General features: G+C 71.5%; 48 protein-coding genes, 2 tRNA genes and 1 riboswitch. Of the genes, 33 read left to right on the forward strand and 17 right to left on the reverse strand.

What is annotated here, in order from left to right:
- Positions 1-247 precede the first annotated feature (247 nt).
- Entirely contained in the window at positions 248-529 is a 282-nt protein-coding gene (locus tag AC07DU_RS16040; protein ID WP_479035720.1) for a hypothetical protein, read from the reverse strand.
- A 472-nt stretch (positions 530-1,001) separates the two neighbouring features.
- Here AC07DU_RS16040 and AC07DU_RS16045 point away from each other — a divergent pair, with 472 nt between their 5' ends.
- Together AC07DU_RS16045 and AC07DU_RS16050 are read left to right on the forward strand one after the other, a co-directional pair.
- The gene (locus tag AC07DU_RS16045; protein ID WP_360900556.1) at positions 1,002-3,356 is read left to right on the forward strand and encodes an immune inhibitor A domain-containing protein; all 2,355 of its coding nucleotides are present in this window, start codon (positions 1,002-1,004) and stop codon (positions 3,354-3,356) included.
- 112 nt (positions 3,357-3,468) lie between these two features.
- Positions 3,469-3,771, forward strand: a complete 303-nt coding sequence (locus tag AC07DU_RS16050; protein ID WP_360900541.1) for a hypothetical protein — start codon at positions 3,469-3,471, stop codon at positions 3,769-3,771.
- Positions 3,772-3,805: 34 nt separating this feature from the next.
- Here AC07DU_RS16050 and AC07DU_RS16055 read toward each other — a convergent pair whose 3' ends face one another.
- Together AC07DU_RS16055 and AC07DU_RS16060 are read right to left on the reverse strand one after the other, a co-directional pair.
- On the reverse strand, positions 3,806-4,465 hold the full coding sequence (locus tag AC07DU_RS16055) for an isochorismatase family protein (protein WP_479111894.1): 660 nt from the start codon (positions 4,463-4,465) through the stop codon (positions 3,806-3,808).
- A 140-nt stretch (positions 4,466-4,605) separates the two neighbouring features.
- Positions 4,606-5,934 carry a nicotinate phosphoribosyltransferase gene (locus AC07DU_RS16060; RefSeq protein WP_479111896.1) on the reverse strand — a complete coding sequence of 443 codons (1,329 nt, stop codon included), beginning with the start codon at positions 5,932-5,934 and terminating at the stop codon, positions 4,606-4,608.
- 80 nt (positions 5,935-6,014) lie between these two features.
- Between AC07DU_RS16060 and clpS the strand changes: the two genes are divergently transcribed.
- From clpS to AC07DU_RS16095, 7 genes are all read left to right on the forward strand, one after another.
- Entirely contained in the window at positions 6,015-6,329 is a 315-nt protein-coding gene (gene clpS, locus AC07DU_RS16065; protein WP_479111898.1) for an ATP-dependent Clp protease adapter ClpS, read from the forward strand.
- Entirely contained in the window at positions 6,329-6,934 is a 606-nt protein-coding gene (locus AC07DU_RS16070) for a DUF2017 domain-containing protein (protein WP_479111900.1), read from the forward strand. Before clpS ends, AC07DU_RS16070 begins: the two co-directional genes overlap by 1 nt.
- A 340-nt stretch (positions 6,935-7,274) precedes the next feature.
- Positions 7,275-8,720, forward strand: coding sequence for an amino acid permease (locus AC07DU_RS16075; protein WP_453374932.1), 1,446 nt, complete (start codon positions 7,275-7,277; stop codon positions 8,718-8,720).
- Positions 8,721-8,797: 77 nt separating this feature from the next.
- The gene (locus tag AC07DU_RS16080) at positions 8,798-9,220 is read left to right on the forward strand and encodes a M67 family metallopeptidase (protein ID WP_360900526.1); all 423 of its coding nucleotides are present in this window, start codon (positions 8,798-8,800) and stop codon (positions 9,218-9,220) included.
- Positions 9,221-9,297: 77 nt separating this feature from the next.
- Positions 9,298-9,405: a putative leader peptide gene (locus AC07DU_RS16085; protein WP_327168163.1), complete on the forward strand. Its 108-nt coding sequence runs from the start codon at positions 9,298-9,300 to the stop codon at positions 9,403-9,405.
- A 106-nt stretch (positions 9,406-9,511) separates the two neighbouring features.
- Positions 9,512-9,799 (forward strand): MoaD/ThiS family protein, encoded by a 288-nt coding sequence (locus AC07DU_RS16090; RefSeq protein ID WP_479111902.1) that lies wholly within the window; start codon positions 9,512-9,514, stop codon positions 9,797-9,799.
- Entirely contained in the window at positions 9,799-10,749 is a 951-nt protein-coding gene (locus AC07DU_RS16095; RefSeq protein WP_453374933.1) for a PLP-dependent cysteine synthase family protein, read from the forward strand. Before AC07DU_RS16090 ends, AC07DU_RS16095 begins: the two co-directional genes overlap by 1 nt.
- A gap of 163 nt (positions 10,750-10,912) precedes the next feature.
- Here AC07DU_RS16095 and AC07DU_RS16100 read toward each other — a convergent pair whose 3' ends face one another.
- Together AC07DU_RS16100 and AC07DU_RS16105 are read right to left on the reverse strand one after the other, a co-directional pair.
- The gene (locus AC07DU_RS16100) at positions 10,913-11,260 is read right to left on the reverse strand and encodes a DUF488 domain-containing protein (RefSeq protein WP_479111904.1); all 348 of its coding nucleotides are present in this window, start codon (positions 11,258-11,260) and stop codon (positions 10,913-10,915) included.
- Positions 11,257-11,676 (reverse strand): hypothetical protein, encoded by a 420-nt coding sequence (locus AC07DU_RS16105; RefSeq protein ID WP_479035707.1) that lies wholly within the window; start codon positions 11,674-11,676, stop codon positions 11,257-11,259. Before AC07DU_RS16105 ends, AC07DU_RS16100 begins: the two co-directional genes overlap by 4 nt.
- Before the next feature lie 218 nt (positions 11,677-11,894).
- Here AC07DU_RS16105 and AC07DU_RS16110 point away from each other — a divergent pair, with 218 nt between their 5' ends.
- The gene (locus AC07DU_RS16110) at positions 11,895-12,647 is read left to right on the forward strand and encodes an MBL fold metallo-hydrolase (RefSeq protein ID WP_360900510.1); all 753 of its coding nucleotides are present in this window, start codon (positions 11,895-11,897) and stop codon (positions 12,645-12,647) included.
- A gap of 120 nt (positions 12,648-12,767) precedes the next feature.
- Here AC07DU_RS16110 and AC07DU_RS16115 read toward each other — a convergent pair whose 3' ends face one another.
- A complete protein-coding gene (locus AC07DU_RS16115; RefSeq protein WP_360900553.1) occupies positions 12,768-13,979 on the reverse strand; it encodes a PTS transporter subunit EIIC in 1,212 nt (403 codons plus the stop codon).
- Between the two features lie 385 nt (positions 13,980-14,364).
- Positions 14,365-15,666 carry a PTS transporter subunit EIIC gene (locus AC07DU_RS16120; protein ID WP_479035703.1) on the reverse strand — a complete coding sequence of 434 codons (1,302 nt, stop codon included), beginning with the start codon at positions 15,664-15,666 and terminating at the stop codon, positions 14,365-14,367.
- A gap of 140 nt (positions 15,667-15,806) precedes the next feature.
- Between AC07DU_RS16120 and AC07DU_RS16125 the strand changes: the two genes are divergently transcribed.
- From AC07DU_RS16125 to rdgB, 4 genes are all read left to right on the forward strand, one after another.
- Entirely contained in the window at positions 15,807-16,130 is a 324-nt protein-coding gene (locus tag AC07DU_RS16125; protein ID WP_360900504.1) for a PTS sugar transporter subunit IIB, read from the forward strand.
- A gap of 168 nt (positions 16,131-16,298) precedes the next feature.
- Positions 16,299-17,024: a ribonuclease PH gene (gene rph, locus AC07DU_RS16130; RefSeq protein WP_479111906.1), complete on the forward strand. Its 726-nt coding sequence runs from the start codon at positions 16,299-16,301 to the stop codon at positions 17,022-17,024.
- A gap of 89 nt (positions 17,025-17,113) precedes the next feature.
- Positions 17,114-17,494, forward strand: a complete 381-nt coding sequence (locus AC07DU_RS16135; protein ID WP_360900498.1) for a hypothetical protein — start codon at positions 17,114-17,116, stop codon at positions 17,492-17,494.
- A 100-nt stretch (positions 17,495-17,594) separates the two neighbouring features.
- Entirely contained in the window at positions 17,595-18,221 is a 627-nt protein-coding gene (rdgB, locus tag AC07DU_RS16140) for an RdgB/HAM1 family non-canonical purine NTP pyrophosphatase (protein ID WP_479035698.1), read from the forward strand.
- 85 nt (positions 18,222-18,306) lie between these two features.
- Here rdgB and AC07DU_RS16145 read toward each other — a convergent pair.
- From AC07DU_RS16145 to bcp, 3 genes are all read right to left on the reverse strand, one after another.
- Positions 18,307-18,390: transfer RNA gene (locus AC07DU_RS16145), tRNA-Leu, on the reverse strand.
- Between the two features lie 43 nt (positions 18,391-18,433).
- Entirely contained in the window at positions 18,434-19,453 is a 1,020-nt protein-coding gene (locus AC07DU_RS16150; protein WP_479111908.1) for an HNH endonuclease signature motif containing protein, read from the reverse strand.
- A 140-nt stretch (positions 19,454-19,593) separates the two neighbouring features.
- Positions 19,594-20,061, reverse strand: a complete 468-nt coding sequence (bcp, locus tag AC07DU_RS16155) for a thioredoxin-dependent thiol peroxidase (RefSeq protein ID WP_479035693.1) — start codon at positions 20,059-20,061, stop codon at positions 19,594-19,596.
- A 103-nt stretch (positions 20,062-20,164) separates the two neighbouring features.
- Here bcp and AC07DU_RS16160 point away from each other — a divergent pair, with 103 nt between their 5' ends.
- The 3 genes from AC07DU_RS16160 (at position 20,165) to AC07DU_RS16170 (ending at position 21,437) form a co-directional block, all read left to right on the forward strand.
- Positions 20,165-20,485: a DUF3618 domain-containing protein gene (locus AC07DU_RS16160; protein WP_360900484.1), complete on the forward strand. Its 321-nt coding sequence runs from the start codon at positions 20,165-20,167 to the stop codon at positions 20,483-20,485.
- Positions 20,486-20,528: 43 nt separating this feature from the next.
- Positions 20,529-20,870 carry a GroES family chaperonin gene (locus AC07DU_RS16165; RefSeq protein ID WP_030239046.1) on the forward strand — a complete coding sequence of 114 codons (342 nt, stop codon included), beginning with the start codon at positions 20,529-20,531 and terminating at the stop codon, positions 20,868-20,870.
- Between the two features lie 142 nt (positions 20,871-21,012).
- Positions 21,013-21,085: riboswitch (guanidine-III (ykkC-III) riboswitch) on the forward strand.
- Between the two features lie 31 nt (positions 21,086-21,116).
- On the forward strand, positions 21,117-21,437 hold the full coding sequence (locus AC07DU_RS16170; RefSeq protein WP_360900480.1) for a DMT family transporter: 321 nt from the start codon (positions 21,117-21,119) through the stop codon (positions 21,435-21,437).
- Between the two features lie 35 nt (positions 21,438-21,472).
- On the opposite strand, the gene AC07DU_RS16175 is transcribed toward AC07DU_RS16170, so the two are convergent.
- Positions 21,473-23,971 (reverse strand): transglycosylase domain-containing protein, encoded by a 2,499-nt coding sequence (locus AC07DU_RS16175; protein WP_479111910.1) that lies wholly within the window; start codon positions 23,969-23,971, stop codon positions 21,473-21,475.
- A gap of 174 nt (positions 23,972-24,145) precedes the next feature.
- Here AC07DU_RS16175 and AC07DU_RS16180 point away from each other — a divergent pair, with 174 nt between their 5' ends.
- From AC07DU_RS16180 to AC07DU_RS16195, 4 genes are all read left to right on the forward strand, one after another.
- Positions 24,146-24,973, forward strand: a complete 828-nt coding sequence (locus AC07DU_RS16180) for an ABC transporter permease (RefSeq protein WP_479111912.1) — start codon at positions 24,146-24,148, stop codon at positions 24,971-24,973.
- 142 nt (positions 24,974-25,115) lie between these two features.
- On the forward strand, positions 25,116-25,943 hold the full coding sequence (locus tag AC07DU_RS16185) for an ABC transporter permease (RefSeq protein WP_360900550.1): 828 nt from the start codon (positions 25,116-25,118) through the stop codon (positions 25,941-25,943).
- A 6-nt stretch (positions 25,944-25,949) separates the two neighbouring features.
- Entirely contained in the window at positions 25,950-26,918 is a 969-nt protein-coding gene (locus AC07DU_RS16190) for an ABC transporter ATP-binding protein (RefSeq protein ID WP_479035685.1), read from the forward strand.
- A 271-nt stretch (positions 26,919-27,189) separates the two neighbouring features.
- Complete coding sequence (locus AC07DU_RS16195; protein WP_479035683.1) at positions 27,190-28,455, forward strand: DUF445 domain-containing protein; 1,266 nt, start codon at positions 27,190-27,192, stop codon at positions 28,453-28,455.
- Positions 28,456-28,615: 160 nt separating this feature from the next.
- Here AC07DU_RS16195 and AC07DU_RS16200 read toward each other — a convergent pair whose 3' ends face one another.
- The 3 genes from AC07DU_RS16200 to AC07DU_RS16210 form a co-directional block, all read right to left on the reverse strand.
- Positions 28,616-29,095 (reverse strand): hypothetical protein, encoded by a 480-nt coding sequence (locus AC07DU_RS16200; RefSeq protein ID WP_479111914.1) that lies wholly within the window; start codon positions 29,093-29,095, stop codon positions 28,616-28,618.
- Positions 29,047-29,595: a hypothetical protein gene (locus AC07DU_RS16205; RefSeq protein WP_479111916.1), complete on the reverse strand. Its 549-nt coding sequence runs from the start codon at positions 29,593-29,595 to the stop codon at positions 29,047-29,049. The genes AC07DU_RS16200 and AC07DU_RS16205 overlap by 49 nt, the downstream gene beginning before the upstream one ends.
- A gap of 103 nt (positions 29,596-29,698) precedes the next feature.
- Complete coding sequence (locus AC07DU_RS16210; protein WP_360900462.1) at positions 29,699-30,253, reverse strand: GNAT family N-acetyltransferase; 555 nt, start codon at positions 30,251-30,253, stop codon at positions 29,699-29,701.
- Positions 30,254-30,482: 229 nt separating this feature from the next.
- Here AC07DU_RS16210 and AC07DU_RS16215 point away from each other — a divergent pair, with 229 nt between their 5' ends.
- Together AC07DU_RS16215 and AC07DU_RS16220 are read left to right on the forward strand one after the other, a co-directional pair.
- A complete protein-coding gene (locus AC07DU_RS16215; protein ID WP_479111918.1) occupies positions 30,483-30,674 on the forward strand; it encodes a hypothetical protein in 192 nt (63 codons plus the stop codon).
- 42 nt (positions 30,675-30,716) lie between these two features.
- On the forward strand, positions 30,717-31,019 hold the full coding sequence (locus AC07DU_RS16220) for a hypothetical protein (RefSeq protein WP_453374981.1): 303 nt from the start codon (positions 30,717-30,719) through the stop codon (positions 31,017-31,019).
- Between the two features lie 7 nt (positions 31,020-31,026).
- On the opposite strand, the gene AC07DU_RS16225 is transcribed toward AC07DU_RS16220, so the two are convergent.
- The gene (locus AC07DU_RS16225) at positions 31,027-32,022 is read right to left on the reverse strand and encodes an SEC-C metal-binding domain-containing protein (protein ID WP_453374973.1); all 996 of its coding nucleotides are present in this window, start codon (positions 32,020-32,022) and stop codon (positions 31,027-31,029) included.
- Positions 32,023-32,078: 56 nt separating this feature from the next.
- Here AC07DU_RS16225 and AC07DU_RS16230 point away from each other — a divergent pair, with 56 nt between their 5' ends.
- The 4 genes from AC07DU_RS16230 to AC07DU_RS16245 all read left to right on the forward strand — a co-directional run bounded on the left by AC07DU_RS16230 (position 32,079) and on the right by AC07DU_RS16245 (position 35,119).
- Positions 32,079-32,918, forward strand: coding sequence for a class E sortase (locus AC07DU_RS16230; protein ID WP_479111920.1), 840 nt, complete (start codon positions 32,079-32,081; stop codon positions 32,916-32,918).
- A 79-nt stretch (positions 32,919-32,997) separates the two neighbouring features.
- A complete protein-coding gene (locus tag AC07DU_RS16235; RefSeq protein WP_360900428.1) occupies positions 32,998-33,321 on the forward strand; it encodes a DUF6412 domain-containing protein in 324 nt (107 codons plus the stop codon).
- A gap of 151 nt (positions 33,322-33,472) precedes the next feature.
- On the forward strand, positions 33,473-34,138 hold the full coding sequence (locus AC07DU_RS16240) for a YidC/Oxa1 family membrane protein insertase (protein ID WP_479111922.1): 666 nt from the start codon (positions 33,473-33,475) through the stop codon (positions 34,136-34,138).
- 123 nt (positions 34,139-34,261) lie between these two features.
- Positions 34,262-35,119 carry a fumarylacetoacetate hydrolase family protein gene (locus AC07DU_RS16245; protein ID WP_479035651.1) on the forward strand — a complete coding sequence of 286 codons (858 nt, stop codon included), beginning with the start codon at positions 34,262-34,264 and terminating at the stop codon, positions 35,117-35,119.
- Between the two features lie 81 nt (positions 35,120-35,200).
- Here the strand turns inward: AC07DU_RS16245 and AC07DU_RS16250 are convergent, their stop codons facing one another.
- Positions 35,201-36,364 (reverse strand): Gfo/Idh/MocA family protein, encoded by a 1,164-nt coding sequence (locus tag AC07DU_RS16250; RefSeq protein ID WP_479111924.1) that lies wholly within the window; start codon positions 36,362-36,364, stop codon positions 35,201-35,203.
- 40 nt (positions 36,365-36,404) lie between these two features.
- Between AC07DU_RS16250 and AC07DU_RS16255 the strand changes: the two genes are divergently transcribed.
- The 5 genes from AC07DU_RS16255 to AC07DU_RS16275 all read left to right on the forward strand — a co-directional run bounded on the left by AC07DU_RS16255 (position 36,405) and on the right by AC07DU_RS16275 (position 41,299).
- Positions 36,405-37,598 carry an ROK family protein gene (locus tag AC07DU_RS16255; RefSeq protein ID WP_479111926.1) on the forward strand — a complete coding sequence of 398 codons (1,194 nt, stop codon included), beginning with the start codon at positions 36,405-36,407 and terminating at the stop codon, positions 37,596-37,598.
- 347 nt (positions 37,599-37,945) lie between these two features.
- A complete protein-coding gene (locus AC07DU_RS16260) occupies positions 37,946-38,695 on the forward strand; it encodes a hypothetical protein (RefSeq protein WP_479111928.1) in 750 nt (249 codons plus the stop codon).
- Positions 38,696-39,068: 373 nt separating this feature from the next.
- Positions 39,069-39,848, forward strand: a complete 780-nt coding sequence (locus AC07DU_RS16265; RefSeq protein WP_360898108.1) for an HAD-IIA family hydrolase — start codon at positions 39,069-39,071, stop codon at positions 39,846-39,848.
- 147 nt (positions 39,849-39,995) lie between these two features.
- Complete coding sequence (locus AC07DU_RS16270; RefSeq protein WP_360898106.1) at positions 39,996-40,613, forward strand: hypothetical protein; 618 nt, start codon at positions 39,996-39,998, stop codon at positions 40,611-40,613.
- A gap of 11 nt (positions 40,614-40,624) precedes the next feature.
- Positions 40,625-41,299 (forward strand): class F sortase, encoded by a 675-nt coding sequence (locus AC07DU_RS16275; protein ID WP_360898105.1) that lies wholly within the window; start codon positions 40,625-40,627, stop codon positions 41,297-41,299.
- Between the two features lie 79 nt (positions 41,300-41,378).
- On the opposite strand, the gene AC07DU_RS16280 is transcribed toward AC07DU_RS16275, so the two are convergent.
- A tRNA-Lys gene (locus tag AC07DU_RS16280) sits at positions 41,379-41,452 on the reverse strand.
- 226 nt (positions 41,453-41,678) lie between these two features.
- Between AC07DU_RS16280 and AC07DU_RS16285 the strand changes: the two genes are divergently transcribed.
- Positions 41,679-43,088, forward strand: a complete 1,410-nt coding sequence (locus AC07DU_RS16285) for a peptidoglycan-binding protein (protein WP_479112151.1) — start codon at positions 41,679-41,681, stop codon at positions 43,086-43,088.
- The last annotated feature ends 160 nt before the right edge of the window (positions 43,089-43,248 follow it).

A 43,248-nucleotide genomic window follows, 5' to 3' on the forward strand; every position in this document is an offset into this window, starting at 1 on the left:
CCCTAGGCCGTCTCTTTCGGATCTTGTCGGGCCCGTGTCGCCCGGCACCGCACCTCGCCGCGTTGTCGGGGCGCCCGAGTACGTCCAGTACTCGGGCGCCCCTCCGCCTTGCGATGCACGGCACCGGACGACGCGGACTTAACCGACAAAATCCGAAAGAGACGGCCTGGGCCCTGAAAATGCGCGACGCGCGGGCGGCCGTCCCTCCGGGGAGGCCGTCCGCGCAGGGCCGTGCGCCGCCGAAGTCTCAGTGGTGGACGGAGTGTTCCGATTCGGCGGGCCGGGGGTCGGACGCCCGGGCGGTGGTGGTGTCCGGGGCCGGCCTCGTGTCCGTACCGGCCGCGTGGCGGCCGCGGCGCTTGGGGGCGGGCACGGTGAGGGCGACGAGCAGACCGAGGGCGAGCGCGGCGGCGGAGATGACCGCGACCCCCAGCCCCGTGCTCGTCTGCGAGAGCAGCAGCATGGCGATCGTCGACACGACGACCGTGACGGAGCCGTAGGCGAGCTGTGCGGCAGTCGGACGCGGCATGGCGATATCCGTCCTCAGGGAGGGGAGGGGGAGTCGGCTCAACTAGTTCGCGCGTCAAGTGACTCTATGACGGGGATGCCCGAGAGGGACCGCCGGTAAGCGTGACCTAACACACGGTGCCGGAGCACGGGGGGCGCACGGGGTCATTTTCGCGCCCTCGGGGAGGGGGAGAAAGGGGACGGGACGGACTTCACGAGCCGCCGGGACGTGTACTTCGCCCCGTATGGCCGTGGAACGTCCGGATAGCGGAACTGCCGGACCGCATAGTGCAGTTGTAAGGGTCAAGTCAAGGTCTGTCTTTTCTCGCGTCTCTCCGGTCAAATGTCGTCACTTGAGACGCGCGCCGCGCGGAACCCCCCGCTCCTATGGAGAAGTTCCGACCTACTTTGCGGCCGCGGGAGGGGAACGACATCAAGTGACCAGCAACTCCGCCAGACGGCGTGCGATCCGTGCTGCCGCCGTCACCGTGACCATGGCCGCGTGCGCGACCACCGCAACCTTCTTCACCGTCTCGGCCGCCCAGGCCGAGGACCGGGGCCCGACCGCCCCCGCAGCTGACCGTCAGGACCCGACCGCGCCTTCCAAGGTGGTCGAGCACGACCTGAAGGGCCCGTTCAGCGAGCAGCAGGCCGCGCAGCGCGAGGCCGCTCTGGACCAGGTCCTCCAGGGCAAGAAGAACGTCGAGCAGCGCGGCGCCTCCAAGGTCGTCAAGCTCGACGACAAGAAGTACGTCGAGCTCGGCCGCGAGAAGACCGACAAGATCTTCACGATCCTCGTCGAGTTCGGCGACCAGGTCGACAACACGACCATGTTCGACCCGGACGGCCCCGGCCCCAAGCCGGCCGTTCCGAAGTACGGCGGCACCCCCGGTCCGCTGCACAACACGATCGCGGAGCCGGACCGCGCCAAGGACAACAGCACCGCCTGGCGCAAGGACTTCAGCCGCGACTACTTCCAGGACCTCTACTTCGCCTCCGGCGAGGGCAAGGACTCCCTGAAGACGTACTACGAGAAGACCTCCTCGGGCCGCTACTCGGTCGAGGGCGAGGTCGCCGACTGGGTCAAGGTCCCGTACAACGAGGGCCGTTACGGCTCCAACTACTGCGGCCAGACCAACTGCTCCAACGTGTGGGACACCGTCAAGGACGGCGTCACCGCGTGGACGGAGGCCCAGAAGAAGGCCGGGAAGACCGACGCGCAGATCAAGGCGCAGCTGGCCCAGTACGACCAGTGGGACCGCTACGACTTCGACGGCGACGGCAACTTCAACGAGCCCGACGGCTACATCGACCACTTCCAGATCGTCCACGCGGGCGAGGACGAGTCGGCCGGCGGCGGCGTGCAGGGCACGACCGCGCTGTGGGCGCACCGCTGGTACGCCTACGGCACCGCGGCGGGCAAGACCGGCCCGGAGAACAACAAGGCCGGCGGCACCCAGATCGGTGACACCGGCATCTGGGTCGGCGACTACACGATGCAGCCCGAGAACGGCGGCCTCGGTGTCTTCGCGCACGAGTACGGTCACGACCTCGGTCTGCCGGACCTCTACGACACCTCCGGTGGCGGCGAGAACTCGGTCGGCTTCTGGTCCCTGATGTCGGCCGGCTCCTGGCTCGGCACCGGCAAGGACTCCATAGGCGACCTCCCGGGCGACATGACCGCCTGGGACAAGCTCCAGCTGGGCTGGCTGAACTACGACACGGCCAAGGCCGCGACGAAGTCCACCCACAAGCTGGGCGTCTCGGAGTTCAACACCAAGGACAAGCAGGCGCTGGTCGTCGAGCTGCCCAAGAAGCAGGTCAAGACCGACGTCGTCGCTCCCGCCGAGGGCGCCGCCCAGTGGTGGAGCAACATGGGTGACGACCTCAAGAACACCCTGACCCGGTCGGTCGACCTGACGGGCAAGTCCTCCGCCGCGCTGTCCCTCAAGGGCTGGTGGGACATCGAGGCCGACTACGACTACCTCTACACCGAGGTGTCCACGGACGGCGGCGCCACCTGGACCGCTCTGGCCGGCACCGCCGACGGCACGGCCATCCCGGCCGACGCCTCCGGCAGCCCGTCGCTGACCGGTGTCTCGGGGGCCTGGAAGTCGCTGAACTTCCCGCTCGACGCCTACGCGGGCAAGAAGATCGACCTCCGCTTCCGCTACCAGACGGACGGCGGCGCGGGCGGCAAGGGCTTCACCGCCGACGCCGTCACCCTGACCGCGGACGGCTCCGCGCTGTTCACCGACGGCGCCGAGAACGGCGACAACGGCTGGACCGGCAAGGGCTTCTCGCGCATCGGTGGCAGCTTCACCAAGGAGTACGCGCAGTACTACCTGGCCGAGAACCGCCGTTACGTCTCGTACGACAAGACCCTCAAGGTCGGCCCGTACAACTTCGGCTTCGGCAACACCCGTCCGGACTGGGTCGAGCACTACGCGTACCAGGACGGTCTGCTGATCTGGCAGTGGGACACCTCCCAGAAGGACAACAACACCAGCCAGCACCCGGGCCAGGGTCTGATCCTCCCGATCGACGCCAACGCCAAGCCCATGAAGTGGGCGGACGGCACCCTGCTGCGCAACAAGGTCCAGCCGTACGACGCCGCGTTCAGCGCGTACTCGACGGATGCGATCACCCTGCACAAGAACGGTGAGGCGCTCTTCCTGAAGCCGAAGCCCGCCCAGCTGGTCTTCGACGACCACAAGGGCAAGTACTACTACGACGAGAACCCGACCGGATCGGTGAAGGTCACTGACACCAACACCAAGATCAAGATCCTGAAGGAGACCTACGACGGTGAGGTCATGACCGTCGAGGTTGGCCCCTCCTCGAAGTAATTCGGTAAAACCGCAGGTCAAAACATGATCGGCCGTCGCCCTCTAGCGGGCGGCGGCCGATCGCGTTTAGATGCGCGGTACGAGTTTCTTATTGACGGGGGAGATGACAGCCATGCCAGGTGGAGGTTTCGTCAGGTTGCCGGGCGGCAGTGTGGTGGTCGCGCTCACACTGCCGCGGCCGGCCGGAGAGTATGGAAACGTCCGCGTGCTGGTGCACGCCGCGAACCGGGCCCGCGCCCTGACCAGGCTGCGGAACCTCGGGATGCGGGCGGTGTACCTGCGGGGCAACGCGCAGCCGCCGACCCCGGACGAGGTCACGGCCGTCCTGCACCACCCGGACGGGCTGCTGTGGCGCGGGGCCCCCGACCGGGCGCAGGAGCTGTGGCACCCCATCCGGGCCCTCCTGGGCACGTAGGGGACGTCTAGGAGGACTAGGAGGACTAGGAGGGCTAGAAGGGCCCCTGGCCGTCCGGGCCCTTCTGCCCCTCCTGGCCCTCGCTGCCGTCCTGGGGCTTCCTGCGCCCCGCCTGGCCCACCAGGCTCACTCCGGCCGCCCGGAGCTCCTCCAGGGCCCGTGCGGTCGTCTGCGGCGCCACCCCGGCCGTCAGGTCCAGCAGGACGCGGGTGGCGAAGCCCTCGCGGGCGGCGTCCAGGGCGGTGGCCCGTACGCAGTGGTCGGTGGCGATCCCGACGACGTCCACCTCGGTGACGTACCGGTCCCGCAGCCACTGGGCGAGCGTCGCCCCGTTCTCGTCGGCGCCCTCGAAACCGCTGTACGCGGCCTCGTACGCGCCCTTGTCGAAGACGGCGGCGACGGCCCCCGAGGCCACGGCCGGGGCGAAGTTCGGGTGGAAGCCCACCCCCTCCGTCCCGGCGACGCAGTGGACGGGCCAGCTCGTCTCGTAGTCCGGCTCGGCCGGGGGGTGCGCGAAGTGCGACCCGGGGTCGACGTGGTGGTCACGGGTGGCGACGACGTGCCGGTAGGCGGGCGTGGCCTGGCCGATGTACTCGGTGACGGCGGCGGCGACGTCGGCTCCGCCCGCGACCGCGAGGCTGCCGCCTTCGCAGAAGTCGTTCTGTACGTCGACGACGATCAGTGCGCGGTGCATTTCGCGTGCCCTTCGGCTTGGCGGTGTGAACGGTGGGGGCCGGGCTGGGGTGCGCTGCGGCGGCGCGGGCCACGTGCTGGGGGCTCTGCCCCCGGACCCCCGCGCCTCAAACGCCGGCGGGGCTGAAATAATCCGGCCGGCTACGCGTACTCGGTCGGGATCACGGCCTCGCCGCGCGAGAGCTGCGTCGCCGACAGGGGGAGCCCGGCGCGGGCGGCGCGGTGACGGTCCCGCGCGGCCTGGAGCGGCTCGCGGGCGACGACCTCGCCGCCCTTGACCAGCTCGACCAGCAGCTGCGCGTCGGCCAGCCCCACGGGGACCGGGCCCACGCCCACGACCTCCGCCTCCGCGACCCCGTCGGAGTCGCGCCGCCGCGCGGCCCACTTGCGGCCGCCGATGGAGGTCTTGCCGCCCGAGGACTTCTTCGCCACCGGCGCCAGCGCCGCCTTGGGATCGGCCGAGCCGGCCCGCGCCACCAGCTTGTAGACCATCGAGCACGTCGGGTGCCCGCTGCCCGTCACCAGCTGCGTGCCCACCCCGTACGCGTCCACCGGCGCCGCCGCCAGCGAGGCGATGGCGTACTCGTCCAGGTCGGAGGTCACCACGATCCTCGTGGCCGTGGCTCCCAGCTCGTCCAGCTGCTGCCGCACCCGGTGGGCCACCAGCAGCAGGTCGCCGGAGTCGATCCGGACCGCGCCCAGCTCCGTCCCGGCGACCTCGACGGCCGTCCGGACCGCCTCGGCCACGTCGTAGGTGTCCACCAGCAGGGTGGTGCCCCGGCCCAGGGAGTCCACCTGCGCGGTGAAGGCGTCCCGCTCGCTGTCGTGGATCAGCGTGAAGGCGTGCGCGCTCGTACCGACCGTCGGGATCCCGTACCGGAAACCGGCCGCCAGGTCCGAGGTGGAGGAGAAGCCGCCGACGTACGCGGCCCGCGAGGCGGCCACCGCCGCCAGCTCGTGGGTGCGGCGCGCGCCCATCTCGATCAGCGGGCGCTCGCCGGCCGCGGAGGACATCCGGGAGGCGGCCGCCGCGATCGCGGAGTCGTGGTTGAGGATCGACAGGATCACCGTCTCCAGCAGCACGCACTCGGCGAAGCTGCCCTCGACGCGCAGGATCGGCGACCCGGGGAAGTAGACCTCGCCCTCCGGGTAGCCCCAGATGTCGCCGGAGAAGCGGTACGAGGCCAGCCAGTCCAGGGTCCGCATGTCGACGACGGCCCGCTCGCGCAGGAACTCCAGCACGGCGCCGTCGAAGCGGAAGTTCTCCACCGCGTCCAGCACCCGCCCGGTCCCCGCGACGACCCCGTAGCGGCGCCCCTCGGGCAGTCGCCGGGTGAAGACCTCGAAGACCGAGCGGCGGTCGGCGGTGCCGTTGGCCAGCGCGGCCTGCAACATCGTGAGCTCGTAATGGTCCGTGAAGAGCGCTGTCGACGGCACGTCCACCGGCAGGCCCAGGTCCGCAGGGTTCATGCGACGGATGCTAGCGCACATCTCGTCAAAGTGACGAGATGTGGGTCCCGTTTGTGCGACTGGGCCGTCACGGTGGCAGCATGGGACAAGTGAGTGTTGCTCCCGTTGAGACCGAACGCACCGAATCGGCCGAAGAGACCTTCGCCGTCCCCGAACCCGACGTCCCCTGGGTGACCCTGGTGCACAACGACCCGGTCAACCTCATGAGCTACGTGGCGTACGTGTTCCAGGCCTACTTCGGCTACTCGAAGGACGTGGCGCACAAGCTGATGCTCGATGTCCACCACAAGGGGCGGGCGGTCGTGTCCAGCGGCACCCGCGAGGAAATGGAGCGCGACGTGCAGGCCATGCACGGCTACGGCCTGTGGGCGACCCTCTCGCAGGACCGCACCTGATGGGCGGCGGGACCTTCGAGGCACTCAAGGGCGGCGGCGCCGCCATCGCGCTCGACGAGATCGAGATCTCGATCCTGCGTTCCCTGGCCGTCCAGATGCTGGAGCTGATCGGCCCCGGCGAGCCGGAGCCCCCCGAGGACGCCGACCCGCTCGCCGCGCTCTTCGCCGAGGGCCCCTCCGAGCCCCCGTCGGACCCGGCGCTGGCCCGGCTCTTCCCCGACGCCTACGGGGCACCCGAGGGTGCTGGCGACGAGGGAGTGGACCCGGCCGAGCTGGCGGCCCGCTCGGCGGAGTTCCGCCGCTTCACCGAGACCGACCTGCGCACCCGCAAGCGGGAGGACGCGCTGGCCGTCGTACGCAGCCTCGACGCGCTCACCCCGGCCGGTGACGGGGCGGCGGTGCTGGAACTGACCGGGGAGCTGCCGCTGCGCTGGCTCGGCGCGCTCAACGACCTGCGCCTGACCATCGCGGCGCGCCTGGACATCACCGAGGACGACGAGAGCGCGGCGCTGTTCAGGCTGCCGGACGACGATCCGCGCAAACCGATGGTGATGGCGTACCTGTGGCTGGGTGGCCTCCAGGAGACGCTCATCGAAACGCTCTGAGACGCGCCGGTGAACCCTCTGGAGATCCTCAAGGCGGGACTCCGTTCGCTCAGCGGACGCTCAAATCCGGATAACGATCAGATCACCGCCATGCGGTGATCTGACCCTTCCGTAGGCTTTTGTCCTGAATTTTTGGTGCCCCGCGCCACATTTCTCCCCCTCCCGCGGTCGTCGGCCCGTGATAAATCTTCACGACCGCCGACGGGACGCCACCCATGTCTCCCGGCTCGCTTGAACCGGCTGACCGCCGGCGTGCAACTCCATCCGTATCCGGGGGGATCGAGGACCCGATCCGCAGCCAGTGAAGGCGCGGGTCGGCGTGGAGAAAGGCGCACCAGACATGACCTCAGTGCAGGTCGAGCAGCACGGCAAGACGCCCGGCGAGGGCACTCAGGGCACGGGCGAAGGCGGCGAGGGCTACCACCGCACGCTCGGCGCCCGCCAGATCCAGATGATCGCGATCGGCGGAGCCATCGGCACCGGCCTGTTCCTGGGCGCCGGCAAGGCGATCTCCAAGGCCGGCCCGAGCCTGATCCTGGCCTACGCCATCGCGGGCCTGGTCATCTTCTTCATCATGCGGGCCCTGGGCGAGCTGCTCATGTACCGCCCCGTCTCCGGCTCCTTCTCGGACTACGCCCGCGAGTTCCTGGGCCCGTTCTGGGGATACGTCACCGGCTGGACCTACTGGCTGTTCTGGGTGGTCACCGGCATCACCGAGGTCACCGCGGCCGCCCAGTACATGGCGTACTGGACCCACGACAGCTTCCCGCAGTGGGCCTACGCGCTGATCTTCACGGTCATCCTCTACGCCGCCAACCTGATCTCCGTGAAGCTCTTCGGTGAGCTGGAGTTCTGGTTCTCCATGGTCAAGGTCACCGCCATCGTCGGCATGATCCTGATCTGCGCCGGCATCCTCACCATCGGCTTCTCCGACGCGGCCGACACCGCCACCGTCTCCAACCTGTGGAACGACGGCGGCTTCTTCCCCAAGGGCATCGGCGGCACGCTGATGACCCTGCAGATCGTCATGTTCGCCTTCCTCGCCGTCGAGCTGGTCGGCGTCACCGCCGGCGAGTCCAAGGACCCCGAGAAGACCCTGCCCAAGGCCATCAACACCGTGCCGTGGCGCATCGCCGTCTTCTACGTCGGCGCGCTGATCATGATCCTGTCGGTCGTCCCGTGGACGCACTTCCAGCCGGGCGTCTCGCCCTTCGTCGCCGCCTTCGAGCGCATGGGCCTCGGCGTCGGCGCCGCCATCGTCAACTTCGTCGTGCTGACCGCCGCCCTGTCCTCCTGCAACTCGGGCATGTACTCCACCGGCCGCATGCTGCGCGACCTCGCGCTCAACGGCCAGGGCCCGAAGGTCTTCGCCAAGCTCACCAAGAGCGGCACCCCGCTGATCGGCACCACCGTCTCCGCCGCGCTGATGCTGGTGGGCGTCTGGATCAACTACGTCGCCCCGGGCAAGGCCTTCGACTACGTCGTCTCCTTCGCCACCATCTCCGGCATGTGGGCCTGGATCATGATCCTCGTCTGCCAGATCCGCTACCGGGCCAAGGCCGACCGCGGCGAACTGCCGCACTCCCCGTTCAAGGCCCCCGGCGCCCCGTACACGAGCTGGTTCGCGCTGCTCTTCATCGGCATGGTCATCGTCATGATGGGCGCCGACAAGGACTCCCGCGTCTCGCTGTACTGCGCCCCGCTGTGGGGTCTGATCCTGGGCGTGTCCTACCTCGTCCTGAAGTCCCGCGACCCGCGCGGCGCGGCCTTCAGCAAGGCCTCGTAGCACCGTCGTATCCAGCATGCGGGCCCTTTCGTACCACTCCTCGGTACGGAAGGGCCCGTCTGTTTATCCTGTCGCTCATGCTGACCCTCACCCAGGCCCTGTATGACCAGATCGTCGAGCACGCCCGTCAGGACCACCCCGACGAGGCGTGCGGAGTCGTGGCCGGCCCGGCGGGCACCGGCCGGCCCGAGCGGTTCATCCCGATGCTCAACGCGGCCCGCTCGCCCACGTTCTACGAGTTCGACTCCAAGGACCTGCTCACGCTCTACCGCGACATGGACGACCGCGACGAGGAGCCGGTGATCGTCTACCACTCGCACACCGCGACCCAGGCCTACCCCTCGCGCACGGACGTCACGTACGCGAACGAGCCCGGCGCGCACTACGTCCTGGTGTCCACGGCGGACAAGGACGGCCTCGGCGAGTTCCAGTTCCGCTCGTACCGGATCGTCGACGGCGAGATCACCGAGGAAGAAGTGCAGGTCGTCGAGGCCTACTGACCACCATGCGGTCGCTCGACGTCCACGATGCGGGATCACACTCCAAACCGGGGACCGGGAATCGTTAACATGACCGCATGGTTTCCCCCGACGTGAGCATCGAGACGCCCGGCAGGCTGCTGCTCGTGGCGCGGCTGCACGTCGACCTGTGCCGCCTCGCCAGCGCCATCTGTCCTGCTGCCTGAGCACCAGAACCCTCCCGCGAGGAGGGCCGACGAACCCCGCGCCCTCACGTCTCACCCTCTGCTCACCGCTGCTTACTGCTTACGCCCTGACGACTGGAGCCCAGCCATGGCCATCGAGGTCCGCATCCCCACCATCCTCCGCACCTACACCAACGGCGAGAAGGCCGTGACCGGTGAAGGCGCCACCCTCGCCGACCTCTTCACCGACCTGGAGAGCCGCCACAAGGGCATCCGCGAGCGACTCGTCGACGAGGCAGCCAACGGCCAGCTGCGCCGCTTCGTGAACGTCTACCTCAACGACGAGGACGTCCGCTTCCTCGACGGCATCTCCACCGCCCTCAAGGACGGCGACAACGTCACCATCCTCCCGGCCGTGGCCGGCGGCGCTGCCTGATGCGTTACGACTCCCCGCTGGCCGCGGTCGGCAACACGCCGCTGGTCCGGCTGCCCCGGCTGTCGCCCTCGGACGACGTCCGCATCTGGGCGAAGCTGGAGGACCGCAACCCGACCGGCTCGATCAAGGACCGCCCCGCGCTCCACATGGTCGAGCAGGCGGAGAAAGACGGCCGGCTGTACCCCGGCTGCACCATCCTGGAACCCACCTCGGGCAACACCGGCATCTCACTGGCGATGGCGGCCAAGCTCAAGGGCTACCGCATCGTGTGCGTGATGCCGGAGAACACCAGCCAGGAGCGGCGCGACCTGCTGGCCATGTGGGGAGCCGAGATCATCCCGTCGCCGGCCGCGGGCGGTTCGAACACCGCGGTCCGGGTGGCCAAGGAACTGGCGGCCGAGCACCCCGACTGGGTGATGCTCTACCAGTACGGCAACCCGGACAACGCCGGCGCGCACTACGCGACCACCGGCCCGGAGATCCTCACCGACCTCCCGTCGATCACCCACTTCGTGGCGGGCCTCGGCACCACCGGCACCCTGATGGGCGTCGGCCGCTACCTGCGCGAGCACGTGCCCGGCGTGAAGATCGTGGCCGCCGAGCCGCGGTACGACGACCTCGTCTACGGCCTGCGCAACCTCGACGAGGGCTTCGTCCCGGAGCTGTACGACGCCTCCGTGCTCACCACCCGCTTCTCGGTGGGCTCCGCGGACGCGGTCACCCGCACCCGCGAGCTGCTCCAGCTGGAGGGCATCTTCGCGGGCGTCTCCACGGGAGCCGCCCTGCACGCGGCGATCGGCGTCGGCCGCAAGGCGGTGGCAGCGGGCGAGTCGGCGGACATCGTCTTCGTCGTGGCCGACGGCGGCTGGAAGTACCTCTCGACGGGCGTCTACACGGCCGCGACGACGGAAGAGGCCATCGAGGCCCTCCAGGGCCAACTCTGGGCGTAGCCCGTACGTCGCCCCCTGCGGGGTTGCTCGCCGCACTTCCAGCCCCTCCGGCGTTTGAGGAGCGGGGTGCGGGGCGGAGCCCCGGTCTTTCAGCCTCGCCGGCGATTGAGGCGCGGGGTCTGGGGCGGAGCCCCACGGGCCGGCGCGGCCAGCGCCCAGGCGGCTAGCCGCCCAGCAGCTCCGCCAGCACCGCGGCGTGGCTGGACGCCGGGTCCTTGACGGCAGTCAGCAGCGTCACCGGCCCGGCCCCCGCCAGCCCCCGCAGGCGGGTCAGCTCCGCCGCGGCCTCCGGCTGCGCCAGCTCCGCCTCGTACCGCGCGCGGAACTCCGCGGCGGAGCCGCCCCCGTGGAACCACTTGCGCAGCTCCGTCGAGGGAGCTACGGCCTTCGGCCACTCCTCCACCGCGGCCGCCTCCTTCGACAGGCCCCGCGGCCAGAGCCGGTCCACCAGGACCCGTACGCCGTCCGCCTCGGGCTCCGGCGGGTCGTACACGCGTCGCAACCGGATCACCGTCCGCCTCCCAGGCCCTTGACCTCGTCCCACACCGCCGGGTCCAGCATCCCCACCCGCGTCCGGAATTCCCACAGCGACACCTCCACCGGCCGGTCCGCCTCCAGGAAGCTCGCCCGGCCCTGCGCCCCGACCGTCCCCGGGGGCAGCGGGATCACCCCGGCGCGCCGGTCGTCGTACTTCCCGGTGATCCACGCGACCCGCGCGCGGTGCCCCCGTACCGCTCCCACCGCCAGCACCAGGCACGTGCGGCCGTCGGCCAGAGCCCACAACTCGCCCGCCCGCGGCCGCGGCGGCGGACCGGCCCCCTGCTCCGGCGCCGCCCGGCGCGGCAGCCCGAGCCGCGCCCCGGAGGCCAGCACCACCAGCGCCACGGCCACGGCGGCGGCCAGCGCGGGCCACCAGGACGTGTCCATGCTTCGACCGTAGCCGCGCGGCCACGCCCCGGCACGGCCACGCCCCGGCCCCGCGCACGGCAACGCCCGTACGCGCTTCGCTCCGACGGGTGACACCACAGGTGATTCCCCCCACAACGGCCCGCCGCGGAGGAGCGACCCGACGTTTCGCGCCTTACGCTCGACTCCACGCACGGCCCGCATCCCGTCCACGGACCGTCCTCGGAGGTTCACGCTCCATGAAGCTCACCGTCGTCGGCTGTTCGGGGTCGTTCCCCTCCGCGGAATCGGCCTGTTCGAGCTACCTCGTCGAGGCCGACGGCTTCCGGCTGCTCCTCGACATGGGCAACGGCGCCCTCGGCGACCTGCAGCGCCACTGCGGTCTCTACGACCTCGACGCGATCTTCCTGAGCCACCTGCACGCCGATCACTGCATCGACATGTGCGCGTACTTCGTCGCCCGTTTCTACCGGCACGAGGGCGGCCGCTGCGGCACCATCCCCGTCTTCGGACCCGAGGGCACCGAGCGGCGCCTGACCACGGCCTACGACGACGTCCCCGACGAGCGCTCGATGAGCGAGGTCTTCGAATTCCGCACGCTCAAGCCCGGGACCTTCGAGATCGGCCCCTTCCAGATCCGCACCGAGCGGGTCGCCCACCCCGTCGAGTCGTACGGCATCCGCATCGAGCACGGCGGCCGCTCGCTCACGTACTCCGGGGACACCGGTGCCTGCCCCGAGCTGGCGCAGCTCGCCGACGGCACCGACCTCTTCCTCTGCGAGGCCTCCTTCACGCACGGCAAGGAGGACATCCCGGACCTCCACCTCAACGGCCGCGAGGCCGGCGAGTACGCGCGCGGGGGCAACGTCGGCCGGCTCGTCCTCACCCACATCCCCCCGTGGACGGACCCCGCGCAGAACCTCGCCGATGCCCGGGCGGTCTACGGCGGCCGGGTGGACCTGGCGTACGCGGGCGCGGTCTACGAGGTCTGAGGTACTGGACGTACTGCGCGTACTGCGCGTACTGCGCGTACTGGACGTACTGGACGTACGGCGAAGCCCCCGTCCCTCCCTTCCGGGAGAGCGGGGGCTTCGCCGTGCGTACGGGCGGGCTTACTTGGCCTCGGCCTTCGCCAGCTCGGCGAGCTCCTCGTCGGACTCGCGGCCCGGGGTGGGGAGGTTCCACTTGATGATCGCGAAGCGGAAGACGGCGTAGTAGACCACCGCGAAGCACAGGCCGACCAGTGCCAGGCCGAACGGGTTCGTCGCCTTGCCGAGGTTCAGCAGGTAGTCGATGGCTCCGGCGGAGAAGCCGAATCCGTCCTTCATGCCGAGGGCCCAGGTCAGGGCCATGGACACACCGGTCAGGACCGCGTGAACCGCGTACAGCACCGGGGCGATGAACATGAAGGTGAACTCGATCGGCTCGGTCACACCGGTGACGAAGGAGGTGAGCGCGAGGGAGAACATCATGCCGCCGACGACCTTGCGGCGCTCGGGGCGGGCGCAGTGCACGATCGCGAGGCAGGCCGCGGGAAGGGCGAACATCATGATCGGGAAGAAGCCGGTCATGAACTGCCCGGCGGTGGGGTCACCGGCGAGGAAGCGGGAGATGTCGCCGCTCTTGCCCTCGAACTCGCCGGCCTGGAACCACGGGAAGGAGTTGAGCAGGTGGTGCATGCCGACCGGGATCAGCGCACGGTTGGCCACACCGAAGATGCCCGCGCCGACCGCGCCGGAGCCGACCAGCCACTCACCCAGGTTGTGCAGACCGGTGCCGAGGACCGGCCAGATCAGACCGAAGACGATGCCGATCACCAGGCCGGCGAAGGCGGAGAGGATCGGGACCAGGCGGCGGCCACCGAAGAAGCCCGCCCACTCCGGCAGCTTGGTCCGGTAGAACTTCTGGTAGAGGAGGGCGACCACGATTCCCATGACGACACCGCCGAGCACCTTGGCGTCCACGGGCGCTTCCACCATGACCACCTTGCCGTCGACGGCCTTGGCGATCTTGGGCAGGTTGGAGTCGGTGAACGTGGCGAGGACGCTCTTGAAGACCAGGTAGCCGGTGACGGCGGCGAGGGCGGTGGAACCGTCCGACTTCTTGGCGAATCCGATCGCGATGCCCACGGCGAACAGCAGCGCCATGTTGTCGAGGATCGCGCCACCGCCGGCAGCCATGTAGCCGGCGATCTTGTTGATGAACTCCGGCATCGAGGCCGAGCCCAGCATGTCCTTGTCGCCCAGGCGAACCAGGAGTGCGGCGGCAGGCAGCACGGCGACGGGGAGCATGAGACTCCGGCCGATGCGCTGCATGACGGCCATCACGCCAGCGCCCTTCTTCTTTTCGGCCGCGGGTGCGGTAGCCGTGGACACAACTTCCTCCAGTGGGCAAGGCGACGCCAGGGGGAAACGGGGGACGGGCGACGTCTCGGGTTTGGGGGTACGCGGGCTCAGACAGGCCCGCGTGGTCTACACCAATGCGTGGTGTAGACCAGTTGTAACACGGTCGGCGTTAGATAAGGAACCTTCGATTTCCTGTGGTCTACGCCACATCCGCACGCGGCGGCCCCGAGTGCGGGGCGCCGGGGCCCGCGGGCATGCCGGTGGCCCCCGGATCCCGGATCCGGGGGCCACGGCCGACGGGCCCCAAAGGCCCGGCGTCGTACGCCTGTTGCGCCCTGCGCCGGGTGGCTCGGGCGTGGGAGGGTCAGGCCTTGGTGGTCTCCGCCTGCATGGCCGCGATCTCCTCGTCCGACTCCCGGCCGGGCGTCGGAATGTCGAACTTCGTGATCGCGAAGCGGAACACCGCGTAGTAGACGACCGCGAAACACAGGCCGATCGGGATGATCAGCCAGGGCTTGGTGGCCAGCCCCCAGTTGATGACGTAGTCGATCAGGCCCGCGGAGAAGCTGAAGCCGTCCTTCACCCCCAGCGCCCACGTCACCGCCATCGACACCCCCGTCAGCAGCGCGTGGACCACGTACAGCGCGGGCGCCACGAAGAGGAAGGAGTACTCGATCGGCTCGGTGATGCCGGTGACGAAGGAGGTCAGGCCGACGGACAGCATCAGGCCGCCGACCTCCTTGCGCCGCTGCGGCTTCGCGCAGTGCGTGATCGCCAGCGCCGCCGCCGGGAGGGCGAACATCATGATCGGGAAGAAGCCGGAGAGGAACTGACCGGCCTGCGGGTCGCCGCTCAGGAACATGTTGATGTCACCGTGGACCACCTGGCCGTCCGGCTTGGTGAAGCTGCCGAACTGGAACCAGACCGGCACGTTCAGGAACTGGTGCAGGCCGATCACCAGCAGCGCGCGGTTCGCCACGCCGAAGATGCCCGCGCCCCAGGCGCCCAGCCCCACCAGCCAGTCGGAGAAGCTCTCCAGCGCGTCACCGATCGGCGGCCAGATCCACAGGCACACCACGGCGAACGCGATGGCGACGAAGGCCATGATGATCGGGACGAGCCGACGGCCGTTGAAGAAGCCGAGCCAGTCCACCAGCTTCACCCGGTGGTAGCGCTGCCAGAACCAGGCGGCCAGCAGACCCATGACGATGCCGCCGAACACCCCCGGATTCTGGAACGTGTACTCCGCGAAGGCGTCGTCCTGCCCGAGGCAGCCGCCCTTGATGTCCTTGGTCCCGTCCGGGCACGCCTTCGGGAACGCGTGCAGCACGGCCCGGTAGACGAGGAACCCCACCACCGCGGCGAGCGCGGTCGAGCCGTCGGCCTTCTTCGCCATGCCGATCGCGACGCCGACGCAGAAGAGGAGCGGCAGCCCGAGATCGGCGTTGAGCAGGGCGCCGCCCGCCCCGGCGATGACCTTGGCGACGTTCGTCCAGCCCAGGCCGTCCACGCCGAAGACGTCGGGCTGCCCGAGGCGGTTGAGGATGCCGGCCGCGGGCAGGACGGCGATCGGCAGCTGGAGGCTGCGCCCCATCTTCTGCAGCCCCTGGAACATGCCGTTCCACCACTTCTGCCGTGGCTCTGCTGCGGCGCTGCTCGCGCTCATCGGCGTCCTCCCTGACCGGCCCCGTTTTTGGCTGCCGCAACCCGTTGCGGCACACTGGTGTAGACCAGTTACGGGCGGGTTGCTGCTGATCGTCATCATTCGACAGAGACCGGTCATGCGCTCGCGTAGGGGGGCCAACCGTGCGTTACCGTGCAGAAGCGGACCGCGCGGGTGGGCCTCCACGGACCGACCGCCGAGACACGTTCTTCGAAACACCCAGGGAGAAACACATGGCCACCAAGGCTGAGAAGATCGTCGCCGGGCTCGGCGGCATCGAGAACATCGAAGAGGTCGAGGGCTGCATCACCCGCCTGCGCACCGAGGTCGTCGACCCGTCCCTGGTCGACGAAGCCGCCCTCAAGGCCGCCGGCGCCCACGGCGTCGTCAAGATGGGCACCGCGATCCAGGTCGTCATCGGCACCGACGCCGACCCGATCGCCGCCGACATCGAAGACATGATGTGATCCGGGCCCAATAGCCCGTCCCTTCCGGATCGTTCCGGCCCGACCCCCGGGCCCCTGTGATCCACCAGCGGACCCCGTCCCGGACGCACCCCGGGGCGGGGTCTTCTCGTAGGGCCCGGTCTTCTTACTGGGTCATGGCGCCCGGCCCGCAGGGACTAGGCTCGGAGCATGTCTCGCATTGACGGCCGTACGCCCGAACAGCTCCGCCCGGTCACCATCGAACGCGGCTGGAGCAAGCACGCCGAGGGCTCCGTCCTCATCTCCTTCGGAGACACCAAAGTCTTCTGCACCGCCTCCTTCACCGAAGGCGTCCCGCGCTGGCGCAAGGGCAGCGGCGAAGGCTGGGTCACCTCCGAGTACTCGATGCTGCCCCGCTCCACCAACACCCGCGGCGACCGCGAATCCGTCCGCGGCAAGATCGGCGGCCGCACCCACGAGATCTCCCGCCTCATCGGCCGCTCGCTGCGCGCCGTCATCGACTACAAGGCCCTCGGCGAGAACACCATCGTCCTGGACTGCGACGTCCTCCAGGCCGACGGCGGCACCCGCACCGCCGCCATCACCGGCGCCTACGTCGCCCTCGCCGACGCCGTCGCCTGGGGCCAGCGGAAGAAGCTGATCAAGGCCGGCCGCAAGCCCCTCACCGGCACCGTCGCCGCCGTCAGCGTCGGCATCGTCGACGGCGAACCGCTCCTCGACCTCTGCTACGAGGAGGACGTACGGGCCGAGACCGACATGAACGTGGTCTGCACCGGCGACGGCCGCTTCGTCGAGGTCCAGGGCACCGCCGAGGGCGAGCCCTTCGACCGCAAGGAACTCAACGCGCTCCTCGACCTCGCGGCCGGCGGCTGCGCGGACCTGGAAGCCATCCAGCTCAGCGCGCTGGAACTGTAGGCGCGCGGATCCGCGTCTGGCAGGGTACGGGCGCACGGCGTCACAGCCGTGCGCCCGTCCACGTACCGAAGCCCTTGGGGGACCCGAAGATGAAGCTCCGCATAGTGGCCGTGGCCATGGCCGCCGCCCTCACCGTCCCGGCCCTCACCGCCTGCGACGCGATCTCCACGGCGATGGACTGCGCGAACACGGCGGTGGCCATCACGGACGGCGCCAACGACCTCCAGCAGGCGGTCTCCCAGGCCGGTAACAGCCCGCAGGACGCCCAGAACGCGCTCAACCAGATCGAGTCGAACCTGAAGAAGATCGGCGACCAGACGGACAACGCCGACCTGGGCAAGGCCATCACCTCGATGAACACGGCGGTCAAGAACGTCCGCACCGCCATCGAACAGGGCAATCCCACCCCGGACATCAAGCCCGTCGCGGACGCGGCGACCGAGATCTCCAAGGTCTGCACCCCGGGCTGACGCGGGAAGACCCGGACGGTCGGCCGGCCGGAGAGCGGGACGCCGGGCGGGCCGGGGAGCGGGACGTCAGGCGGGCCGGGGAGCGGGAAATAATGGGCGCATGACCTCCACGCCCGAGCCCACGCCCAGCCGCCTGATCCTGGCCACCCGCAACGCGGGCAAGATCGCCGAGCTCCACGCCATCCTGTCCGCCGCCGGCCTGCCGCACCAGCTGGTCGGCGCGGACGCGTACCCGGAGATCCCGGACGTCAAGGAGACCGGCGTCACCTTCGCCGAGAACGCCCTCCTCAAGGCCCACGCCCTGGCCCGGGCCACCGGCCTCCCGGCGGTCGCCGACGACTCCGGCCTGTGCGTGGACGTCATGAACGGCGCCCCGGGCATCTTCTCGGCCCGCTGGGCCGGCGCCCACGGCGACGACAAGGCCAACCTGGACCTCCTGCTGGCGCAGCTCGCCGACATCGGTCCGGAACACCGCGGCGCCCACTTCTTCTGCGCGGCGGCCCTGGCCCTCCCGGACGGCACCGAACGCGTCGTCGAGGGCCGCCTCCTCGGCACCCTGCGCCACACCCCCTCCGGCGCGGGCGGCTTCGGCTACGACCCGATCCTCCAGCCGCTGGGCGAGACCCGCACCTGCGCGGAGCTCACCCCGGCGGAGAAGAACGCGATCTCCCACCGCGGCCAGGCCTTCCGCGCCCTGATCCCGGTGGTCCGAGAGCTCCTGGGCTGACCCGGGCCGACCCGGTCCGACCCCGCCCGACCCCTGGCACGCAGAAGGACCGGACGCGGCTGCGTCCGGTCCTTCTGCGTCGACGTGCGGTTGGGGGGACTCGAACCCCCACGGGTTTTACCCCACTGGGACCTAAACCCAGCGTGACTGCCAATTCCACCACAACCGCGACATTGTGCCCAATTCGGACGTTGAGCCCGTCTGGGCTGCGCTCAGTCTACGGGGGCAGTGGCCGAGGGGGCGACAGGGTTGGGGCGGCGCTTGCGGCACCACGTGTCCGTCAGGGAGTGGCAGTTGGGGCAGACGTAGCGGAGGTTTTCGGGACGGTTGTCCAGCCAGTTTCCGCTGATGTGGTCAATCTGGAGAGTGATCGGTTGACCAAGCCATTCGCCGTTGTTCCCGCACATGACGCAGCCGTACGGGCGGCCGGTCTCCTGCAAGGCCCGATGCAGTCGAGCCCGGTTCGTGCGGGGCGATCCCTCGGGGAGGACGACGAGTGTGCTCGGTGCGGTGGACCTAGGTTGGCGAGGGGGCGTCTTGCTCCAGGCGCGCCGTGTGAAGTGCGAGGTGTCGAGGCCGAGTCGCGCCACGTGGCGTCGAACTCGACGGTGATTCGTGTCGTTGACTTCCAGCTCCAGGGCCCGCATGACGTCCGCATAGCTCGTTGCCTCCGCCACGGCTGCGCGGAGGGGCTCGTCGGCAAGGACCGGGCGGGCGTTGCGGAAGTGCGTCGTGTCGACGCCGCGCTCGCGCAGCATGCGGCCGAGTGCCTGTCGAGAGCGACTGTCGTCCGGCACCCCCAGTGCGCGGGCCACGCCTCTGATGCTGTCTGCGGACATGGCTGCCGCGCGGAGTTCCGCCGTGCTGAAAGGCAGGTCGACCGCGGCCCGGTTCATCCCGGGGAAGTGCCTGACGTCGATCCCCAGGGCGGTGATGCGCTTGGCCAGATGGGACAGGGTTCCTGTGGCCGGTGGTGCCCCGAGTTTCTCTGCGACTTCTCGGAGTGTGGTCGACGTGGCAGCCGCTGCGGTGATGGCCTCGTCGGAGTACCTGCGCCAGGGGCTCCGCTGCTTGAAGTGACCGGTGTCGATTTCGCATGCGGCGACCTTCTGCTGGAGCACCCGTCGCTGGCCGCCGCTCTCTTGCAGTCCGAGCCGTCTCATCAGATCGGCCCAGCCACGAGCTTCGGACGTGGCCGCAGCCAGAGTCGCCCGGTCGTACGGGTTGCTCATGTGCCCACCCCTCCCGGCCGCGCGTGCGGCCCTCGTACGGAGTAACGGGTCCATCGGCGGACGGTAACGGGCAGTTTCGTCCGATAAGCGGAGTGACCCGCACCGGGTTCGGTGCGGGTCACTGGGAAGATGGGGCGGGGTTAGACGCCCAGGTCTTTGATGATCTTGGCTACGTGGCCCGTGGCCTTGACGTTGTAGAAGGCGCGCTCGACCTTGCCCTCCTCGTCCACGACCACCGTGGAGCGGATGACGCCGGTCACCGTCTTGCCGTACAGCTTCTTCTCGCCGTACGCGCCGTAGGCGGTCAGCGTCTCCTTCTCCGGGTCGCTGACCAGCGTGACCTTCAGGTGCTCCTGCTCGCGGAACTTCGCCAGCTTCTCCGGCTTGTCCGGCGACACGCCGATGACGTCGTATCCGGCCGTGGCCAGAACGTCCAGGTTGTCCGTGAAATCGCAGGCCTGCTTCGTGCAGCCGGGCGTCAGCGCGGTGGGGTAGAAGTACACGATCACCTTGCGGCCCTTGTGGTCGGCGAGCGAGACCTCGTTGCCGTCCGCGTCGGGCAGGGTGAAGGCGGGGGCGGTGTCGCCCGGCTGAAGTCGCTCGCTCATCTGGACAGTCTCCTCAAGAGGGGATCGGTACGGGTCGAGACTAAGCTGACAGCTGTTCACGGGGGACTACCCCCCACCGGACCACGACGACGGAGGCAGCGCGGTGCCCGAAGCCAGGACCCCCGAACAGATCGAAGCGGACATCGTCCGCCGCCGCGAGCAGCTCGCCGAGACGCTCGACGAGATCGGCGTGCGCATGCACCCGAAGACGGTCATGGGGGACGCGAAGGCCAGGGTCGTCTCGACGGTGGACCACACCGCCGGCCGGGCCTTCGCCACGGTGAACCGTCTCGTCACGGACGTGTCGGACGGCCTGCGTCACGAGGACGGGAGCCCGCGTCCCGAGCGGATCGTGCCGGTCGTGCTGCTCGCGGTCGGCGTGATCGGCGTGCTCGTCCTGTCGGCGCGGCGCAAGCGCGGGTGACCCTCCGCGAGGCGGGGCGGGCGCGGGCAGGTAGGTTTCTGGGGTGAGCGAGAACACCACCCACGACAAGCTGCCCATCCGCATGCTGCACGACCGCGTGCTCGTGAAGTCCGATCTGCCGGAGGGCGAGCGGCGCTCGGGCGGCGGCATCCTGATTCCGGCGACGGCGGCGGTGGGCAAGCGCCTCGCCTGGGCCGAGGTGGTCGCGGTCGGGCAGAACGTACGGAGCGTCGAGCCCGGTGACCGGGTGCTGTACGACCCCGAGGACCGGGCGGAGGTCGAGGTGCGCGGGGCGACGTACGTGCTGATGCGCGAGCGGGACCTGCACGCCGTGGCCGCCGAGCGGCTGGAGGGGTCGAAGGACTCCACCGGGCTCTACCTGTGACCCGTCGGGATCGGTGCAGGAGCTGACGGCTGAGAGCTGACGGCTGGAAAGCTGAGAGCTGGCAGCTGAGGGCTTAAAGCGGACGGGCGAGGGCTGGTGGCGGAGGTCACCGGCCCTTTTCGCTGCCCTCTGCCGCTCTTCGTCCGCCCCTTGCTACGGTGGAGGAGAACCCCGACGAGACGCGCCGTACCGGGTGAACGACAAGACGACGCACCCCGTACCGCTCGACGTCTCGGAGGTGCCGTCATGGCTTGGGTTCTGCTTCTTCTCGCCGGTCTGCTGGAGATCGGCTGGTCCGTCGGCATGAAGTTCACCGAGGGCTTCACCCGGCTCTGGCCCAGCGTGTTCACGGGCGCCGGGATCGTGGCGAGCATGGTGCTGCTGTCCTACGCCGCGAAGACCTTGCCCATCGGCACGGCGTACGGGGTGTGGGTGGGCATCGGCGCCGCCGGCGCGGCCGTGTTCGGTATGGCGGTGCTGGGGGAGCCCGTCACCGCCGCCCGGATCTTCTTCATCTGCCTGCTGCTGGTCGCCGTGGTGGGGCTGAAGGCGACCTCCGGTCACTGACCCGGTTCAGGGGCCGGTCACACCGATCCCAACGGTCACTCCAGGAACGCGGACGGCGGGCGCGGCCCGTCGGCGGTCCCGCCGTCCGTGCCCCGGGCGCCCGTCGTGCCACCCGTGCCCCTCGTACCGGTGGTCCCGGTCGTGCCCTGCCTGCCCTGCGTGCCCGAGGTGACACCGCCCTGATCGCCTTCGGTGGTGCCGCCGTTGTCCTGGCCCCCGTTGTTCTGGCCCCCGTTGTCCTGACCGCCGTTGTCCTGACCGCCGTTCTGCTGGCCGCCGTTGTCCTGCCCTCCCTGGTTCTGGCCGCCGTTGTCCTGTCCCCCTTGGTTCTGGCCGCCCGTCGGGGTCGGCCGCCCGGGCCGGTTCGGTCGTCCCGTCGGCGGTCCGGTGCGCTCGCCGGGGGTCTCCTCGGGGAAGCTGAACTGCGGGGAGGGGGGCGGTGGGGGCTGCGCCGCGCCGGGCTGGAGTTCCAGTTCGAAGTCGACGGGGTCGGTGCCCTCCAGGGCCGTCTTGGTGTACGCGGCCCAGATCCGGGCCGGGTAGCCGCCCCCGCTGATGCGGCGCTCGCCGAGGGCGCCGTAGAGCGACTGGAGGGTTCCGGTGTCGGGGTCCTGGCCCATCATCGCGACCACGGTGACCAGGTCCGGGGTGTACGCGGCGAACCAGGCCGAGCGGTCCAGTTCCCCGGTGCCGGTCTTGCCCGCCGCCGGGTGGCCGGCGGCGAGTGCCGCCGTACCGGTGCCGTTGTCCACGACGCTGACCAGCATGGACGTGGTGGTGTCGGCGGCCTCGCGGCTGACGGCCTGGGTGGGGGCGCGCTGGGGCAGGCCGATGGTGTCGTCCTCCTTGGTGATCTTCTCCAGGAAGGTGTACGGGGTGAGGCGGCCGTGGTCGGCGAGGGTCGCGTACGCCTGGGTCATGTCCAGGACGCTGGCCTGCAGGGTGCCGAGCGCCATGGCCGGGACCGGTTCGAAGTTCGGGGTGTTCTCGGGGATGCCGAGGGCGATGGCGGTCTGCTTGACCTTCGCCGTGCCGACGTCGACCGCCATCTGGGCGTAGACGGCGTTGACGGAGAGGTCGGTGGCGGTGTTGACGGTGATGTTCCCGTACGAGACCTGGCCCTCGTTCTCGGGGTTGAAGCGGATCCGGCCGCCGACGACGGGGCGCCTGTTGTCGCCGTTGTAGACCGTGTACGGGGTGATCCGGCGGCCGTCCTGGGTGCGTGCGTCGTTCTCGACGGCGGCCGTGAAGACGAACGGCTTGAAGGTGGAGGCGACCTGGTAGTCGTGGCGGGTCGCGTTGTTGACGTACTGCTTCGTGTAGTCGATGCCGCCGTACAGGGCGAGGACCTTGCCGGTGAGCGGGTCGATGGAGACGCCGCCGGCGCGTACGAGCCGGTCCGCCGGGCGGGCTTCCGGGTCGAGTTTGCTGATCATCTGGTCGTCGACGGCGGTGACGAGGGCGTTCTGGCGGCGCTTGTCGATGGTGGTGGTGATGCGGTAGCCGCCTTCGGCGAGGGTCTTGTCGTCGAGGATCTCGCGGTCGACGATGTAGTCCTTGATCGCTTCCACGAGGTAGCCGCGCTGGCCCGAGAGTCCGGCAGCGGCGCGCACCTTGCCCGGCTCGGGGAAGCGGGTCGTGGCGCGTTCGGCGGCGGGCAGCCAGTCCTTCTTGACCATGCCGTCGAGGACGTAGTTCCAGCGGGCGAGGGCGCGGGCGCGGCTCTGGGGGTGGGAGACGACGTCGAAGGCGCTGGGGGAGTTGAGGAGGGTGGCGAGGTAGGCGCCCTCGGCGGTGGTGAGTTTGCCGACGTCCTTGCCGTAGTAGGCCTGGGAGGCGGCCTGGATGCCGTAGGCGTTGCGCCCGAAGTAGCTGGTGTTCAGGTAGCCCTCGAGGATGTAGTTCTTCGATTTTTCGCGACCGAGCTTGATCGCGATGAAGAACTCCTTGACCTTGCGTTTGATCGTCTGTTCCTGGCCCAGGTAGTAGTTCTTGACGTACTGCTGGGTGATGGTCGAACCGGATTGGGTGCCCTTGCCGGTCGCCGTGTTCCAGGCGGCGCGGATCATCGCTTTGGGGTCCACCGCCCGTTCGGAGTAGAAGTCCCGGTCCTCGGCGGCCAGTACGGCCTCCTGGACGGTCCGGGGGATCTGCGAGAGCGGCACGTTGACGCGGTCGACCTCGCCGTCGCGGGCGAGCTGGGAGCCGTCGGCGTAGAGGTACACGTTGGACTGGGCGGTGGCCGCGGCGTTGGCGGGCGGGATGTGGACCAGCAGGTAGCCGGCGACGAGGGCGCCGCCGATCAGCAGGGCGAGGAGCAGCAGACCACCCAGGACCATGCGCCAGGTGGGGAGGGCGCGACGCCAGCCGGTCCGCCGGGGGCCGGGCTTCCGTCCGGCCTTGGCCGGTTCGCCCGCCGGTTCGCCCGGCCGGCCACGGGGTCCCGGCTCCGACGGACCGGCTGGCCTGGGCGGTTCGTCGGGCGTGTCGGGGTCGCGAGGGGCCCAGCCCGGGGGTGGTGACTGGTCGCTCATCTCCAGGGCTCCTCGACGCCGTGCGAAATATCCACTTCTGTACCTCATGGTGTCTACCCGATGACCGGTCATTACGCTCCGGACGGGCGTAAATCGTTCGCGTGGCTCGCCCCTCCGCACTAAGCTCGCGCGCTTTGGCCGACGTAGGAACGACGTGGGAAACGGAGGGATACGGTGCGGCAGGAAGTGCGCAGGAGAGCGGGTCTCTACCTGGCGGTCGCGGCCGGCGGGTTCCGGCGCTACGCCACCTACGGGACCGCGACGGCGGCCGGGGTGTTCACCAACACCGCGTTCGGATTCATCGTCGCGTACACGTACATCGCGCTGTGGGACGAGCGCCCCGGGCTCGGCGGGTACGACCAGGCGCAGGCCCTGACCTTCGTGTGGGTCAGTCAGTCGCTGCTCGCGGCCGCGGCGTTGATCGGGGGCGGCTTCCAGGAGGAGATGCAAGAGCGCGTCCGCACCGGCGACATCGCCGTCGACCTCTACCGCCCGGCGGACCTCCAGATGTGGTGGCTCGCCGCCGACCTGGGCCGGGCCGCCTTCCAGTTGCTGGGGCGCGGTCTGTTCCCGCTGGTGGCCGGGGCGCTGGCCTTCCGGCTGGCGCTGCCCGCGGATCCGCTGCGCTGGCTGCTGTTCCTGGTGTCCGTCACGCTCGGGCTGGTGGTGAGCTTCGCGGTGCGCTACCTGCTGGGGCTGGCCGCGTTCTGGCTGATGGACGGGGCCGGGATCAACATGATGGCCACCGTCGTCTCGATCTTCTTCTCGGGGATGCTGCTGCCGCTGACCGTCTTCCCGGGCGGCTTCGGTGAGTTCGTACGGGTCCTGCCGTGGGCGGCCATGCTCCAGATCCCGATGGACGTGCTGCTGGGCAAGCACGTGGGGGCCGGGAGCGCGGCCGGGGCGCTGGCGTTCCAGGCCGGGTGGGCGGGCGTACTGCTGGGTGCGGGGCGGCTGTTGCAGTCGGCCGCGACGCGCAAGGTGGTGGTCCAGGGTGGCTGAGGTGACGGGGGCGGCTGAGGCGGCTGGGGCGGGTGAGACCGCTCAAGCCGTCGAGACCGCTCACGCGGTCGAGACCGCTCACGCGGTCGAGGTACTGGGCCGACGCGCGCGGGAGCGCGGTCCCGCGCGTGAGTTCACGGCGCTGGAGGTGCCCCGGCGGCATCGCGCCCTGGAGGGGCTGCGCGGCTACGGGCTGATCGTCGCGATGTGGATCCGGTCGACGATGACGTACCGGACGTCCTTCCTCCTCTCCACCTTCGGGAACGCGGCGATCACCCTCCTCGACTTCGTCGCGATCTCCATCATGTTCTCCCACGTGGACGTCCTCGGCGGCTTCACGCTGCCCGAGATCGCCCTGCTCTACGGGTCCTGTTCGGCCTCCCTGGGCCTGGCGGACCTGACCCTCGGCAACACCGACCGGATCGGTGCCCGGATCCGCGACGGTTCGCTCGACACGATGCTGGTGCGCCCGGTCCCGGTGCTCGCGCAGGTCGCGGCGGACCGGTTCGCGCTGCGTCGGCTGGGGCGGATCGGGCAGGGGCTCGGGGTGCTGGCCTGGGCGATCTCCGCGCTGGACGTCGAGTGGACGGCCGGGAAGGTGCTGCTGGTGCCCTTGATGGTCCTGGCCGGCGCGGGGATCTTCGGGGCGGTGATGGTGGCGGGGGCTGCGTTCCAGTTCCTGGCCGGGGACGCGGCGGAGGTACAGAACTCCTTCACCTACGGCGGCTGCACGATGCTCCAGTACCCGCCGACCGTCTTCGCGAAGGACCTGCTGCGCGGGGTGACCTTTGTGGTCCCGCTGGCCTTCGTCAACTGGCTGCCCGCGCTGTACGTGCTGGGCCGGCCCGATCCGCTGGGGCTGCCGGGGTGGGCCGCGTTCCTGAGCCCGCTGGTGGCGCTGGCGGTGTTCGTCCCCGCGTCGCTGGCGTGGCGCGCGGGAGTCCGTTCGTACCGGAGCACGGGGAGCTGAGGAAAGATGACCGAGCCGCTGATCTCACTGGACGGAGTCGAGAAGGTCTTCGACGTACGGCGCCGGGTGAGCCTGATGCGCCGTGAGAAACGCCAGGTCAGGGCGGTGGACGGCATCAGCTTCGAGGTCGCGCGGGGCGAGATGGTCGGCTACATCGGGCCCAACGGCGCCGGGAAGTCGACCACGATCAAGATGCTGACCGGCATCCTGACGCCGAGCGGCGGCCGCCTGCGGGTCGCGGGCATCGACCCCGCGCGGGAGCGGATGCGTCTCGCGCACCGGATCGGGGTGGTGTTCGGGCAGCGCACCACGCTGTGGTGGGACCTGCCGCTGAAGGACTCCTACGGGCTGATGCGGCGGATGTACCGCATCCCGGCGGCGCGCTTCGCGGAGAACCTGGAGCGGTGCGTGGACCGGCTGGACCTGGCCGAGCTGATGGACGTACCGGTCCGGCAGCTGTCGCTGGGGCAGCGGATGCGCGGGGACATCGCGGCGGCGCTGCTGCACGATCCGGACGTGCTGTACCTGGACGAGCCGACGATCGGGCTCGACGTGGTGAGCAAGGCGAAGGTACGGGGCTTCCTGCGGCAGCTGAACGAGGAGCTCGGCACGACGGTGCTGCTCACCACGCACGACCTCCAGGACATCGAGCAGCTGTGCGAGCGCGTGATGGTGATCGACCACGGGCGGCTGATGTACGACGGGCCGCTGGGCGGGCTGCATGCGGCCGGGTCGGCCGGGGAGAGCGAGCGGACCCTGGTCATCGACCTGGAGCGGGAGCTGGCGCCGATCGAGGTGGCGGGTGCGCGGGTGGTGAAGGTGGAGGGGGTGCGGCAGTGGCTGGCGTTCCCGGCGGGGGCTTCGGCGGCGCCGCTCGTGGCCGCGGTGGCGGCGCAGTACCCGCTGCTGGACCTGTCGGTGCGGGAGCCGGACATCGAGGACGTGATCGCGCGGATGTACGCGGGCCGGGGCTGAGGCGGGGCTGAGGAGGCGCTGAGACGGCGCTGTGGCGGGGCTCAGGCGGGGTGAGCCGGGGCTGGGGCCGGGCTGAGGCACCCCATGGAGGCACCTGAACAGCCCGCCACACGGAGTGCGACATGGCATGGCGGGAACTCCACGCGCCTCCCGGGAGTCGGATGCTATGCAGGCAGACACCATCAGCGCCCCTCGGGGAAGGCAGAAGCACGTGGAGAACCCCACCAGAGCCGGAGGCACCGCCCCGCCGGCGCCACCGCCCGTCCGGGGCATGTTCGTGTTCAGCCCCGCGGACGAGGAACGCCGCCGCGGCGTCCGCCGGATGAAGACCACCGCGACGGGGCTGCTCATCCTGGTCGCGCTGGTCTACGTACTGGCCAAGGTCGCCCAGCACGCGTGGGGCGCCGGCGGCTGGGCCGCGTACGTCGCGGCCGCCGCGGAGGCCGGCATGGTCGGCGCACTCGCGGACTGGTTCGCCGTGACCGCCCTGTTCAAGCGGCCGCTCGGGCTGCCCATCCCGCACACGGCGATCATCCCGACCAAGAAGGACCAGCTCGGCGTCACCCTCGGGGAGTTCGTCGGCGAGAACTTCCTCTCCTCCGACGTCGTCAAGGCCCGCCTCCACGCCCTCGGCATCGGCGGCCGCCTCGGCGCCTGGCTGGCGGAGCCCGCGCACGCCGACCGGGTCACGGCGGAGCTGGCCACCGCGCTGCGCGGAGCCCTGACCGTCCTGCGGGACTCCGATGTGCAGGCCGTCGTAGGAGAGGCCATCACGCGGCGCGCGGAGGGCGCCGAGATCGCGCCGGGCATCGGCAAGACACTGGAGCGGGTCGTCACGGACGGCGGGCACCACCGGGCCGTCGACCTCGTGCTGGCCAAGGCCCACGACTGGCTGGTCACGCACGAGGAGTCGATCTCGGACGCGGTCCAGGGCGGCGCCCCGGGCTGGACCCCGCGCTTCGTGGACCGCAAGGTGGGCCATCGCGTCTACAAGGAGCTGCTGCGGTTCCTCACGGAGATGCGGGACATGCCGGCGCACCCGGCGCGCGGGGCGGTGGACCGTTTCCTGACGGACTTCGCGGCCGACCTCCAGTCGGACACGCAGACCCGGGCGAAGGTGGAGCGCCTCAAGTCCGAACTGCTCGCGCGGGGCGAGATCCAGGACATCATCGCCTCCGCCTGGACGGCGATCCGTGCGCTGATCCTCTCGGCGGCGGAGGACGAGCAGAGCGAGCTGCGCCTGCGGGTGCGCGCCTCGCTGGTGTCCCTGGGCGCGCGCCTGGCCAGCGACGGCCGCCTCCAGCACAAGGTGGAGGGCTGGATCGAGGGCGCGGTCGTCTACGTCGTCACCACCTACCGCACGGAGATCACCTCGCTGATCACGGACACGGTGGCGAGCTGGGACGCCGAGCACACCTCCCGCAAGATCGAGGCTCACATCGGCCGTGACCTGCAGTTCATCCGTATCAACGGCACGGTGGTCGGCGCCCTGGCGGGCCTGCTGATCTACACGGTCTCCCGCGCGCTGGGGGCTTAGGCCGTCTCTTCCGGATCTTGTCGGGCCCGCGGCGCCCGGCACCGCACCTCGCCGCGTTGTCGGGGCGCCCGAGTACGTCCCGTACACGGGCGCCCCTCCGCCTTGCGATGCACCGCACCGGACGACCCGGGCTCACCCGACAAGATCCGGAAGAGACGGCCTAAGGCGTCGGCAGCTCCAGTTGGGCGTGTCCCCGCGCGATGACGCCCGGCGGGTTCGAGCGCCCCGCGCCCAGCGCGAGCAGCGCACGCAGCGCGCCGATCACATCGGCCGCCCTGTCCCGCAGGATCGCGGGGGTCGTACTGGCGACCAGGACGCCGTGGGACTCCAGGCGCAGGCGCCGGTGGAGGGTGGCCTGCCAGGAGTCGCGCGTGTAGTGGTACTCCGCCGAGTCGACCTCCAGTGCCACGCCCTCGTCCGGCCAGTACGCGTCCGGGCTGGCCAGGAAGGCGCCGTCCGGGCCGTGGAGGCGCGCGTTCCACAGCGGGGCGGGCAGGTCGGTGAGGGCCAGCGTGTCGCGTGCGCGGCCCTCGGCGATGGAGCGGACCCCGGCGGTCAGCTCGGCGGCCGCCGCCCGGACGGCGGGGCGGGTCAGATCCGGCCGACACGCAGTTCGGCGTGCAGGTCGTGCGGGTGGCACCAGCCGCCCTGGACGACGTTCGCCAGTACGGACCGCACCAGATCCGGATCGTCCGTACGCGCCGCGAAGTCGGCCGCGGCCCGCACCGGCCGGGTACAGGGGACGCCGCAGATGGTGAGCGTGGCGGGCCAGCGGGCGGTCGAGCCGGGCCGGACCCTGCCGACGGCGCGCACCGAGCGCGGGGCGCGGACGAGGACGTCCAGCGGTTCGGGCGGGGCGTCGCGGACGCCCAGGAGCGCGAGGGCCGCGCCGCCCGTGAGCGCGGCGGTGGCGCCGCGGAGCGGGTCGGCCGAGGGCTGGGCGGCGTACAGGACGGCGGACAGCGCGCGCTGGCGGTGGTCGGGCGGCCCGGTCTGGAGCAGGTAGACCCGTGGCAGGAGCCGCTGCCAGGGTCCTCCCCGGCGACTGCGGCCGCCGATGGTGCCGGACGGGATCCCGGCCTGGCGCAGTTGGTGGTAGGTGACCAGGTTCTGCTGGCGCCGTGCGATACGAGTGATCATGCCCGGGATATGCCCGGAGGGCCGGGCGGCGACCCTCGGACGGCGACCTCAGACAGCGATCTCAGACCACGACCCTCGGCCTGCGGCCTTCAGGCTGCGGCCTTCAGGCCGCGGGGCGCGCCGGGGCCGCGGGGTGTTCCGGGGCGAGGAAGACGACGACGCCGTTCGCGGTGCCGGGCAGCGGGGTGACCTCGTGCCAGCCGAGCCGGCGGTAGGTGGCGACGGTGTCGGTGGCCATGCGGGCGGTGAGCAGCCAGGCCCGGGCGTCCGGGGCGTCGGCGGTGATCTCGGCGAGCAGGGCGCGCCCGGTGCCGTGCCCGCGCGCGTGCGGGCGTACGGCGAGCTCGTCGATCTCCAGGGCGCCGACGAGGAGTTCGCGTACGCGCGGACGGCCGAGCTGCGCGGCGACCTGACCGTAGCCACGGTCGCTGGGGAAGGTCTTGGGCGTCAGCCAGCCGGTGGCGAATCCGTCGATGCCGACGGTCGATTGCGCGAAGGCGGTGCGGAAGCCGGCGCGGCGGCTGTCGGCCTGGAGCCGGGCCTGGAACTGGCGAATGGTTTCTTCGTCTTCGTTCCACGGCGGAGCGGAGAAGACCTCGCTGTACGCGTCGGCCAGTTCGTCCGACAGGTCCAGGACGGCCGGTCCATAACAGATCACGTTTGCAGCTCCTTGGGCCGGCTTGGGCGGCTTCGGTCGTATCGCCCCTCTCGAAGAGTGAATCTACGCCGGTGGGGTTCCCGCACCGGCACCTCTACGGATCCGGAGGGTGTGCGACAAATCCGACTTCCGTACGCTCCCGCGCGCGACCCGTACCCGCCCCGCCCGCCCCGCCGTTGAACCACTGCACCCCGTGCACCACGTCCCCGTACGACAACCGGAGCCCCGCGTGCCCACCCACCTCCTGAGCAGAGCGTTCACCGCCCTCGGCGGCTGTGCGGTGGCGTTCTTCATCGTCCTCGGGATCATGGCCGCGCTCCCGCCGGCCGTACGGGACGCCGTCCCGGACGGCGTGCTCGGCGGGATCGTCATCACCCTGGGCCTGACGGGCGCCCGCCGCCTCACCCGCCGCTCGCGTTAGCCTCGGGGAAAACGCGAACGGCTGAAGGAGTCGACGATGGCGATGGCGCAGATCCCCACCTCGCTGGTGACCGCAGGCGGCCTGGTCGGCGGGTACGCGGCCGCCCGCTGGACCGGCCTGCGCCCGCTGGGCGGCGTGGTCCTCGCGGCCGCCGGCACCGTGGCGGCCCGGGAGTGGCACCGCCGCACCTCCCCGACCACCACGGCCGCCCTCACCACGGCCTACCTCGCCGCCTTCGCGGGCTCCCACCCCCTGGCCAAGAAGATCGGCCCCTGGCCTGCGGTCTTCACCGCGGCGGGCACGATGGCCCTGGCCGCGTACGCAGCGGCGGACCGGCCCTCCTAGGCCTCTCTCAACTCCCGTGGCACTCCGCGTACGGCTTGCCCGACTGGCACCAGCAGGAGGCCGTGGGGGTGGGGGGCCAGGGGGTGGCCTTGCCGCGGGCGGCGAGGGTCGTGGCGTATTCGGCCAGGAGGCTGGGGGAGGCCGGGGAGGTCTTCTCGGAGGCGGCGAAGGCTTCGTACGACGGGACGCTCGCCGTGACGATGCCCAGGTTCGTGGTGCCCGAGGCGGCGAGGGCGCGGAGGGAGGCTTCGATCTCGCGGAGGTGGGCTTCGTGCGAGGGGTATTCCGCGGCCAGGGTCGGGTACGACGTGATGAGCTCCGACAGTTCGCGCGCCGGCCAGTGCAGGATCGCCACCGGGAAGGGGCGCGAGAGGGCGGCGCGGCGGTCGCCCAGTTCGGCGCGCAGGCGGGCGATCTCGGCGCGGAGTTCGGCCGGGTCGTCGGAGCCCAGGGCCCAGATGCGCTTCGGGTCGTGGAGCTCGTCGAGGGGGATCGGGCCGACGTGGCGGGTGTCGGCGACCATGTCCCATTCGTCGTGGGGCAGGCCGAGCAGGCGGCGTACCCGGTGGCGGCCCGTCAGGAGGGCGGTCGTGGACCGGGTCAGCGGGGCGTCCTCCGCGATGAGGAGGGTCGCCGCTTCCGTGAAGCAGTCGTGCGCCGCTTCCAACTCGTCGTGCGCTTCGAGGGCTTCCGCGATGACCTCCCAGGGAGCCGGGTCCTTCGGGGACGCGGCGCGGATGCCGGAGATCAGGGCGCGGGCCTCGGGCTCGTGGCCGTACTCCCACAGGTTCGCCGCCTGCAGGGCCTTGATCAGGTGGGGGTCGGCGGGTGAGGAGGAGAGGAGCTGGTCGTACAGCGCGCTGGCGCGGTCCCGGGCGTCGGCAAGTTCGAGGTGGGCCGCTGCCTGGAGCAGCAGCGGTTCCTGGTCCTCGGGGTAACGGGTCGCCGTGCGGATGAGGCGCTCGGCTTCGGCGATGTGCTCAGCAGGCGTGTCAGGGCGCATGGTTCACACCGTACTGCCGCTGGTCAGTTGGCGGGGGAGGACTTAAGGTGCCGCCCGTGCGAGATCGCGTACCCGTGGTGGTGCAGGGGAGCGGCCGGCGGGCGCGCCGGGCCGGTTTCGCGGGGGTGCTGTGGGCTGCCGCAGAGCTGACCGTCACCGTGGGCGTGGTGGTCCTGTTGCTGGTGGTGCACCAGGGGTGGTGGACGAACCGGCAGGCCGCGGCCTCGGCGCAGGATCAGGTCCATGCCCTGGAGAGGGAGTGGGGGGATGCCCAGCCCGTGGGGGTCCCTGAGCCCGGACCGGTCGTCTCCGGCACTGCTCCGGCTACGGATCCGGCCGGGGCCGGGCGGACCGGGGCCGGGGCCGGGGCCGGTTCCGGGGAGTCCGCCGGTGCCGGGGCGGGTGGCGGGCCCGCGCCTTCCCGGTCCGCCCGGCCCGCCGCCGAGCCGCCGGCCCGGGACCGGGCGTACGCCGTCCTGCGCATCCCGCGCCTCGGGCTCGTCGTGCCCGTCGCGCAGGGGACCGACAAGCGGACCGTGCTCGACAAGGGGTACGTCGGGCAGTACCCCGGGACCGCCGCGCCCGGGGCGGAGGGGAACTTCGCGCTGGCCGGGCACCGCAACACCCACGGCGAACCGTTCCGGTACATCAACCGGCTGCGGGCGGGCGACGAGCTGATCGTGGACGTGCGGGGGTGGCGCCACGTGTATGTGGTGGGCAAGATCCTGAACGAGACGACCGAGCGGGACACCGGGGTGATCGCCCCGGTGCCGCGGAGCCTGGTGAAGCCGGACCAGGGGTACCGCGAGCCCGGCGCGTACATCACGCTCACGACGTGCACGCCCGAATACAGCTCCAAGTACCGGCTGGTGGTGTGGGGGACCCTGAGGTCCTGACCCCCATCCCCGTTGTCGGTGGGCCCCGTTAGTATCGATCGGAGGAACGAACGGTGGGGATGGAGAGGGGGAGGTCCGCATGGCTCGGCAACGACGCGGTGGGCGCTCACTGTCCCTTGCCGTACTGCTCTCACTCGTGCTGCTCGGGGGAGTCCTCGGGCTGCTCCTCGGGGAGGGCGGGCTGAGCGCCGTCGTGGTCGCCCTCGCCGCGACCGCGGCCACCGTCGCCGTGGGCGCCGCCGCCCTGGCCGTGTGCCTCGTACGGCCCGTGCCGCCGCATCGCATACGCACCGCGATCCGCGATCGCGAGCAGCGCACGGCGTTCCTGCCGCAGCGTGATCCCGACGCCTCCGGCCGCTCGCGGCCCAGGGCGCCCGGCCGTCCGGTCCTGACGGCCGCGTAGGGGCGCGCAGTTCTCGCCCGCTGATCTGCTGGTTCGCTGATCGCTGATTACTCACCGCTGATCACTGTTGTCGCCCCCTCGTGGGTCGTCACGCCGAAATGCGCATCTGTGCACCTTTTCGACGTTCGACGAGACCCTTCGGAGGGCCCGCGTGTCTGTCTTTTTCACCCGCCTTGTCGTGGAGCTGGGCCGGCTTCTGGAGCCGGTGCTGGCCGAGTCCGCGACCGCTGCCGCGATCGTGCTGTTCACCGTGCTCGTACGGCTCGCGCTGCACCCGCTCAGCCGGGCCGCCTTCCGGGGCGCGACCCCGGTGGCCGGGTGTCTGCCGGTGCTGTTGCAGCTGCCGGTGTTCTTCCTGATGTACCAGGCCTTCTCCTCGGCGCAGGAGTTGCTCGGGCACCGGCTGTTCGGCGCCCCCCTGGGGGCCCGGTGGTTCGACGCGCTGGGGGAGGGCGGCCCGTTCGGGGCGCAGGGGCTGGTGTTCCTCGGGCTGTTCGCCGCGATCGCGGGGGTGGCCGCCTGGAGCGCGGTGCGGGGGCGCCGGGCCGCCGCGAGCTCGCCGGCCGCGAGCTCGCCGGCCGCGCCGCCGGCCGCGCCCGTGCCCGCGACCACCGGGGCGGCGTCCGCGATGAGTGCCGAGCAGCAGGAGGTCATGCGCAAGCTGGGCGGCGTACTGCCCCTGCTGTCGTTCGGGACGCTGATCACCGCCGCCGTGGTGCCGCTGGCCGCGGGGCTGTACCTGCTGACCACCACCGCGTGGTCCGTCGCGGAGCGGGCCTGGCTCCAGGCGCGCGGAGGACAGCGTTCCACCCTGTGAACAGGGTCTTGCGGATGGGACGGGTTTCTTGGAGGATCAGCCAATCCTCCGATGGCCGCAACCCATCGGCCGGCCCATGGGCACGCCCATGGGCCGACCACCCACGACCACGGGAGAAAGCCCATGAAGCTGCTGCGTGTCGGACCCGTAGGGTCGGAGCGCCCCGCGCTGCTCGACCAGGACGGCACCCTGCGTGACCTGTCCGGCCTGATCACGGATGTGGACGGCGAGCTGCTCGCCGAGGACTCCGTACTCTCCCGGGTGCGGGAAGCGGCAGGATCCGGCGAGCTTCCCGTGCTGGACGCCGAGGGGCTGCGGATCGGTGCGCCCGTCGGCCGCATCGGCAAGGTCGTGGGCATCGGGCTGAACTACTTCGGCCACGCGGCGGAGATCGGCGCGGAGCCGCCGGCCGAGCCGATCATGTTCCTGAAGGCCGCGGACACCGTGGGCGGCCCGGACGACACGGTGCTGATCCCGCGCGGCAGCGTGAAGACCGACTGGGAGGCCGAGCTCGGCGTCGTCATCGGCGCCACCGCCCGCTATCTGGCCTCCGCCGAGGAGGGCCTCGCACACGTCGGCGGTTACGTACTGGTCAACGACGTCTCGGAGCGCGAGTTCCAGATCGAGCGCGGCGGCACCTGGGACAAGGGCAAGAACTGCGAGACCTTCACCCCGCTCGGCCCCTGGCTCGTCACCGCCGACGAGGTCCCGGACCCGCAGGTCCTGGACGTGAAGCTGTGGGTGAACGGCGAGCTCAAGCAGGACGGCAACACCTCGGACCAGATCTTCCCGGTCGGCGAGGTGGTCCGGTACCTGAGCCAGTTCATGACCCTGTACCCGGGCGATGTCATCGTGACGGGCACGCCGGGCGGCGTGGCCATGGGCCAGCCGGACCCGAAGCCGTACCTGCGGGCCGGTGACGTCGTGGAGCTGGAGATCGAGGGGCTCGGCCGCCAGCGCCAGGAGTTCAAGAGCGCGTAGACGAGTCGATGGGCTGGAGGGAGGGGGCGGGCTGCCGGTGGGCGGCCCCGCCCCTTTCCCGATTCAACGACCTCGCGGTGTCTAGAGCGTCGGACGTCCTGTCGCCTCGGGCGTCGCGGCGGGGATCTCCACCACCACGCCGTCCCGCGAGGACGTGCGGGCCGCCTCCAGTACGTCCAGGCAGTGCGCGGCCTCGTACGCCGTGACCGGCGCGGGTCCGCCGTCGCGCAGGGCGGCGGCCACCGCCGCGTAATACGCCGGGTAGTCGCCCGGCGCGGTCGGGACCGGGGTTCCGCCGCCGGTCAGCGGGGATTCACCGGAGCCCAGCCGCCCCCAGAGGTGCTCGGGCTCCTCGCCCCACGGCGCGCCCGCCCCCGGGCGCAGCCCCTCGCGCAGGGCGCCCTCCTGGGGGTCGAGGCCGTACTTGACGTAGCCGGCCCGGGAGCCCAGGACACGGAAGCGCGGGCCGAGTTGGGCGGTGGTCGCGCTGACGTACAAGTGCGAGCGGATCCCGTTCGCGTGGGTGAGCGCGATGAAGGTGTCGTCGTCGGTCTGGGCGCCCTGGCGCCGTACGTCGGCCTCCGCGTAGACCCGTACGGCCGGACCGAACAGGACGAGTGCCTGGTCCACCACGTGGCTGCCGAGGTCGTAGAGCAGGCCGCCGATCTCCTCCGGGGCGCCGGACTCGCGCCAGCCGCCCTTGAGCTGGGGGCGCCAGCGCTCGAAGCGGGACTCGAAGCGCTGGATCTCGCCGAGTTCGCCGTCGGCGAGGAGGCGGCGCAGCGTGAGGAAGTCGTTGTCCCAGCGGCGGTTCTGGAAGACGGAGAGGAAGGTTCCGCGACGGTCCGCGAGGTCGGCGAGCGCGCGGGCTTCGGCGGCGGTCGCGGCGAGCGGCTTGTCCACGACCACCGGGACGCCGGCTTCGAGGGCGGCGGTGGCGAGCGGGACGTGCGTCCGGTTGGGGGAGGCGATCACGACGAGGTCGAGCTCCTGCCCCCGGTCCCACAGCTCGGCCGGGGTGGCGGCGATGCGGACGTCGGGGAACTCCGCGCGGGCCTGGGCCTGCCGGGCCGGGTCGGAGGTGACGACCGTGTCGAGGACGAGCCCGGGGGTGGCGGCCACGAGAGGGGCGTGGAAGACGGAACCGGCGAGTCCGTAGCCGATGACCCCGACGCGCAGGGGCGTGCCGGGGGTGGAGGGCGTGGAGGGCGTGGAGGGGGTGGTGGAGGGGGCGGGGGTGCTCATGGCCCTACTTTGGCAACAGTGTTGCCGAAGTGCAAGGAACATGGACAATGGGCAGGTGAACAGGGGTAGCGGGGACAGGATGGGCGGGGTGAACCTGCCGGCGCTGCGCGGGCACAACGAGGCGTTGCTGCTGGATCTGCTGCGCGGCGCCGGCCCGGCGGGTCTGGGCCGCAGCGAGCTCGCGGCCCGTACGGGGCTCACCCCGCAGGCCGTCAGCAAGATCACTGCACGGCTCGGCGCGGAGGGGCTGGTCGCGGAGGCCGGCCGCGCGGCGTCCACCGGCGGCAAGCCGCGCACCCTGCTGCGGCTGGTGCCGGAGGCCCGGTACGCGGTCGGGGTGCACCTGGACCGCGACGAACTGAGGGCGGTACGGGTCGACCTCACGGGCCGGGTCGTCGCCGAGGGCGCCGGTCCGCTGGACTTCGGGGCCGGGCCGGAGGCGGCGGTGGCGGCGGTGGAGGCGGCCGTACGGGAGGTCGCGCGGGGGTCGGACCCTGGCGCCGGGCCGGTGGCGCTGCTGGGCGTGGGGGTGGCCGCGCCGGGGCCGCTCGATCACTGGGCCGGGGTGATGGGGCGGGTGACGGGGTTCCCGCAGTGGGAGGGCTTCGCGCTGCGGGAGGTGCTGGAGGGGCGGCTGGGGGTGCCGGTGGTGCTGGACAAGGACACGAATGCGGGGGCGGCTGCCGCCGCGGCGGGGTTCGGGGCCGGTGGGTTCGGGGCCGCCGGGGTCGGGGCCGGTGCGTTCGGGAGGGCTGGGGGTGGGCTCGGTACGGCGGTGTACGTGCACGTGGGCACCGGGCTCGGGGCGGGGCTGTGGCTGGGCGGCGGGGTGTACCGGGGGGCGCGGTCGGCGGCGGGGGAGTTCGGCCACCAGGTGCTGCGGCTGGACGGCCCGCCGTGCCGGTGCGGGGGGCGGGGCTGCGCGGAGGTGCTGTGCCTGGGGGCGGTGGCGCGGGGGGATCTGCGCGAGGCGGCGCGGATCCTGGGTGAGGGCGTCGCGAACCTGGTCGCGCTGCTGGATGTGGACCGGGTGTGGCTCGGAGGGCGGGTCGTGGCGGCGGCCCCGGAGGTGTTCGTGGCGGCAGTGCGGGGGGTGTTGGGCGAGCGTGTGGCTCCGCGGGGGGCTCCGCGGGGGGCTCCGCCGGTCGGGCCGGTGGTTGAGCTGGCGGAGGTCGGGGTGGCGGAGGGGGCGGCGGAGCTGGCGCTGGCGTCGTTGTTCGGGAGGGCGGGGTGACGGGCCCCGGCCGGGTGCCGCGCTGTGTCGGTGTCGGTGCCGGGGCCGGTGCCGGTGCGGTGTCGGGTGCAGCGCCGTTGCCGGGGGCGCTGCCCCCGGGCCCCCGCGCCTCAAACGCCGGCGGGGCTGAAGCAGTGCCGGGCGGGGCTGAGGCAGGGCCGGGCGGGGCTGCAAAGGTGAAAGCCGCCGCTGGTTGGCCCCCTGCGCTGTTCGGGCGTAAAGCGGGAGGCGGCTAGGCGTGGTGCTCGGTGTGGGAGGAGGGTGGCGTGGCAGGGTGCGGGCTGGGCCGGGGTGATGGTCACCTGGTCCGACTATCGTCCCCGTCCGGCGAGCAGCGAAGGTCTTCCATGCGACTGCGCAAAGCCCTTGCCCTCACCGCCGTACTGGCCGCCGCCCTGGTCGCCACCGCCCCCACCGCCCTCGCGGACGTCGGCGCGGGCGGCGGGGCCCGTCCCGCGCCCGCGCTGCCGTCCCGCGCGCTGGCCACCTGCGGCGACGGGAAGAGCACCGCCTTCCCCATCGGCGCGCGCATCCGGGGCGGCCCGGCCGTGTACCGGACCGGCGCCGGCGCGCAGACCTGGTACCTGGACCTGACCAACACCACCGGTTCCCGGTGCACCGCCATCCACCCCGTCGTCGTCTTCACCGACAAGGCGCGCGCCCTGCGCCCCGCGCACCTGCGGATGGAGTTCGACGCCCCGGGCGGCACCTTCCCCGCCAGCCTGGAGCACACCGACCGCGACGAGATCATCGCCGTCTTCGACGGCGGTGACGCCTTCCCCGGTTTCACCGTCGGTGCCGGCGCGTCCCTGACCGTCAAGGTCGCCCTCGCCTTCGCCCCCGACGCCCCCACCGGCGAGGTCCTCGCCGACGCCGCCCTCGTGCAGCGCAAGAGCGACGACGGCGACTGGGTCGGCGAGGCGGCCGGCTACCGCTTCTCCGTCGAGGGCCCGGAGGATTCCGGCGAAGCGGGCTCCCTCGCCCACACCGGCCGCCGCGCCTGGGGATACGGAGCCGGCGCCGGCGCCGTGGCCGCGGTCGCCGCCGGTGGCGGGCTGCTGCTGGGGGCCCGGCGGGTGCGGACCGCCCCGCGCTGACCGCCGCGCTGATCCGCCTGCGGACCGGTCCCGCGCTGACCCGCCTGCGGACCGGTCCCGCGCTGACCCGCCTGCGGACCGGTCCCGCGCTGATCCGCCTGCGGACCGGTCCCGCGCTGACCCGCCTATGGACCGCCCCGCGCTGATCCCCCTCCGCCGCGGCCCGTACCGGCGTCGTTCGTGTCGCGGGCCGTTCATTTCGCCCGCCCAGAGTCTCCGCGCGCTCCGCGGGCCGCTCTCCCGCGCTCCTCGCGCCGCCCCGGGGTCCGGGCTGTGGACGGCCAAGGCGTCCACGGCCCGGCCCCGATAGGGTGGTACAGACCACACGTCAAAGGTCAGAGGGTAAGGGCCAAAGAGAGCGGAGAACAGTCCAGTGGCAGAGCGCAAGCCGATCGAATCCTGGCTCACCGACATGGACGGGGTCCTCATCCACGAGGGCATTCCGATCCCGGGCGCGGATGCCTTCATCAAGCGGCTGCGCGAGTCCGGCAAGCCCTTCCTGGTGCTGACCAACAACTCCATCTACACCCCGCGCGACCTCCAGGCCCGCCTGTTCCGCATGGGCCTGGACGTCCCCGTCGAGAACATCTGGACCTCCGCGCTGGCCACCGCGAAGTTCCTCGACGACCAGCGCCCCGGCGGCACCGCGTACGTCATCGGCGAGGCCGGCCTGACCACCGCCCTGCACGACATCGGCTACATCCTGACCGACCACGAGCCCGACTACGTGGTCCTGGGCGAGACCCGCACGTACAGCTTCGAGGCCATGACGAAGGCGGTCCGCCTGATCAACGCGGGCGCGCGCTTCATCTGCACCAACCCGGACGAGACCGGCCCCTCCGCCGAGGGTCCGCTCCCGGCCACCGGCGCGGTCGCCGCGCTGATCACCAAGGCGACCGGCAAGCGCCCGTACTTCGCAGGCAAGCCGAACCCGCTGATGATGCGCACGGGACTGAACGCCATCGGCGCCCACTCGGAGACCAGCGCGATGATCGGCGACCGGATGGACACCGACGTGCTGGCCGGCCTGGAGGCGGGCATGCAGACCTTCCTCGTCCTCACCGGCCTGACCACCGCCCAGGACACCGAGCGGTTCCCGTACCGCCCGACCAGGACGGTCGACTCGATCGCGGATCTGGTCGACCTCATCTGAGCGCGAGGCGGCCGGGGGCCGCGCCCGGCCCCGCGCGTTCGGCGGACAGGGCGTAACCCGTTTGAGGCGTACGGCTGACACGTACGGCGCCGTTCGGGATGCGGAGCGGCGCGCCGCGCGTGAATCTCCTTGACGAGGAGGTTCACCATGCGCAGTGTTCCGATCGCTCTCCGCGCCGCGGGGGTGGCCGTCGCCCTGACGGCACTCTCCGCGGTGGCCGCGCCCGTAGCCCTCGCCGGCGAGGAGGACCGCGGTGGCCGCGGCGACCGCGGCAGCATCACCGTCGACCCGAACCCGGCCCACCCCGGAGCGCAGGTCAAGCTGCGCGTCCACGGGTGCGAGGGCACCAGGGGTTCGGCCAAGTCCTCCGTCTTCGTGGCGGACGCCGACCTGTACGGCCGTGACGGCGGCCGCAGCCCGCTCTACGGCGACGCGATGATCAGCTCGCACGCCTCGCCCGGCTGGCACTCCGTCCGGGTGACCTGCGACGGCCATGACACGGTCAGCGGATCCGTCCAGATCTCCGAGTACCGCCCCGACCACCACCCCTCGCCGTTCTGGCCGGTCCACGCGGGTGGCGGCGGCATGGCCGCCGAGCTCGCCGCGGCCGATCCGGCCGCCGCCGCTGCCACGGCGAAGAAGCAGCACGGCGACGACGGCCCCGGCCTGCCGCACACGGTGATCGGCGCCGTCCTCGCGGCGGCGGCCACCCTGGCGGTGGCGGGCCGCGCGCTGACGCTGCGCCGCCGCCGCAGCGGTGAATGAGCGGGGGCCGCATGAGTGAGGGGCGTACGGGTGAGGGCAGGTCTGCCGCCGGCGGCCGCCTGTTGACCTTCACCGCCTGGTCGGTGCTGGTGCTCGGCCTGTGGCTGTGGGGCCGCCAGCTCACCGGGGTGCCGGTCCCGGTCGCCGGTCAGGCGGGCGGGTCGGTGGGACGCGGGCTGCCGGCCGCGCACGCCCCACTCGCCGGGGCCCTGCCCCAGCGGGTCGACGTGCCCTCCATAGGCATCCAGGCCCCGGTGGTCCCCCGGGGCCTGGACAAGGACGGCGGGATCGACCCGCCCCCGTACGACAGCCCGGGCACCGTGGGCTGGTGGGGCAAGGGCGCCCAGCCGGGGACCGCCGGCGCCGCGCTGATGGTGGGGCACGTGGACACCCGGTCCAAGCCGGCGGTGTTCTACGGCCTGAGCTCGGCGCAACCGGGCGACAAGGTCCGGGTCGTGCGGGCGGACGGCTCGGTCGCCGAGTTCACGATCGAGGACGTACAGGTCTACGAGCGCTCGGCCTTCGACGCGCACAAGGCGTACGGCCAGCGGATCAAGGGCCGGGCCGAGTTGAGGCTGGTGACCTGCGGGGGCTCGTACGACAAGGTGGCCAAGCAGTACACGGCCAATGTGGTGGTCTCCGCCTACCTGACGGGCGTCGGAATCCGCCCGGGCGCGGCGGCGTAGGAGCCCGCGTTCCGGCGGCAGCGAAACGGCAACGAAGAAACCCCCCGCAGCTTTCGCTGTGGGGGGTTTCCTCCGTCTGTGCGCCGCCAGGGACTCGAACCCCGGACCCGCTGATTAAGAGTCAGCTGCTCTAACCAACTGAGCTAGCGGCGCTTGCTGACAGGGAAAACTCTACCCCACCTCCGCAGGTGCTCGTGACCAGCCACGCCCGCCTTGTCCGATTAACCCATGTTTGAGGGGGTTGTCGTGCACGATATGTCTGGCCGTGCCTCATCTGATGCTTTATCAGATGAGGCCCCGGTCGACCAGTGGACGAGCAGGGGACGAGCAGGGGAGTGGACGGAACCGCATGACGATGCAGCCTCCGACGCATGTGCAGATGCCGATGCCCGCCTTCGAGGAGTACGAGCCCGCGGGCGACTGCGTGTGCCGGGGATGCGCCCAGAGCCGCCGCGCCCTCGCCCGCGCGCGGGCCGTACCGCTGCGCGACGGCGGTCATCCCGCGGCCCGCGGGGCCCGCCGGGCGCTGGTCCTGGCCACCGCCGCGGGGGTGGTCCTCACCGGTGGCGGCGCGCCCGCGGCGGCGGTGACGACCCCGACTCCCGGTCCTGGTCCTGGTCCGGTGGCCCTGGACGATCCCGGTTCCCCGCAGGGCGGCCGGACCCCGCTGCACGGCCCGAAGGGGAGCCCGGTCGGGAAGCCGGGCGCCCCGGGGCGGCCCGCCGCCGTGAAGCGGATCGAGCGCGCGACGATCATCAACCGGGCGAAGCTGTGGCTGGACGCGAAGGTCCCGTACAGCATGTCCGAGTACTGGACGGACGGCTACCGGCAGGACTGCTCGGGCTTCGTCTCCATGGTCTGGAACCTTGGTACGAACGAGTGGACCGGCAGCCTCGACAAATTCGCCACCAAGATCGCCAAGGAGGAGTTGCTGCCGGGGGACATGCTGCTCTTCCACAACCCGGCGGACCCCAACAACGGCTCGCACGTGGTGATCTTCGGCGGCTGGGTCGACGAGACGCGCACGCACTACGTCGCCTACGAGCAGACGCGTCCGACGACGCGGAAGCTGGCCACGCCCTACGGGTACTGGACCAACGCGGCGAAGTACGTCCCGTACAGGTTCAACGGGGTGACGGGCGGGATCGTCCCGCCGGTGCCGGAGGTCCCCGTGCTCGTACCCCCCGTACCCCAGCCGCCGGGCACGCAGCCGCCGGGCGCCGAGCCGCCGGCCTCGGGTCCGAAGCCCGGGGACGTGACGGTCTTCCCGGGGGCGGACAAGTTCGGCCCGGGCGCCACGAACGAGCACGTGGCCCAGCTGGGCCGGATGCTGATCGAGCGCGGCGCGTACCGCTTCTACCCGAAGGGGCAGGCCGGCCGTACGTGGACGGACGCCCACCGCCTGTCGACCCAGGCGTTCCAGCTCGCGCAGGGCTGGCTGGGCGCCGACGCCGACGGCCTCCCCGGCGCGCACACCTGGCGGCTGCTGGTCGAGCACCAGGGCCGGGACATCCCGCCGACGGTGGACGCCGCGCCGGGCCCCGGCGGGGTACGGGCCTACCCCGGGGCGGCGGTGTTCCGCCCGGGCCGGTCCCACCCGGCCGTCGCGGCCCTGGGCCGCCAACTGATCAAGAAGGGCTTCGGCAAGCACTACACGTCCGGGCCGGGCCCGCGCTGGAGCGAGACCGACCGCCGCAACGTCGAGGCCTTCCAACGCGCGCAGGGCTGGCGCGGCGCCTCGGCCAACGGCTACCCGGGCCCGGAAACCTGGCGCCGGCTGTTCGCATGACGGAGGTAACGATGTTCCCCACGCACACCACCTCAACGACGGGCACCCTCCACGTCCCGCCGACGGTCGCGCCTGCGGCGGTTGCGCCTACGGCCGTTGCGCCTGCGGCGGGCTCGGCCGGGGCTGTGGACACCGCCACTGCCTCGCTCGCCCGCCCAGG

The organism is Streptomyces sp. NPDC045695 (assembly GCF_056432025.1).

Excerpts from the sequence above, each read along its gene's own strand:
- AC07DU_RS16040 (WP_479035720.1), bottom strand. The coding sequence starts at position 529 with ATGCCGCGTCCGACTGCCGCACAGCTCGCCTACGGCTCCGTCACGGTC.
- AC07DU_RS16045 (WP_360900556.1), top strand. The coding sequence starts at position 1,002 with ATGGCCGCGTGCGCGACCACCGCAACCTTCTTCACCGTCTCGGCCGCC.
- AC07DU_RS16050 (WP_360900541.1), top strand. The coding sequence starts at position 3,469 with ATGCCAGGTGGAGGTTTCGTCAGGTTGCCGGGCGGCAGTGTGGTGGTC.
- AC07DU_RS16055 (WP_479111894.1), bottom strand. The coding sequence starts at position 4,465 with ATGCACCGCGCACTGATCGTCGTCGACGTACAGAACGACTTCTGCGAA.
- AC07DU_RS16060 (WP_479111896.1), bottom strand. The coding sequence starts at position 5,934 with ATGAACCCTGCGGACCTGGGCCTGCCGGTGGACGTGCCGTCGACAGCG.
- clpS (WP_479111898.1), top strand. The coding sequence starts at position 6,015 with ATGGGACAAGTGAGTGTTGCTCCCGTTGAGACCGAACGCACCGAATCG.
- AC07DU_RS16070 (WP_479111900.1), top strand. The coding sequence starts at position 6,329 with ATGGGCGGCGGGACCTTCGAGGCACTCAAGGGCGGCGGCGCCGCCATC.
- AC07DU_RS16075 (WP_453374932.1), top strand. The coding sequence starts at position 7,275 with ATGACCTCAGTGCAGGTCGAGCAGCACGGCAAGACGCCCGGCGAGGGC.
- AC07DU_RS16080 (WP_360900526.1), top strand. The coding sequence starts at position 8,798 with ATGCTGACCCTCACCCAGGCCCTGTATGACCAGATCGTCGAGCACGCC.
- AC07DU_RS16085 (WP_327168163.1), top strand. The coding sequence starts at position 9,298 with ATGGTTTCCCCCGACGTGAGCATCGAGACGCCCGGCAGGCTGCTGCTC.
- AC07DU_RS16090 (WP_479111902.1), top strand. The coding sequence starts at position 9,512 with ATGGCCATCGAGGTCCGCATCCCCACCATCCTCCGCACCTACACCAAC.
- AC07DU_RS16095 (WP_453374933.1), top strand. The coding sequence starts at position 9,799 with ATGCGTTACGACTCCCCGCTGGCCGCGGTCGGCAACACGCCGCTGGTC.
- AC07DU_RS16105 (WP_479035707.1), bottom strand. The coding sequence starts at position 11,676 with ATGGACACGTCCTGGTGGCCCGCGCTGGCCGCCGCCGTGGCCGTGGCG.
- AC07DU_RS16110 (WP_360900510.1), top strand. The coding sequence starts at position 11,895 with ATGAAGCTCACCGTCGTCGGCTGTTCGGGGTCGTTCCCCTCCGCGGAA.
- AC07DU_RS16115 (WP_360900553.1), bottom strand. The coding sequence starts at position 13,979 with ATGGCCGTCATGCAGCGCATCGGCCGGAGTCTCATGCTCCCCGTCGCC.
- AC07DU_RS16120 (WP_479035703.1), bottom strand. The coding sequence starts at position 15,666 with ATGAGCGCGAGCAGCGCCGCAGCAGAGCCACGGCAGAAGTGGTGGAAC.
- rph (WP_479111906.1), top strand. The coding sequence starts at position 16,299 with ATGTCTCGCATTGACGGCCGTACGCCCGAACAGCTCCGCCCGGTCACC.
- AC07DU_RS16135 (WP_360900498.1), top strand. The coding sequence starts at position 17,114 with ATGAAGCTCCGCATAGTGGCCGTGGCCATGGCCGCCGCCCTCACCGTC.
- rdgB (WP_479035698.1), top strand. The coding sequence starts at position 17,595 with ATGACCTCCACGCCCGAGCCCACGCCCAGCCGCCTGATCCTGGCCACC.
- AC07DU_RS16150 (WP_479111908.1), bottom strand. The coding sequence starts at position 19,453 with ATGAGCAACCCGTACGACCGGGCGACTCTGGCTGCGGCCACGTCCGAA.
- bcp (WP_479035693.1), bottom strand. The coding sequence starts at position 20,061 with ATGAGCGAGCGACTTCAGCCGGGCGACACCGCCCCCGCCTTCACCCTG.
- AC07DU_RS16170 (WP_360900480.1), top strand. The coding sequence starts at position 21,117 with ATGGCTTGGGTTCTGCTTCTTCTCGCCGGTCTGCTGGAGATCGGCTGG.
- AC07DU_RS16175 (WP_479111910.1), bottom strand. The coding sequence starts at position 23,971 with ATGAGCGACCAGTCACCACCCCCGGGCTGGGCCCCTCGCGACCCCGAC.
- AC07DU_RS16190 (WP_479035685.1), top strand. The coding sequence starts at position 25,950 with ATGACCGAGCCGCTGATCTCACTGGACGGAGTCGAGAAGGTCTTCGAC.
- AC07DU_RS16195 (WP_479035683.1), top strand. The coding sequence starts at position 27,190 with ATGTTCGTGTTCAGCCCCGCGGACGAGGAACGCCGCCGCGGCGTCCGC.
- AC07DU_RS16205 (WP_479111916.1), bottom strand. The coding sequence starts at position 29,595 with ATGATCACTCGTATCGCACGGCGCCAGCAGAACCTGGTCACCTACCAC.
- AC07DU_RS16220 (WP_453374981.1), top strand. The coding sequence starts at position 30,717 with ATGGCGCAGATCCCCACCTCGCTGGTGACCGCAGGCGGCCTGGTCGGC.
- AC07DU_RS16225 (WP_453374973.1), bottom strand. The coding sequence starts at position 32,022 with ATGCGCCCTGACACGCCTGCTGAGCACATCGCCGAAGCCGAGCGCCTC.
- AC07DU_RS16235 (WP_360900428.1), top strand. The coding sequence starts at position 32,998 with ATGGCTCGGCAACGACGCGGTGGGCGCTCACTGTCCCTTGCCGTACTG.
- AC07DU_RS16245 (WP_479035651.1), top strand. The coding sequence starts at position 34,262 with ATGAAGCTGCTGCGTGTCGGACCCGTAGGGTCGGAGCGCCCCGCGCTG.
- AC07DU_RS16250 (WP_479111924.1), bottom strand. The coding sequence starts at position 36,364 with ATGAGCACCCCCGCCCCCTCCACCACCCCCTCCACGCCCTCCACGCCC.
- AC07DU_RS16255 (WP_479111926.1), top strand. The coding sequence starts at position 36,405 with ATGGACAATGGGCAGGTGAACAGGGGTAGCGGGGACAGGATGGGCGGG.
- AC07DU_RS16260 (WP_479111928.1), top strand. The coding sequence starts at position 37,946 with ATGCGACTGCGCAAAGCCCTTGCCCTCACCGCCGTACTGGCCGCCGCC.
- AC07DU_RS16270 (WP_360898106.1), top strand. The coding sequence starts at position 39,996 with ATGCGCAGTGTTCCGATCGCTCTCCGCGCCGCGGGGGTGGCCGTCGCC.
- AC07DU_RS16275 (WP_360898105.1), top strand. The coding sequence starts at position 40,625 with ATGAGTGAGGGGCGTACGGGTGAGGGCAGGTCTGCCGCCGGCGGCCGC.
- AC07DU_RS16285 (WP_479112151.1), top strand. The coding sequence starts at position 41,679 with ATGCCGATGCCCGCCTTCGAGGAGTACGAGCCCGCGGGCGACTGCGTG.